This is a genomic window from Streptomyces sp. NPDC088147, from assembly GCF_044741565.1.
In the GTDB taxonomy this organism is placed as follows: Bacteria; Actinomycetota; Actinomycetes; order Streptomycetales; family Streptomycetaceae; genus Streptomyces.
The window spans coordinates 1-57036 of the sequence record NZ_JBIUSY010000003.1; the positions used below are offsets into that span (position 1 = coordinate 1).

The 57036-nt window shown below is 71.4% G+C and carries 51 protein-coding genes (1 of these 51 only partly in view); 19 read left to right on the forward strand and 32 right to left on the reverse strand.

Annotation, left to right across the window (positions count from 1 at the left end):
* Positions 1-547: 547 nt before the first annotated feature.
* Positions 548-1546, forward strand: a complete 999-nt coding sequence (trpS, locus tag ACIOGX_RS10840; protein WP_356515612.1) for a tryptophan--tRNA ligase — start codon at positions 548-550, stop codon at positions 1544-1546.
* A 73-nt stretch (positions 1547-1619) separates the two neighbouring features.
* On the opposite strand, the gene proC is transcribed toward trpS, so the two are convergent.
* From proC to ACIOGX_RS10870, 6 genes are all read right to left on the reverse strand, one after another.
* Positions 1620-2429, reverse strand: coding sequence for a pyrroline-5-carboxylate reductase (gene proC, locus ACIOGX_RS10845; RefSeq protein WP_356515566.1), 810 nt, complete (start codon positions 2427-2429; stop codon positions 1620-1622).
* 156 nt (positions 2430-2585) lie between these two features.
* Entirely contained in the window at positions 2586-3425 is an 840-nt protein-coding gene (locus ACIOGX_RS10850) for an ABC transporter permease (protein ID WP_401912079.1), read from the reverse strand.
* The gene (locus ACIOGX_RS10855; protein WP_356515564.1) at positions 3422-4189 is read right to left on the reverse strand and encodes an ABC transporter ATP-binding protein; all 768 of its coding nucleotides are present in this window, start codon (positions 4187-4189) and stop codon (positions 3422-3424) included. Before ACIOGX_RS10855 ends, ACIOGX_RS10850 begins: the two co-directional genes overlap by 4 nt.
* 32 nt (positions 4190-4221) lie before the next feature.
* The gene (locus tag ACIOGX_RS10860; protein ID WP_401912082.1) at positions 4222-4968 is read right to left on the reverse strand and encodes a class I SAM-dependent methyltransferase; all 747 of its coding nucleotides are present in this window, start codon (positions 4966-4968) and stop codon (positions 4222-4224) included.
* Positions 4969-5013: 45 nt separating this feature from the next.
* Positions 5014-5532, reverse strand: a complete 519-nt coding sequence (locus ACIOGX_RS10865) for a hypothetical protein (RefSeq protein WP_401913341.1) — start codon at positions 5530-5532, stop codon at positions 5014-5016.
* Positions 5533-5683: 151 nt separating this feature from the next.
* Positions 5684-6064: a hypothetical protein gene (locus ACIOGX_RS10870; RefSeq protein WP_356515560.1), complete on the reverse strand. Its 381-nt coding sequence runs from the start codon at positions 6062-6064 to the stop codon at positions 5684-5686.
* Positions 6065-6189: 125 nt separating this feature from the next.
* Here ACIOGX_RS10870 and ACIOGX_RS10875 point away from each other — a divergent pair, with 125 nt between their 5' ends.
* Entirely contained in the window at positions 6190-8544 is a 2355-nt protein-coding gene (locus ACIOGX_RS10875; protein WP_401912086.1) for a serine/threonine-protein kinase, read from the forward strand.
* A 199-nt stretch (positions 8545-8743) separates the two neighbouring features.
* Here the strand turns inward: ACIOGX_RS10875 and ilvD are convergent, their stop codons facing one another.
* The 4 genes from ilvD to ACIOGX_RS10895 all read right to left on the reverse strand — a co-directional run bounded on the left by ilvD (position 8744) and on the right by ACIOGX_RS10895 (position 13249).
* Positions 8744-10594, reverse strand: coding sequence for a dihydroxy-acid dehydratase (gene ilvD / locus ACIOGX_RS10880; RefSeq protein ID WP_356515556.1), 1851 nt, complete (start codon positions 10592-10594; stop codon positions 8744-8746).
* A 114-nt stretch (positions 10595-10708) separates the two neighbouring features.
* Entirely contained in the window at positions 10709-11320 is a 612-nt protein-coding gene (locus ACIOGX_RS10885; RefSeq protein WP_356515554.1) for a TetR family transcriptional regulator, read from the reverse strand.
* Positions 11317-12294 carry a sugar phosphate isomerase/epimerase family protein gene (locus ACIOGX_RS10890; RefSeq protein WP_401912089.1) on the reverse strand — a complete coding sequence of 326 codons (978 nt, stop codon included), beginning with the start codon at positions 12292-12294 and terminating at the stop codon, positions 11317-11319. Before ACIOGX_RS10890 ends, ACIOGX_RS10885 begins: the two co-directional genes overlap by 4 nt.
* A gap of 22 nt (positions 12295-12316) precedes the next feature.
* Positions 12317-13249 (reverse strand): Ppx/GppA family phosphatase, encoded by a 933-nt coding sequence (locus tag ACIOGX_RS10895; RefSeq protein ID WP_401912091.1) that lies wholly within the window; start codon positions 13247-13249, stop codon positions 12317-12319.
* A gap of 40 nt (positions 13250-13289) precedes the next feature.
* On the opposite strand from ACIOGX_RS10895, the gene ACIOGX_RS10900 reads away from it, so the two are divergent.
* Positions 13290-14183 (forward strand): hypothetical protein, encoded by an 894-nt coding sequence (locus ACIOGX_RS10900; protein WP_383967952.1) that lies wholly within the window; start codon positions 13290-13292, stop codon positions 14181-14183.
* Here the strand turns inward: ACIOGX_RS10900 and ACIOGX_RS10905 are convergent.
* On the reverse strand, positions 14180-16153 hold the full coding sequence (locus ACIOGX_RS10905; protein ID WP_401913344.1) for an RNA polymerase sigma factor: 1974 nt from the start codon (positions 16151-16153) through the stop codon (positions 14180-14182). The two genes, ACIOGX_RS10900 and ACIOGX_RS10905, sit on opposite strands and share 4 nt — an antisense overlap.
* 233 nt (positions 16154-16386) lie before the next feature.
* On the opposite strand from ACIOGX_RS10905, the gene radA reads away from it, so the two are divergent.
* Positions 16387-17796: a DNA repair protein RadA gene (gene radA, locus ACIOGX_RS10910; RefSeq protein WP_129770942.1), complete on the forward strand. Its 1410-nt coding sequence runs from the start codon at positions 16387-16389 to the stop codon at positions 17794-17796.
* Positions 17797-17840: 44 nt separating this feature from the next.
* Positions 17841-18965, forward strand: coding sequence for a DNA integrity scanning diadenylate cyclase DisA (disA, locus tag ACIOGX_RS10915; RefSeq protein WP_129770943.1), 1125 nt, complete (start codon positions 17841-17843; stop codon positions 18963-18965).
* 205 nt (positions 18966-19170) lie between these two features.
* Here disA and ACIOGX_RS10920 read toward each other — a convergent pair whose 3' ends face one another.
* Entirely contained in the window at positions 19171-20064 is an 894-nt protein-coding gene (locus ACIOGX_RS10920) for a hypothetical protein (RefSeq protein WP_401912095.1), read from the reverse strand.
* Between the two features lie 181 nt (positions 20065-20245).
* Between ACIOGX_RS10920 and ACIOGX_RS10925 the strand changes: the two genes are divergently transcribed.
* From ACIOGX_RS10925 to cseC, 6 genes are all read left to right on the forward strand, one after another.
* Positions 20246-20893, forward strand: a complete 648-nt coding sequence (locus tag ACIOGX_RS10925; RefSeq protein ID WP_401763608.1) for a phosphatase PAP2 family protein — start codon at positions 20246-20248, stop codon at positions 20891-20893.
* 195 nt (positions 20894-21088) lie between these two features.
* Positions 21089-22024, forward strand: coding sequence for an A/G-specific adenine glycosylase (locus ACIOGX_RS10930; protein WP_356515541.1), 936 nt, complete (start codon positions 21089-21091; stop codon positions 22022-22024).
* A gap of 175 nt (positions 22025-22199) precedes the next feature.
* Positions 22200-22856 carry a SigE family RNA polymerase sigma factor gene (locus ACIOGX_RS10935; protein ID WP_356515539.1) on the forward strand — a complete coding sequence of 219 codons (657 nt, stop codon included), beginning with the start codon at positions 22200-22202 and terminating at the stop codon, positions 22854-22856.
* 35 nt (positions 22857-22891) lie between these two features.
* A complete protein-coding gene (locus ACIOGX_RS10940; protein WP_356515537.1) occupies positions 22892-23512 on the forward strand; it encodes a hypothetical protein in 621 nt (206 codons plus the stop codon).
* 17 nt (positions 23513-23529) lie between these two features.
* Positions 23530-24234 (forward strand): two-component system response regulator CseB, encoded by a 705-nt coding sequence (gene cseB, locus ACIOGX_RS10945; RefSeq protein WP_356515535.1) that lies wholly within the window; start codon positions 23530-23532, stop codon positions 24232-24234.
* Complete coding sequence (cseC, locus tag ACIOGX_RS10950) at positions 24231-25541, forward strand: two-component system sensor histidine kinase CseC (RefSeq protein ID WP_356515533.1); 1311 nt, start codon at positions 24231-24233, stop codon at positions 25539-25541. The genes cseB and cseC overlap by 4 nt, the downstream gene beginning before the upstream one ends.
* 204 nt (positions 25542-25745) lie before the next feature.
* Here cseC and ACIOGX_RS10955 read toward each other — a convergent pair whose 3' ends face one another.
* Entirely contained in the window at positions 25746-27272 is a 1527-nt protein-coding gene (locus ACIOGX_RS10955; RefSeq protein WP_387012995.1) for an MDR family MFS transporter, read from the reverse strand.
* Between the two features lie 295 nt (positions 27273-27567).
* On the opposite strand from ACIOGX_RS10955, the gene ACIOGX_RS10960 reads away from it, so the two are divergent.
* A complete protein-coding gene (locus ACIOGX_RS10960) occupies positions 27568-28146 on the forward strand; it encodes a helix-turn-helix domain-containing protein (RefSeq protein WP_356515529.1) in 579 nt (192 codons plus the stop codon).
* 3 nt (positions 28147-28149) lie between these two features.
* Here ACIOGX_RS10960 and ACIOGX_RS10965 read toward each other — a convergent pair whose 3' ends face one another.
* Together ACIOGX_RS10965 and ACIOGX_RS10970 are read right to left on the reverse strand one after the other, a co-directional pair.
* The gene (locus ACIOGX_RS10965; RefSeq protein WP_401912103.1) at positions 28150-28839 is read right to left on the reverse strand and encodes a M23 family metallopeptidase; all 690 of its coding nucleotides are present in this window, start codon (positions 28837-28839) and stop codon (positions 28150-28152) included.
* Between the two features lie 1083 nt (positions 28840-29922).
* Positions 29923-32445 (reverse strand): ATP-dependent Clp protease ATP-binding subunit, encoded by a 2523-nt coding sequence (locus ACIOGX_RS10970; protein WP_030354442.1) that lies wholly within the window; start codon positions 32443-32445, stop codon positions 29923-29925.
* A 434-nt stretch (positions 32446-32879) separates the two neighbouring features.
* Between ACIOGX_RS10970 and ACIOGX_RS10975 the strand changes: the two genes are divergently transcribed.
* Positions 32880-33554 (forward strand): SCO3374 family protein, encoded by a 675-nt coding sequence (locus tag ACIOGX_RS10975; protein ID WP_401912107.1) that lies wholly within the window; start codon positions 32880-32882, stop codon positions 33552-33554.
* On the opposite strand, the gene ACIOGX_RS10980 is transcribed toward ACIOGX_RS10975, so the two are convergent.
* The 10 genes from ACIOGX_RS10980 to ACIOGX_RS11025 form a co-directional block, all read right to left on the reverse strand.
* Positions 33533-33868 carry an Lsr2 family protein gene (locus ACIOGX_RS10980; protein WP_129770953.1) on the reverse strand — a complete coding sequence of 112 codons (336 nt, stop codon included), beginning with the start codon at positions 33866-33868 and terminating at the stop codon, positions 33533-33535. The two genes, ACIOGX_RS10975 and ACIOGX_RS10980, sit on opposite strands and share 22 nt — an antisense overlap.
* Before the next feature lie 144 nt (positions 33869-34012).
* A complete protein-coding gene (locus ACIOGX_RS10985) occupies positions 34013-34552 on the reverse strand; it encodes an amino-acid N-acetyltransferase (protein WP_356515523.1) in 540 nt (179 codons plus the stop codon).
* Between the two features lie 9 nt (positions 34553-34561).
* Positions 34562-35167: a BlaI/MecI/CopY family transcriptional regulator gene (locus ACIOGX_RS10990; protein ID WP_401913348.1), complete on the reverse strand. Its 606-nt coding sequence runs from the start codon at positions 35165-35167 to the stop codon at positions 34562-34564.
* A 147-nt stretch (positions 35168-35314) separates the two neighbouring features.
* The gene (locus tag ACIOGX_RS10995; RefSeq protein ID WP_129770955.1) at positions 35315-35503 is read right to left on the reverse strand and encodes a hypothetical protein; all 189 of its coding nucleotides are present in this window, start codon (positions 35501-35503) and stop codon (positions 35315-35317) included.
* Positions 35504-35517: 14 nt separating this feature from the next.
* The gene (locus ACIOGX_RS11000) at positions 35518-36126 is read right to left on the reverse strand and encodes a hypothetical protein (protein WP_401913351.1); all 609 of its coding nucleotides are present in this window, start codon (positions 36124-36126) and stop codon (positions 35518-35520) included.
* A 186-nt stretch (positions 36127-36312) separates the two neighbouring features.
* Positions 36313-37110: a type III pantothenate kinase gene (locus ACIOGX_RS11005; protein WP_129770956.1), complete on the reverse strand. Its 798-nt coding sequence runs from the start codon at positions 37108-37110 to the stop codon at positions 36313-36315.
* Positions 37110-38156, reverse strand: a complete 1047-nt coding sequence (gene nadC / locus ACIOGX_RS11010) for a carboxylating nicotinate-nucleotide diphosphorylase (protein WP_401912111.1) — start codon at positions 38154-38156, stop codon at positions 37110-37112. The genes ACIOGX_RS11005 and nadC overlap by 1 nt, the downstream gene beginning before the upstream one ends.
* Positions 38157-38158: 2 nt before the next feature.
* Positions 38159-39985 carry an L-aspartate oxidase gene (locus ACIOGX_RS11015; RefSeq protein ID WP_401912114.1) on the reverse strand — a complete coding sequence of 609 codons (1827 nt, stop codon included), beginning with the start codon at positions 39983-39985 and terminating at the stop codon, positions 38159-38161.
* Positions 39982-41001 carry a pantoate--beta-alanine ligase gene (gene panC, locus ACIOGX_RS11020; RefSeq protein WP_401912117.1) on the reverse strand — a complete coding sequence of 340 codons (1020 nt, stop codon included), beginning with the start codon at positions 40999-41001 and terminating at the stop codon, positions 39982-39984. Before panC ends, ACIOGX_RS11015 begins: the two co-directional genes overlap by 4 nt.
* A gap of 112 nt (positions 41002-41113) precedes the next feature.
* Positions 41114-42067, reverse strand: coding sequence for a Rossmann-like and DUF2520 domain-containing protein (locus ACIOGX_RS11025; protein WP_401912120.1), 954 nt, complete (start codon positions 42065-42067; stop codon positions 41114-41116).
* Between the two features lie 133 nt (positions 42068-42200).
* Here ACIOGX_RS11025 and ACIOGX_RS11030 point away from each other — a divergent pair, with 133 nt between their 5' ends.
* Both ACIOGX_RS11030 and ACIOGX_RS11035 read left to right on the forward strand, forming a co-directional pair.
* Positions 42201-43484 carry a threonine aldolase family protein gene (locus ACIOGX_RS11030; RefSeq protein WP_401912123.1) on the forward strand — a complete coding sequence of 428 codons (1284 nt, stop codon included), beginning with the start codon at positions 42201-42203 and terminating at the stop codon, positions 43482-43484.
* Positions 43485-43861: 377 nt separating this feature from the next.
* Entirely contained in the window at positions 43862-44950 is a 1089-nt protein-coding gene (locus ACIOGX_RS11035) for a DUF5937 family protein (protein ID WP_401912126.1), read from the forward strand.
* Between the two features lie 177 nt (positions 44951-45127).
* Here the strand turns inward: ACIOGX_RS11035 and ACIOGX_RS11040 are convergent, their stop codons facing one another.
* Positions 45128-45802 (reverse strand): response regulator transcription factor, encoded by a 675-nt coding sequence (locus ACIOGX_RS11040; RefSeq protein WP_129770964.1) that lies wholly within the window; start codon positions 45800-45802, stop codon positions 45128-45130.
* Positions 45803-45958: 156 nt separating this feature from the next.
* Positions 45959-47146 (reverse strand): sensor histidine kinase, encoded by a 1188-nt coding sequence (locus tag ACIOGX_RS11045; RefSeq protein WP_401912128.1) that lies wholly within the window; start codon positions 47144-47146, stop codon positions 45959-45961.
* A 134-nt stretch (positions 47147-47280) separates the two neighbouring features.
* Here ACIOGX_RS11045 and ACIOGX_RS11050 point away from each other — a divergent pair, with 134 nt between their 5' ends.
* Together ACIOGX_RS11050 and ACIOGX_RS11055 are read left to right on the forward strand one after the other, a co-directional pair.
* On the forward strand, positions 47281-48264 hold the full coding sequence (locus ACIOGX_RS11050; protein WP_401913354.1) for an SAM-dependent methyltransferase: 984 nt from the start codon (positions 47281-47283) through the stop codon (positions 48262-48264).
* Between the two features lie 141 nt (positions 48265-48405).
* Complete coding sequence (locus tag ACIOGX_RS11055; RefSeq protein ID WP_401912131.1) at positions 48406-49557, forward strand: NADH-quinone oxidoreductase subunit D; 1152 nt, start codon at positions 48406-48408, stop codon at positions 49555-49557.
* Between the two features lie 176 nt (positions 49558-49733).
* On the opposite strand, the gene ACIOGX_RS11060 is transcribed toward ACIOGX_RS11055, so the two are convergent.
* The 4 genes from ACIOGX_RS11060 to ACIOGX_RS11075 all read right to left on the reverse strand — a co-directional run bounded on the left by ACIOGX_RS11060 (position 49734) and on the right by ACIOGX_RS11075 (position 53444).
* The gene (locus tag ACIOGX_RS11060; protein ID WP_401912133.1) at positions 49734-50789 is read right to left on the reverse strand and encodes a hypothetical protein; all 1056 of its coding nucleotides are present in this window, start codon (positions 50787-50789) and stop codon (positions 49734-49736) included.
* 153 nt (positions 50790-50942) lie between these two features.
* Positions 50943-51929 (reverse strand): ABC transporter substrate-binding protein, encoded by a 987-nt coding sequence (locus tag ACIOGX_RS11065; RefSeq protein WP_356515500.1) that lies wholly within the window; start codon positions 51927-51929, stop codon positions 50943-50945.
* 85 nt (positions 51930-52014) lie between these two features.
* Positions 52015-52707 carry an ABC transporter permease gene (locus ACIOGX_RS11070; protein WP_356515498.1) on the reverse strand — a complete coding sequence of 231 codons (693 nt, stop codon included), beginning with the start codon at positions 52705-52707 and terminating at the stop codon, positions 52015-52017.
* 2 nt (positions 52708-52709) lie between these two features.
* Entirely contained in the window at positions 52710-53444 is a 735-nt protein-coding gene (locus ACIOGX_RS11075) for an ABC transporter permease (protein WP_356515496.1), read from the reverse strand.
* Between the two features lie 141 nt (positions 53445-53585).
* Here ACIOGX_RS11075 and ACIOGX_RS11080 point away from each other — a divergent pair, with 141 nt between their 5' ends.
* Positions 53586-54758, forward strand: coding sequence for a betaine/proline/choline family ABC transporter ATP-binding protein (locus ACIOGX_RS11080; RefSeq protein ID WP_356515494.1), 1173 nt, complete (start codon positions 53586-53588; stop codon positions 54756-54758).
* A 151-nt stretch (positions 54759-54909) separates the two neighbouring features.
* Here the strand turns inward: ACIOGX_RS11080 and ACIOGX_RS11085 are convergent, their stop codons facing one another.
* The gene (locus ACIOGX_RS11085) at positions 54910-56022 is read right to left on the reverse strand and encodes an alpha/beta hydrolase-fold protein (protein ID WP_356515492.1); all 1113 of its coding nucleotides are present in this window, start codon (positions 56020-56022) and stop codon (positions 54910-54912) included.
* A 146-nt stretch (positions 56023-56168) separates the two neighbouring features.
* Between ACIOGX_RS11085 and ACIOGX_RS11090 the strand changes: the two genes are divergently transcribed.
* A protein-coding gene (locus ACIOGX_RS11090; protein ID WP_401912138.1) for a phosphatidylglycerol lysyltransferase domain-containing protein crosses the window boundary here: on the forward strand, positions 56169-57036 show its 5' portion. It continues 1028 nt past the right edge of the window; the window shows 868 of its 1896 coding nt (coding positions 1-868); its start codon is at positions 56169-56171; the stop codon falls past the right edge of the window.

Here is a 57036-nt window from a genome sequence, read left to right on the forward strand (position 1 = left end):
CGTCGGAGCGGGGCCGCCTTCCAGTTTTCCGCTTTCGCGTTTCCCTTTCCGGCGATTCCGACTCTATCAGATCCTTTCGGGCCTGATTCCCAGTCAGAGTGGGCTTGTCATCCCGGCTGTTGGGCCGTTCCGACGAGTGAGACTTTAGCGGAATCTGCTGCTCCGACGCTAATCGGGGCCGCGTCCCTTCGAACGCGGATTCCTCATTCGCAAAAGCTCACGCAAAACAATGCGACACCAGTGGTTCGCTTGCTTGTAGTGGGTCCTGCTGAATGACTGTCCGGGGACCGGCCTGGACCGGTGCTCACGTCGGACAGCTCGGAGAACATTACGGATCTGTGTTTGGCATGTCAACTTGAGGGGTCGGCCGCTACTCTGGGGGCCATGACAACGCACACGTGCAACCTTCTGTGGTGGGCCGCCTGACGGCGGCCGCCCACACACGTGTGCACTCAACGGCCGCCGCCCCGGCGGCCGTTCGCGTTTCTCCTCTCGGAGCAGCCGGCCGCTGGAGGCGGCGGCTCCGATCCGGAGGGTGAAGAGAGAGATGACGCGGATCTTCAGCGGGATCAAGCCGACGGGGCATCTGACACTCGGCAACTACCTCGGGGCCGTGCGCAGGTGGGTCGAGGTCGATCAGCACCGGGCCGACGCGCTGTTCAGCGTGGTGGATCTGCACGCGCTGACCGTCGAACACGATCCCGCCCGCGTGCGCAGACTCAGCCGGCAGGCCGCCACGCTCCTGCTGGCGGCCGGGCTGGATCCCGCCCTGTGCACCGTGTTCGTACAGAGCCATGTGGACGAGCACGCGCGGCTGTCGTATCTGCTGGAGTGCACGGCCACCGACGGTGAGCTGCGGCGCATGATCCAGTACAAGGAGAAGAGCGCTCGGGCACTGGCGTCCGGGGAGAGTGTGCGGTTCTCGTTGCTGTCGTATCCCGTGCTGATGGCCGCGGACATCCTGGCCTACCGCACGGACGAAGTGCCGGTCGGTGATGACCAGACGCAGCATGTGGAGCTGACCCGGGATCTCGCGGTGCGGTTCAACCAGCGGTACGGGCATACGTTCACCGTGCCGCGGGCCACCCGGCCGCCGGTGGCCGCGCGGGTCATGGATCTCCAGGATCCGACGTCGAAGATGGGCAAGTCGCACGAGTCCGGCGCGGGGATCGTCTATCTCCTGGACGATGCCGATGTGGCGCGGAAGAAGATCATGCGTGCCGTCACCGACAGCGGGACGGAGGTCGAATACGACCCGGAGGCCAAACCGGGGGTGGCCAATCTGCTGGAGATCCTCGCGGGCTGCGGCTCCGGCAGCCCGGACGAGCTGGCCGGCGCGTATGACTCGTACGGCGCGCTCAAGAAGGACACGGCGGAAGCGGTGGTCGAGTTGCTGCGGCCGCTGCGGGAGCGGCACGCGGCGCTGGCCGCGGATCCCGGTTATGTCGACGGGGTGCTGAAGGAGGGAGCGGAGCGGGCCAGGGAAATGGCCCGTCCGGTGGTCGACGCGGCCTATCGGGCCATCGGTCTGCTGCCCGCCGGCTGAGCCGAGTTCGTCGGCCGAGCCGAGAGCTTCCGCCGGGCCGTGGTCCGGCGGAACAGCCGCGTCCGCCCGCGTGTCAGCCGTTACCGGTGGCCAGGGCGCGGCTGCGGTCGCGGGCGGCCTCGATCGCGGCGATCAGGGCTGCCCGTACACCGTGGTTCTCCAGCTCCCGGATGGCGCTGATGGTGGTGCCGGCCGGGGAGGTCACGGCCTCCCGGAGCTTCACGGGGTGTTCGCCGCTGTCGCGGAGCATGACGGCGGCGCCGATGGCGGCCTGCACGATCAGTTCGTGGGCCTGGGCGCGGGGCACGCCGAGGAGGATGCCGGCGTCGGTCATCGCCTCGACCAGGAAGTAGAAGTACGCCGGGCCCGAGCCGGAGAGGGCGGTGGCCGCGTCCTGCTGGGACTCGGGGACGCGGAGGGTCTTGCCGACGCCGCCGAAGATCTCTTCGGCGTGGGCGAGATGGACGGCGAGGGCATGGCTGCCGCCTGAGATGACGGACATGCCCTCGTCCACCAGCACGGGGGTGTTGGGCATGACACGTACGACAGGGGTGCCGGAGGTCAGGCGTTCTTCGATGAAGGCGGTGGTGATTCCGGCGGCGGCGCTGATGATCAGGCGGTCGGCGGTGACATGGGGGGCGAGTTCGTCGAGCAGCTTGCCCATGTCCTGCGGCTTGACGGCGAGGATGAGGATGTCGGCGCGCTTGGCGGCGTCCGCGTTGGTGACGGTCTCGACGCCGTACCGGTCACGCAGTTCCGCCGCCCGGTCGGCACGGCGGGTGGTGGCCAGCAGGTCGGCGGCCCGCCAGCCGGCCCGGATCATGCCGCTGAGCAGGGCCTCGCCGATCTTTCCGGTACCGAGGACTGCGACTGTCTGGGGCATTGCGGGGTCACCTCGCCGGTGGGGATGTGTGCTGTTCTTCCTTGCTTGCTGTCCTTCCCGACCATCCTCGCACCGGGGCCGGGCCGCGCGCGGGATGTGTCCGAGGAGCGGTACGTCCGGGGGAAGCGGTACGTCCCGGGGGGGGGAGCGGTACGTCTACGCCGTCCGGCGGCGGAGGGTCGCCGCGCCCAGGGCGAGTACGAGGGCCGCGCACCCGGCGACGATCACGGCGTCCCGGACGAAGTCGCCGGTGATGTCCGTATGGCGCAGGACCTCGTTCATGCCGTCGACGGCGTAGGACATCGGCAGGACGTTGGAGATCGCCTCCAGGACGGGCTGCATGGTCGGGCGCGGGGCGAAGAGGCCGCAGAGGAGGAGCTGCGGAAAGATCACCGCGGGCATGAACTGCACCGCCTGGAACTCGGACGCGGCGAACGCGGAGACGAAGAGGCCGAGTGCCGTGCCGAGCAGGGCGTCGAGGAGTGCGACCAGCAGGAGCAGCCAGGCGGATCCCACCACGTCCAGACCGAGGGCCCAGACCGCGAGGCCGGTGGCGAGGACGGACTGGACGACGGCGAGCAGGCCGAAGGCCAGGGCGTACCCGGCGATCAGGTCGGCCTTGCCGAGGGGCATGGCGAGCAGGCGTTCCAGGGTGCCCGAGGTGCGTTCGCGCAGGGTGGCGATCGAGGTCACCAGGAACATGGTGATCAGCGGGAAGATGCCGAGCAGCGAGGCGCCGATGGCGTCGAAGGTTGAGGGCGGGCATGGGGTCTCCCCACCGCAGGCAGGGGAAGCGTCGAACACGTAGCGCAGCAGGAAGAGCATCACGCACGGGACGAGGATCATCAGCGCGATCGAGCGCGGGTCGTGGCGCAGCTGGCGCAGCACGCGGGCGGCGGTGGCCAGGGTGCGGGCGGCGGACATCGGGGCCGGGGCGGTGCGGGACGGCGCCGTGGTGCCGGGGACCGTCGTCGTACCGGGGGTCGCGGTGTTCATCGGGCGCTCTCCTGGAGTGTGTCGGCCTCGTCGACCAGGTGGAGGAAGGCCGCTTCGACGGTCTCCGTGCGGGTTCGGGCGCGCAGGGCGTCGGGGGTGTCGTCGGCGAGGATCTCGCCGTCGCGCATGAGGAGGAGGCGGTGGCAGCGTTCGGCCTCGTCCATGACGTGGGAGGAGACGAGGATCGTCGCGGCGCGTTCCGCGGCGATGCGGTGGAAGAGTTCCCACAGGTCGCGGCGGAGTACGGGGTCGAGGCCGACGGTCGGTTCGTCGAGGACGAGCAGTTCGGGGGTGCCGAGCAGGGCGACGGCGAGGGAGACCCGGCTGCGCTGGCCGCCGGAGAGCCGGCCGGCGAGTGAGTCGGCGTGGGAGGCGAGGTCGACGTCGCCGATGGCGCGGGTGACCGTTTCGCGGCGGGCGGCGCGGCGGGCCCGTCCCGGGTCGAGCACGGCGGCGAAGTAGTCGAGATTCTGACGGACCGTCAAATCGTCGTAGACGGACGGGGCCTGCGTGACATAGCCGATCCTCGCGCGCAGCGCGCCGTCGCCCGCGGGCAGGCCGAGGACGTCCAGGGTGCCGGTGACCTTGGCCTGGGTGCCGACGACGGCGCGCATCAGGGTCGACTTGCCGCAGCCGGACGGGCCGAGCAGGCCGGTGATCCGGCCGGGCGACACGGCGAAGTCGAGGCCGCGCAGGACGGTGCGGTCGCCCCGTCGGACGGTGAGACCGCGGGCGCGGATGGCGCCCTCAGTAAAATTCATCATGCGATGAATAATGGGCGCGGCCCCTGCGCCCGTCAAGCGCGGACGGTGACCGTCAGCTCGACGGCATATGCCTCCTCGACGGTCCCGTCCGGGAAGAGCGCGAGCAGCTCCGCCCGCTCGTCCGCGAAGAAGGCGGCCGCGGCCTGTTCACCGCGCGTACGGAAGACGGAGTGGCTGCCGAGATTGGCGAGGTGGGTGTCGAGGGAGACGCGGCGGGTCCACGGGATACGCCGCTCCGTCCGGTCCATCGCGGCCGGCAGATTCTCCGCCCGCCCGGAGGCGCTGTGGGCGCCGTGGTGTACGTCGCCGGCCCAGCGGCGGACCCGTTCGTCCTGGGCGGCGATCCAGGGCACCTCGCCGTCCGAGATGTTCCACCAGAGGGCGAGCGCGCCACCGGGCCGCAGGACCCGCAGGGCTTCGGGCACGGAGCGGGCCGGGTCGGTCCAGTGCCAGGACTGCGCGTACGTGATGAGGTCGGCGCTGCCGTCCGCCAGGGGCAGGGCGTCACCGAGACCCCGGACGAGCGGAACGCCGGGGGCGGCGCGGTGCAGCCTGGCCGCCATCAGCGGTCCGGGCTCGACGGCGGTGACGTGGGCGCCGCGTGCGCGCAGCAGGCGGGTGGCGATACCGGTGCCGGCGCCCACGTCGACGACGCGGGAGCCCTTGAGCGGGCGGCCGGTGAGTTCCTCGACGGCGTCGAAGAGGGCGGGCGGATAGCCGGGGCGGGCCTCGTCGTACTGGTCGGCCACGGCGTCGAAGGAGAGAGCGCGTTCGGTCATGCGCCCATCCTGGCGCGGCGGCGGGGCGCGACCGGGGGCCGTGGCCTACACGCGCTTGGGCTTCCTGCCCTTGCCACCGGAGCGGGCGGCGGGGTTTCCGGCGCGGGCGGCGCGCCGGCGCTCGTACTGGACGAGGGCCGTCTCGTACTCCCCGCGGCGCAGCCCCTCGCCCGGGGCCTCGACGAGAGAGCGCAGGAAGTACGCGAGGAGCGCGCCGATGAAACCGATCGTCTTGACGCTGCGCAGGGACTCCTCGCGGGCCGGATCGGCCGGGCGGCGCTGGAAACCGTCCCAGGTCCTGCGGAACGCGATGGCGCCGCACACCGAGAAGACCGCGATGACGAGCACCCCGACGAACGCGCCCACGTCCGCGATCTCCAGCCCCTGGTACGCGAAGCGCAGTACGAAGCAGGCGACGACGGTGGTGACGAGCGAGCCCGCGGCGACCACGACGCGGCGCAGTGCGTAGCCGCGGTCGTGGCCGACCCAGGTCGTACCGAAGAAACGGATGGCCTCGGGCTCGGGGCCACCGTTCCCGCGGGGCTCGTGCGGCGCGGACCGCACGTGCGGCTCGGGCTGTCCGGGCTGTCCGGGCTGTTCAGGCTGTCCGGGCTGTACGGGGTGTTCAGGCTGTACGGGGGGTACCGGGTGCTCGCTCACGCGGCGATTATCTCCGGCGCGCGTCGCGGCACCCGGTCAGCGCGGTCGGCCCCGATCAGGCGCAGCGCTCCGCGACATAGCCGCTGCTGCCCGTGTAGACATACGCGTCCGAGACGAACTGTCCGTTGGCGATGTTGTCCCAGAGGTTCGTCGTCCCATAGGGGCCGGTGACCCACTCCCCCGGCTTCTGGCAGTTGATCGGGACGCTCGCGCCGTACGGGAGCACCTTGACGAGCTGGTAGTTCGTGCCGGGGCCGCTGCGCACGTTCACGCGGTAGTCCGGGTGGACCGTGTACCGCTTGGCCCCCAGTGTCTCCACGGGCCCGGCCGCGGCGACCCCCGCCCCGGCGAGCGTCTCGGACGGCGCCTCCCCGGCACCCTCCAGGACATCCCCCACGGCATTCCCCACACCGCTCTCAACCTCTTCGACTGACATTCGGTCCTCCCCCAGTGAAGGTGCGTACTCTGCGCCGCGCAGGCTAGCAACCCATGGCTGGATAGCACGCATCATCGACTAGGCTCCGTGCGTCGCGCTTGCGCACGAATACACGGGGGTGGGCGATGCCACCACTGCGCAATACCGGGTCGGCCCCGGAAGCGGAGCGTCCGGATTACGCCGGTCGCTACCTGCTCGAATCAGCCCTGGGAGCAGGCGGAATGGGCGTGGTCCATCTGGCCACCTCCGCTTCCGGGCTGCGTCTCGCCGTCAAAGTCATCCATACCAACCATGCGTCGGATCCCGAGTTCAGAGCGCGGTTCCGGCAGGAGGTCGCCGCCGCCCGCCGGGTGAGCGGCGCCTTCACCGCACCCGTCGTGGACGCTGATCCGGAGGCCGAACGGCCGTGGATGGCCACCCTGTTCATCGACGGCCCGACCCTCTCCGAGCGGGTGAAGCGGAACGGCCCGCTGGACACCGAGGAATTGACCAGGCTCGGCGCGGGGCTGGCCGAGGGGCTGCGGGACATCCACCGGGCCGGTGTGGTGCACCGCGATCTCAAGCCGAGCAATGTCCTGTTGGCACCGGACGGCCCCAAGGTCATCGACTTCGGTATCTCGCGTCCGGCGGACAGCGATCTGCGGACCGAGACGGGCAAGCTCATCGGCACGCCACCGTTCATGGCACCGGAGCAGTTCCAGCGCCCGCGTGAAGTCGGCCCCGCCGCCGATGTGTTCGCCATGGGCGCGGTACTGGTCCACGCGGCGACCGGGCGCGGGCCGTTCGACTCCGACAGCCCGTACATCGTCGCGTACCAAGTCGTGCACAACGAGCCGGACTTGGCGGGGGTCCCGGAGAAGCTGCTGCCGCTGATCACCGGGTGTCTGGCGAAGGAGCCCGCGGACCGGCCGACTCCGGACGAGATGATGGCCGCGCTGCGCCCCTCGCCGGTACCCGGTACGGATACGCGGCACCGCGCGCGGCTGTCGTCACCGGGGGCGAGTCCGCTCGTACCGGCGCAGCGCCTTCCCGACCCCGCCGAGAACGCGGATCCGGACCCCGCGACCCATGCCCGCCCCGCCCGGTCCCGGACGCGGCAGCTCCGGATCAGGCCCTCGGAGAGCGCGGCACGCACGGAGGGCGCGGAAGGCGCGGAGGGCGCTGAGGGCGCAGAAGGCGCGGAGGGCACAAAGAACGCGGAGGGTGCGAACAGGCCCGAGAGGGCGGGGAGCACCAACCGCGCGCGGGCCGTCCGGTGGGCGGCGATCGGTGTCGTGCTGACAGCCGTCGTGGCCGCCGGTTTCGTCGGTGTCCGGGCCGCGCTCGACAACGGCGCCGCCGACCCCGCGCGGCCGGCGGCGGCGAGGCCCGGCGGGACGTTCCACCCCTGGCACATCAAGCTGCCCGGCTCCGGCGGCGGCGAGACCCGCATACCCGTCTGCTCCGCCGCCGGCGCGGCCGTCTACTGCACGGCTCCCGGTATCAAGGCGGCCCGGCTCGATCCCTCGGACGGCCACCTCGACTGGTCCGTCAAGGGCGACAAGGCGGGCGCGGAGACCGACGTCGGCGCGGCGCCGGTGCTCTCGGGCGGACTGCTGCATGTGACCAGCCCCGGCAGGGCCCGGCTGGAGGCGCTCGATCCGGACTCCGGCGCCACGCACTGGTCCGTCCCGATCTCCTCGTACGCCTCTGTCCGCCACGTCGGTGACACCGTGCTGCTCGTGGCCTACGACGGACGGGTACGGTCCCTGGACAGCGCGACCGGGGACGAGCGCTGGAGCCGGCAGCGCGGCGGGACCGGCACCGTCTGGGCGGCGGCGAGCGGTTCCCGCGCCGACGGCGGTCCGTTGTTCGCCGCCACGCCGTCGTCCGACGGCCGGGCCACCGAGGTGAGTTCCGTCGATCCGGCCGACGGCGCCGTGCGCTGGACGAAGCGGCTGACGGGCAGCCTGACCCCGGCGGGCGCGTCGGGCGACGCGCTGTTCCTGCTCTCCGAGGACGCCGACGGCTATACGAACGAGGTCGTACGGGTCGACGCGTCGACCCGTACCGTACGGCGCGTCCCGCTGCCCACGCCGGTCGACCAGGCGCAGGCCACCGTCGCGGGTGACACGGTCTATGTCATGGGGTACACCGGTTCGCTGCTCGCCGTCGGCACCGCCGGATCCGGCGCGGCCGGGACGGCGGGCGGCAGCGGGAGCGCCGGTGTGCGCTGGCGGCTGGAGACGTCGGTCACCCGGGCGTCGCGGCCCACCGTCACCGGCGACCGCGTCTATCTGAGCGCGGGCGACGGCCGGCTGCTCGCCGTGGACGCCGGACGTGGCGTCCTGCTCGGGCAGACGAAGCCGCGGATGGACGACGGCCCCCGCACGCTCGTGCCCACCCTGCCCGCGCCCGTGACCGAGCCCGGCGCGGTCTTCGCCACCGCGCCCGACGGGTCCGTCTTCGCGGTCGACAGCCGGCGGCCGGACCGCTGGTAGGACCTGGCCTGCTCGACGGACACGTCACGGGACACATCACGGGACACACCAAGAGACACGTCAGAGACAGATCAGCGGACACGGAAAAGCCGTGCGCCCCGGTCCCTCCAGCGGGATCCGGGGCGCACGGCCGACTGCGTACGTACCGTGCGTACCGTGCGTACGGGCGTGCCGAGAGCGGCCAGGTCAGCCCGGTCAGTCAGCCCAGGCGCGTGACGTCCCGCACCGCGCCCTTGTCCGCGCTCGTCGCCATCGCCGCGTACGCGCGCAGCGCCACCGAGACCTTGCGCTCACGGGAAGCGGGGGCGTACACACCGTTCAACGCCTCGCGCCGGGTGGCCAGTTCGTCGTCGGCGACGAGGAGTTCGATCGAGCGGTTCGGGATGTCGATCCGGATCCGGTCGCCGTCGTGGACCAGCGCGATCGTGCCGCCCGAGGCCGCCTCGGGGGAGGCGTGGCCGATCGAGAGACCCGACGTACCGCCGGAGAAGCGGCCGTCCGTGATCAGCGCGCAGGACTTGCCGAGGCCCCGGCCCTTCAGATACGAGGTCGGGTAGAGCATCTCCTGCATACCGGGGCCACCGCGCGGGCCCTCGTAGCGGATGACGATGACGTCGCCCTCGGCGATCTCCTTGCGGAGGATCTTCTCCACGGCGTCCTCCTGCGACTCGCAGACGACGGCGGGGCCCTCGAACGTCCAGATCGACTCGTCGACGCCGGCCGTCTTCACCACACAGCCGTCGACGGCGAGGTTGCCCTTCAGCACCGCCAGGCCGCCGTCCTTCGAGTACGCGTGCGCCACGTCCCGGACGCAGCCGCCCGCGGCGTCGGTGTCGAGGGTGTCCCAGCGCTCGGACTGGGAGAACGCCTCGGCGGAGCGGACGCAGCCGGGGGCCGCGTGCCACAGCTCGACCGCCTCGTCGGACGGCGAGCCGCCGCGGACGTCCCAGGTCTCCAGCCAGTCCTTGATGCTCGGCGAGTGGACGGTGTGCACGTCCTCGTTGAGCAGACCGCCGCGGTACAGCTCGCCGAGGATGGCGGGGATGCCGCCGGCCCGGTGGATGTCCTCCATGTAGTACGTGCCGCCGGGGGCCACATTGGGCGCGACCTTGGCCAGGCAGGGCACCCGGCGCGAGACCGCGTCGATGTCGCCGAGGTCGTAGTCCAGCTCGGCCTCCTGGGCGGCGGCGAGCAGATGGAGGATGGTGTTCGTGGAGCCGCCCATGGCGATGTCGAGGGCCATGGCGTTGTCGAAGGCCGCGCGGGTGGCGATGGAGCGCGGCAGGACCGTCTCGTCGTCCTGCTCGTAGTGGCGCCTGGTGATCTCGACGACCGTGCGGCCGGCGTTCTCGTACAGCGCCCTGCGGGCCGTGTGCGTGGCCAGCACCGAGCCGTTGCCGGGCAGCGAGAGGCCGATGGCCTCGGTCAGGCAGTTCATCGAGTTGGCGGTGAACATGCCGGAACAGGAACCGCAGGTCGGACAGGCGTTCTCCTCGATACGGAGGATGTCCTCGTCCGAGACGCTCTCGTTGACCGCGTCCGAGATCGCGTTGATCAGGTCCAGCTTGCGGACCGTGCCGTCCACCAGGGTCGCCTTGCCGGCCTCCATGGGGCCGCCGGAGACGAAGACCGTGGGGATGTTGAGGCGCATCGCGGCCATCAGCATGCCGGGGGTGATCTTGTCGCAGTTGGAGATGCAGATCAGCGCGTCCGCGCAGTGCGCCTCGACCATGTACTCGACGGAGTCGGCGATCAGATCGCGGGACGGCAGGGAGTAGAGCATTCCGCCGTGGCCCATCGCGATGCCGTCGTCGACGGCGATGGTGTTGAACTCGCGGGGCACCGCGCCCGCGGCCTTGATCGCCTCGGAGACGATCCGGCCGACCGGCGCGAGGTGGGTGTGGCCGGGCACGAACTCGGTGAAGGAGTTGGCCACCGCGACGATCGGCTTGCCGATGTCCTCGCTCGCTACGCCCGATGCCCGCATAAGGGCACGTGCGCCCGCCATATTGCGGCCGTGGGTGACAGTGCGGGACCTCAGCTCGGGCATCGTCGCTCGCTCCTTCAGCAGATCCTTCGGCAGAAATGACTTCTTCGAGCGTACGCCCCGGATCCAAGATCTGGACAGCATGTCCGACATACGGAACAGCCGTTCAGCTATCGGTCAGGCCTCGGTCAGATAGCGCTGAATCGTGGGCGCCACCATCCTGATGATCTCCTCGGTGTCCACCGACGCCAGCGGTTCCGCCCGGATCACATAGCGGAGGAAGGCGATCCCGATCATGTGCGACGCGGCCAGCTCCGCGCGGAACGTCGGATCCGGTACGTCGAGCTCCTCGGCGACCCGCTCCAGCAGCCGCCGCAGGACGAACGTACGCAGTACCTTCGCCGCCGCCTCGTGCGTCAGCGCGGAGCGGATGACCGCCAGCAGCGGGGCCCGGGTCACCGGGTTCTCCCAGACGCCGATGAAGAAGCGGGCGAGCCGCTCCCCGATGCCGTCCGGTCCGCCGGCCAGCAGCGCGGGCAGCATCAGGGCCGGTTCGAAGGAGACCTCGATGGCCGCCGCGAAGACCTCGTCCTTCGTACCGAAGTAGTGGTGGACGAGCGCCGGATCGACCCCCGCCGCCTTGGCGATGCCCCGGATGGACGTCTTGTCGTAGCCGCGCTCGGCGAACTCCGTACGGGCCGCGTCGAGGATCTTCTGCTGGGCGCTGGGGCCGGTACCGGCCTCCTGCCGGGCGGGGCGGCCGCGGCGGCGCGGAGCCGTGCCGTTCATGACGGGCGCATCCCCCGGGAGCCGGTACGGGACGACCGCGCCGAGGACGGCCCCGACCGCTTCGCCGAGGACGGCGCGGCCGAGGGCGACGCGGACGGCGCGGGCGAGGAAGAAGGCGTCGGCGAAGAAGGCGCGGGCGAAGAAGGCGCGGGCGAAGAAGGCGACGTGGACGGCGAGGCCAGATGCAGCCGGGCGAACGCCAGCGCCTCCGCCAGATCGGCCTCACGCTCCGCGGCCGACATCGCGCGCCGCGTGTTCACCTCGATCACGACATGCCCGTCGAATCCGCTGCCCGCCAGCCCCGTGAGCAGCTCGGCGCACGGCTGCGTGCCCCGGCCGGGCACGAGATGCTCGTCCTTGGCCGACCCGTTGCCGTCCGCGAGATGGACATGCCCCAGCCGGTCGCCCATCCGGCCGATCATGGCCATGGCGTCGGTGCGGGCGGTCGCGGTGTGCGAGAGATCGACGGTGAAGTGCCGGTAGTCGTACTTGGTCACGTCCCAGTCGGGCGCGTAGGCGAGCATCTCCCGGTCGCGGTAGCGCCACGGGTACATGTTCTCGACGGCGAACCGTACGTCCGTCTCGTCCGCCATCCGCCATATTCCGGTGACGAAATCACGCGCGTACTGCCGCTGCCAGCGGAACGGCGGATGCACGACCACGGTGGAGGCGCCGAGCTTCTCGGCCGCCGCCCGCGCCCGCTGGAGCTTCACCCAGGGATCGGTGGACCACACCCGCTGCGTGATGAGCAGACAGGGCGCGTGGACGGCGAGTACGGGCACCCCGTGATAGTCGGAGAGGCGGCGCAGCGCCTCGATGTCCTGGCTGACGGGGTCGGTCCAGACCATGACCTCGACGCCGTCGTACCCCAGGCGTGCGGCGATCTCGAAAGCCGTCGCCGTGGACTCCGGATAGACCGAAGCCGTCGAGAGCGCGACCTTCGCATCCGGGATGCGCACCACAGGTTCTGCCACGGAGACAGCGTACGGGCACCCTCTATGTGGTCGGGAGTTGGTCGAGCCGCCGCAGGATGACGCCCTCGCGCAGCGCCCAGGGGCAGATCTCCACCGACTCGACCCCGAACAGGTCCATCGCCCCCTCCGCGACCAGCGCTCCCGCCAGCAGCTGCGACGACCGGCCGTCGGAGACACCGGGGAGCGCGGCGCGCTGGAGCGCGCTCATCGCGGCCAGCTTCGGCACCCACTCCTCCAGTGACGTACGACTCAGTTCACGCTGCACGTACAGCCCCTCGGCGGAGCGCGCGGCCCCGGCGAGCCGGGCCAGCTGCCGGAAGGTCTTGGAGGTCGCCACCACGTGGTCGGGGCTGCCGAACCGCGAGAACTCCCCGACCGAACGGGCGATCCGCGCCCGTACGTGGCGGCGCAGCGCCTTCACGTCGATGGGGTCGGGCGGATCGCCCGGCAGCCAGCCCGCGGTCAGCCGGCCCGCGCCCAGGGGCAGGGACACGGCGGCGTCCGGCTCCTCGTCGATTCCGTACGCGATCTCCAGGGAGCCGCCGCCGATGTCCAGGACGAGCAGTTTCCCGGCCGACCAGCCGAACCAGCGGCGGGCGGCGAGGAAGGTGAGCCGGGCCTCCTCCTCGCCCGTGAGGACCTCCAGATCGACGCCGGTCTCGCTCTTGACACGCCCGAGGACCTGTTCGGCGTTGGTGGCCTCGCGCACGGCGGAGGTGGCGAACGGCAGGACGTCCTCGCAGCCCTTGTCCTCGGCGGCCTGGAGCGCGTCGGTGATCGTCGAGGCGAGCCGGTCGACACCGTCGGGGCCGATCGCGCCGTCCTCGTCGAGGAGTTCGGCGAGCCGCAGCTCCGCCTTGTACGAATGCGCGGGCAGCGGACGGGCGCCGCGGTGGGCGTCCACCGCGAGCAGGTGAACCGTGTTCGAACCGACGTCGAGGACTCCGAGTCTCATGAACGGAACGCTACTGCGACCGCGCGCATACGCTGGACCCGTGCCAAAGACGAAAAAGGCGAAGCCGGGCAAAGCCAAGGGCCCGAAGAAGCAGCACCAGCAGGAGGAGGCCACGAGCGCCTCTTCGCGCACGCCCCGGACCGCGCGGAACACCCCTGCCGGCCAGGAGCCGGACGAGAAGGGGCTGGACTTCGCCCGTGCCTGGGCGGAATTCCCCGATCCCGCCGACGACGAGCAGGTTTTCCGCTGCGATCTGACCTGGCTCACCTCGCGGTGGAGCTGCGTCTTCGGCAGCGGCTGCCAGGGCATCCAGGCGGGCCGCGCCGACGACGGCTGCTGCACGCTGGGCGCGCACTTCTCCGACGAGGACGACGAGAAGCGCGTCGCCGGTCATGTGGCACGGCTCACACCGGACCTCTGGCAGTTCCACAAGGAGGGCACGACCACCGGCTGGACGCAGACGGACGACGACGGCGAGCGTCAGACGCGCCGCTGGGACGGCTCCTGCATCTTCCAGAACCGTCCCGGCTTCGCGGGCGGCGCCGGGTGCTCGCTGCACATCCTGGCCCTGCGCGAGGGCCGCGAGCCGCTGGAGACGAAGCCGGACGTCTGCTGGCAGCTGCCGGTCCGGCGGACGTACGACTGGATCGAGCGGCCCGACGACACGCGCGTGCTCCAGGTGTCCATCGGTGAGTACGACCGGCGCGGCTGGGGGCCGGGCGGCCACGATCTGCACTGGTGGTGCACCTCGGCGACCTCGGCGCACGGCGCGGGCGAACCGGTGTACAAGACGTACCGGCCCGAGCTGACCGAGCTGATGGGCAAGGAGGGGTACGACCGGCTGGCCGAGCTGTGCGAGCAGCGCCTGGCCGGCGAGCTTCCGCTGGTGGCACCGCATCCGGCGGACCCGGCGCGGCGTCCGGGGAACGCCTAGGGCGTGCCGGCCGGGTCCGAGGGCGGGTCGGCCGGCTGGGGACCGCCGGGGGCGGGGCCCCCGGTACCGGGCTCGGGATCTGGATCTGGATCGGGATCGGGATCGGGATCGGCCGGACCGGTCGGATCCGAGGACCCCTGACCTGGTCCGGACCCCGGCCCCTGACCCGGTCCGGGGTCGGAAGGCCGCGACGGACCGGGCTCGGAAGGGTCCGGTCGCGTCGGCCCGCCGGAGCCCTGGCCGGGGGCGGGATCCGCGGGGTGTCCCGGATGTCCGGGGAGCGTGGGGTGTGCGGGGTATCCCGGCCGGCTTGCGTGACCCGAGAGCGGCGGTCTGGAGCCGTAGCCGTAGATCTTCACCACGGATCCCGCCGGATAGATCGCCACCCGCGCGCTCCACGGTCCCGACGGTTCGCGCCGGTGGTCCACGAAGACCTGGACGGTGAACGACTCGCCGGGCGCGAGGGTGCCGTAGTGGCGGCTCAGCCGGAGCCACGGGGCCTTGGTCGCCGCCGTCCAGGCGACCGGCGCGCCGCCGGAGGCCCTGAGCGTGATCATCGTCGTGTCGCCGTGGGGCTGTGCCTCGACCGAGATCCTGCCGAGGGCGGGCTGCCCCGGAAGGGCCGTCGGTACGGGCAGGCCGTCGCTGATGACCTCGACCGAGACGCCGGGCGCGGTGCCCTCCCCGCCGGAGCCGTGACCGGGGCCACGGCCGGTGCCCGAGTCGTCCTGGGCGCTGCCCGCGATCTCGTAGTACTTGCGCGGCTTCCCGTCCTCCGTGGCCGGGCCCTCGTTCGCCCCGGCGCTGACCGAGGAGCCGTCGCGGCCGTCCCCCGTCTCCGGTGCGCCGCGGTACGCCGCCCAGAGCGCGAGCACGGGGGCGGCGACGACGGTCGCCACGACGGTGGTGGTCACGGCCCGCGCCCGCAGCCTGTCCCGGCGGGCGGCGCGGTCCTTGGGGTCCATGGGGAAGCCGTTGCGGCCGAAGCGCGGCGCCGCGGCCCGCGCCCGGGGTGTCCGGTCCATCGCCGCGTACGTGGCCTGCCTCGGCGCCTCGATGAGCGGGAGCACGGCGCGCGGGGCGGACCGCACGGCTCCGTCCGAGACCGCCGAGTCCGCGACCGCTGAGCCCGAGGCCGCCGAGTCCGAGATCGTCGAGTCCGCGATCGTCGAGTCCGTGTGCTGCCGAACCGGGAGCTTCGGGTCCGTGAGCGAGGAGGGGCGCGACCCCGGCCACGGTCCTGCCGCCTCGGCGCGCTCGGCGACGCGGCGGCAGCGCGGGCAGTCGTCGACGTGCCGGACCAGCTCGCGCCGGAGCGCGGCGGAGAGCAGCACCTGATGGTCGCCGGTGAGCCGGGCGACCGACGGGCAGCCGCCGGTGTCGACGACGGCGAGCGCGGCGCGGGTGCGTTCCACCTCGCAGGCGGCGGAGGCGAGCAGCTCACGGGCCGCCGTCGGTTCCATGGAGAGCACGGCGGCGACCTCCACCGGGCCCAGCTGGTGGCGTACGGCCAGTTCCAGGATCTCGCGCTGCTCGGGCGTCGTACCGGCGGCTTCCGGCCAGGCCAGCAGGGCGAGTTCACGCCGTCGGCGCTCGGCGGTCTCCGGCGGGAGCGCCTCCGCCGGGGCGGGCTCGGGCTCGCGCTGGGCCGAATGCGCCCCCAGCCGGCTGCGGCGCTGCTCGGTGAGTCTGCGCAGACAGGACCAGCGCGCGAGCGCGTACAGCCAGGCCTTGCGCTCCCCGGCGCCCGAGGGGCAACGGCCGTACTGGCGCTCGGAGATGGACAGCACCTCGCCGAGGACCTCGGTCGCGACGTCGTGGTCGCACAGCACGGAGAGGCAGTAGGTGAACAGGCCGTCGAGGTACGGCTCGTAACGTGCGGCCTGGCGGTGCGGCACCGGATGGGGCGCACGTCGAGGCGCGCGGTGTGCGCCGGTGGTGTGCGTGGAGGTGTCGGGGCTGCTGCTCATCACCCGGCGACGTTAGACAGAGGGACCCACAGCCTTCACACCTCTTGAGCACATTTAATCCTTACGGGTGAAGGTATCCCTCAAAAGGGGACAGGAATCGCACGCTCCGATGAACTCCCCCTGACTCGCCCCACCCCCTCGCCCACACCTCGCCCCCCCCGCTCCTCCCTGCCGCTCCCGGGCCGCTGCCTCCCGTGGTCGGCGCTGTCGGTGGGCCCCTATACGGTGACGCCATGGCTGCCCGTACGAAATCCGCCAAGGACAGGCCGTCCTACCGCTGTACCGAGTGCGGCTGGACGACCGCCAAGTGGCTCGGCCGCTGCCCCGAATGCCAGGCGTGGGGCACGGTCGAGGAGTACGGCGCGCCCGCGGTACGGACCACGGCGGCGGGCCGGGTCTCCACCGCCGCGCTGCCGATCGGCCAGGTCGACGCCCGTACGGCCACCGCGCGCTCCACCGGCGTGGACGAGCTGGACCGGGTGCTCGGCGGCGGGCTGGTGCCGGGCGCCGTCGTGCTGGTCGCGGGCGAGCCGGGCGTGGGCAAGTCGACGCTGCTGCTCGATGTCGCCGCGAAGTCGGCCAGCGACGAGCACCGCACGCTCTATGTGACGGGCGAGGAGTCCACCAGCCAGGTGCGGCTGCGCGCCGACCGGATCAAGGCCATCGACGACCATCTCTATCTGGCCGCGGAGACGGATCTCTCCGCGGTGCTCGGTCACCTCGACGCGGTCAAGCCGTCGCTGCTGATCCTGGACTCCGTCCAGACCGTCGCCTCGCCGGAGATCGAGGGCGCGCCGGGCGGTATGGCCCAGGTCCGTGAGGTCGCGGGCGCGCTCATCCGGGCGTCCAAGGAGCGCGCCATGTCGACGCTCCTGGTGGGGCATGTCACCAAGGACGGCGCGATCGCGGGGCCGCGGCTGCTCGAACATCTTGTGGATGTCGTGCTGTCGTTCGAGGGCGACCGGCACGCCAGGCTGAGGCTCGTCCGGGGGATCAAGAACCGCTACGGGACGACCGACGAGGTCGGCTGTTTCGAGCTGCACGACGAGGGGATCACCGGTCTCGCCGACCCGTCCGGACTGTTCCTCACCCGGCGCGACGAACCCGTCCCCGGCACCTGCCTGACCGTCACGCTGGAGGGGCGCCGGCCGCTCGTCGCCGAGGTGCAGGCGCTGACGGTCGACTCGCAGATCCCCTCGCCGCGGCGCACCACCTCCGGTCTGGAGACCTCCCGGGTGTCGATGATGCTCGCCGTGCTGGAGCAGCGCGGCCGGATCAGCGCGCTCGGCAAGCGCGACATCTACAGCGCGACGGTCGGCGGGGTGAAGCTCACCGAGCCCGCCGCCGATCTCGCGATCGCCCTCGCGCTGGCGTCCGCGGCCAGCGATACGCCCCTGCCGAAGAACCTGGTCGCGATCGGGGAGGTCGGGCTCGCGGGCGAGGTCAGACGGGTTACGGGCGTCCAGCGGCGGCTGGCCGAGGCCCACCGTCTCGGCTTCACGCAAGCGCTTGTTCCCACCGATCCGGGGAAGATCCCGGCCGGTATGAAGGTCACGGAAGTCGCCGACATGGGTGATGCTCTCAGGGTGCTGCCGCGCCGCGGTCGTGCGGACGCCCCACGGGAAGACAACGCTCGCCGGTAGACTTTGCCCTGGTCTCGCCCATCCGTACGAGCCGGAGGAGTGCAGTGGCAGCCAACGACCGGGCATCAGCGCCCGGAAAGTCCGGCGCGGGCTCCGGCAACGAAGCGCTGATGCGCGCCTCCCTGAGCGCTGTCGCGCCGGGCATGGCGCTGCGCGACGGCCTGGAGCGGATCCTGCGCGGCAACACCGGAGGTCTGATCGTCCTGGGCATGGACAAGACCGTCGAGTCGATGTGCACGGGCGGTTTCGTGCTGGACGTGGAGTTCACCGCGACCCGCCTGCGCGAGCTGTGCAAACTCGACGGCGCGCTCATCCTGGACAAGGACATCACCAAGATCCTGCGGGCCGGCGTCCAGCTGGTCCCCGAGTCGTCCATCCCCACGGAGGAGACGGGTACGCGGCACCGCACGGCCGACCGCGTGTCCAAGCAGTGCGGCTTCCCCGTCGTCTCCGTCTCGCAGTCGATGCGGCTGATCGCGCTGTACGTGAACGGGGAGCGCCGGGTCCTTGAGGAGTCGGCGGCGATCCTGTCGCGGGCGAACCAGGCGCTGGCGACCCTGGAGCGGTACAAGCTCCGTCTCGACGAGGTCGCGGGCACGCTCTCCGCGCTGGAGATCGAGGATCTGGTGACGGTCCGGGACGTGACGGCCGTCGCCCAGCGTCTTGAGATGGTGCGCAGGATCGCCACGGAGATCGCCGAGTACGTGGTCGAGCTGGGCACCGACGGCCGGCTTCTCTCGCTCCAGCTGGACGAGTTGATCGCGGGCGTGGAGCCGGAACGGGACCTGGTCGCACGGGACTACGTCCCCGAGCCGACCGCGAAGCGCTCCCGTACGGTCGGCGAGGCGCTCGGCGAGCTGGACTCGCTGAGCCATCCCGAGCTGCTCGAACTGCCCATCGTGGCAAGGGCGCTGGGCTACAGCGGCGCGCCCGAGACGCTCGACTCCGCGGTCTCGCCGCGCGGTTACCGGCTGCTGGCCAAGGTGCCGCGGCTGCCGGGCGCCATCATCGAACGGCTCGTCGAGCACTTCGGCGGGCTCCAGAAGCTGCTGGCGGCGAGCGTCGACGATCTTCAGACGGTGGACGGCGTCGGCGAGGCGCGGGCCCGCAGCGTGCGCGAGGGGCTCTCGCGGCTGGCGGAGTCCTCGATCCTGGAGCGGTACGTATAGCGGCGCCTCCGCACGGCATCTCCGCACAGCGCCTTCAACGGCGTACGTACGTGAGCGAGAGCGGCACGTGAGCGAGAGCGGCACGTGAACGAGAGCGGCACGTGAACGACAGCGGCACGTGAACGACAGCGGCACGTGAACGACAGCGGCGCCCCGGCCCCTTCCCGGGCCGGGGCGCCGCCTCATGCGCCGCCGCGGACGGCTGTCAGTCCTTCTCCAGACGGATGGACGCCTGGCCCTGCTTCACCGAGGCGCGCGAGGTCTTGGCCTCCACCAGGTACGTCCCGGGGCCCACAGCCCCCGCGGGCGGCGTGGCGCACCGCGGCGCGCTCCGCCCGCGGTCCCACTCGACGGTGCGCGTGATCGTCCCGCCCGCCGGGACCTCGTAGAGGACCCCGCCGGTCTCCGGGCAGTGCTCGGACGACCAGACGTTCTCGTCGTCGGCGTCGGCGATCGTGAGCACCATCGCCTTCGGCCCGAAGTCGGCCTTGCAGGCGGTGTTCGAGGTGTTCGTGGCGGTCAGCCGGAACGCGGGCTTCTCGCCGGGCGCGTACGCGACCTTCGTCGTGGTGAGGCGCAGGGTGAGGGCGCTCGGGGGGCAGTTGGGCAGTCCGGAGCCGGCCGGTACCTGCCGGCCGGAGCTGGTGCTTCCGCCACCGCTGCCCGCCGAACCGCCGCCGCCGGCGCCGCCGGTGTTCGCCGCGCCGTCCGTGCCGCCGGAACCGGCGCCGCCACCGCCGCCGGTGTCACCGTTCTTGCCGCCGTCGGAACCGCCGTCCGTACCGCCCTGGCCGCCGCCGGTCCCACCAGTGCCGCCAGTCCCACCGGTCCCGCCGGTCCCGTTGGTCGAGCCCGACTCGTCGCGTCCGCCCGGCTGTTCACTGATGGCCGGTCCGGAACCGGAGGGGCCCGGGGTGATGGACGTCGCGGGATTGGCGCCGTCCGCTGTGTCCCCGCTGTTCTTGCCGTCACCCCCACGGGAGGTGACGACCCATACGACGAGCAACGCGAGCAGCGCGATCAGCGTCGCCGCTACTGCCCTCCGTCGCCAGTAGATGGTGGAGGGAAGCGGCCCGACCGGATTGCGCAAAGATCCCACGGCGCAAACTGTACGAGAGATCGGCGCCAACTCCCGCCCCCCATGCCGCCCGTCTCGCAAGTTTTACGGATCATCATCACGGATCGGCCCGTCCGCGACCGGGACTTTCCTTCCTTTCGTCAGGGGTACACCCCGGCCTTCGGGTGAGGGGAACTCCCGATGATCTCTGTACGTTCTTCCCATGAACAGCAGCGCAACGAGCGATCTCTATCGCGACATCACCGACTTCGCCCGTACGACCCCCTCCTGGTTCCAACACCTGGCAGAGCTATGGACCGAGGCCGGACTGCTGTTGTTCGGCGTGCTCTTCATAACGGTCTGGTGGTACGCGCGGCCGACCGGTTCGCGCGCCGTGGCCGTGGCGGTCCTCGCGCCGCTCGCGACCGCCGTCGCGTACGTGTGCAGTGAACTGACCAAGTCGGCGCTGACCGAGGAGAGGCCGTGCCGGGCGGTCGCCGGAGCCGGGGCCTCACTCATCCCCTGTCCGCCGGTGGGCGACTGGTCCTTCCCCAGCAACCACGCCACGATCGCCGGAGCGGCGGCGATCGCGCTCACGATCGCCCGTCCCCTACTCGCTTACCTCACCGTCCCGATGGCGCTGCTGATGGCGTTCTCCCGGGTCTTCGTCGGAGTCCACTATCCGCACGACGTGGCGGTGGGGCTGGTGTTCGGCGGCGTGGTGGCGACGGTCGTGGTCCTGGCGGCGGCACGGCCCGTGGGCACGCTGGTCCGGACGATGCGGACGAGCGGGTCGGGTCTGGCCCTCCTGCTCGCCGGGCCGGGGCGGGCACGCGCCGTCGATCACACGGGCGCGACGGAGCGGGCGTGACCGAGCGGGCGTGACCGAGCGGGCGTGACCGAGCGGGCGTGACCGAGCGCGCGGACGGGCGCGTGGGACCGAGCGCGTGGGACGGGCGGGCGGGGTGAACAGGGGGCGTGCGCGGGACCGGGCGCGTGACACCTCGGCCCCGCCCGCGCCTGCCGCACCCTCCACGGCCCGGGACATGCCAGGATCGGTGGTGCCATGACTGCTACCTCCGCGCACTCCGCGTCCTCCCCGACCGCCGTCGATCCGGCCGCCCTCCACACCCCCGTCATCGCGTGGTTCGACTCGAACGCGCGCGACCTGCCCTGGCGCCGCCCCGAAGCGGGCGCCTGGGGGGTGATGGTCAGCGAGTTCATGCTCCAGCAGACCCCGGTGAACCGGGTGCTCCCGGTGTACGAGCAGTGGCTCAGCCGCTGGCCGCGCCCCGCCGATCTGGCCGCCGAGGCCCCCGGCGAGGCGGTCCGCGCCTGGGGCCGGCTGGGCTATCCGCGCCGCGCGCTGCGTCTGCACGGCGCCGCGCAGGCGATAACGGAGCGGCACGGAGGTGACGTACCGCGCGAGCACGCGCAGTTGCTCTCGCTGCCCGGGATCGGTGAGTACACGGCCGCGGCCGTGGCCTCGTTCGCGTACGGACAGCGGCACGCGGTGCTCGACACGAACGTGCGCCGCGTCTTCGCGCGCGCCGTGGCCGGTGTCCAGTACCCGCCGAACGCGACCACCGCCGCCGAACGCAAGCTGGCCCGCGCGCTGCTGCCCGAGGACGCCCCGACCGCGGCCCGCTGGGCGGCGTCCTCCATGGAGCTGGGCGCGCTGATCTGCACGGCGAAGAACGAGGGCTGCGTACGGTGCCCGATCGCCGACCGGTGCGCCTGGCGGCTGGCCGGGAAACCGCGGTACGAGGGCCCCGCGCGGCGCGGCCAGACGTACGCGGGCACGGACCGTCAGGTGCGCGGCAAGCTCCTGGCCGTGCTGCGCGAGGCGGTCGCGCCGGTGCCGCAGGGGGTCCTGGACGCGGTCTGGGACGAACCGGTGCAGCGGGCCAGGGCGCTGGACGGGCTGGTCGCCGACGGGCTGGTCGAGCCGATGGAGAACGGGGTCTACCGGCTGCCGCAGACCCGGGCCGAGCCGCGCTGATCCCGCACCCGCCCCGCACCGCGTCACGGCGGCCCCGCCCCGGCGGCCGTTACACAACCGATGGACAGCCGTGCGCCCTCCGACGGCTGTCCCGCACAGCCCCGTGACAACCGCTCCGTAATTTCGGTGCCGTAAGCGAACGGCATGGATGGTCACGGGGTGGGAGGCGGTTGTCATGGCGCAGAGTGAGGTGCTCGGCTTCGAGGAGTACGTGCGTACCCGGCAGGAGGCCCTGTTGCGGAGCGCCCGGCGGCTCGTGCCCGATCCCGTCGACGCGCAGGACCTGCTCCAGACCGCGCTGGCCCGTACGTTCGGGCGCTGGGACGGCATCGCCGACAAGTCCCTCGCCGACGCCTATCTGCGCCGCGTCATGATCAACACGCGTACGGAGTGGTGGCGCGCCCGCAAGCTCGAAGAGGTCCCCACCGAGCAGCTGCCCGACGCGAGCATCGACGACGGCACCGACCAGCGCGCCGACCGGGCGCTGCTGATGGACATCCTGGGGGTGCTCGCGCCCAAGCAGCGCAGCGTGGTGGTGCTGCGGCACTGGGAGCAGATGAGCACGGAGGAGACGGCTGCCGCGCTCGGCATGTCGGCGGGTACCGTAAAGAGCACGCTGCACCGCGCGCTGGCCCGGCTCCGTCAGGAGCTGGAGAGCCGGGAACTGGCCGGCCAGGGCCTGGACGTCCATGTGCCGGAGCAGTCGGATCTCCGTCGCGGCAGGAGCGGCGGAAGCAGCGGGAGCGACAGGGGTGACGGCCGGGGCGCTCGCGGCATACGCGGCGGTCACGGCGGTCATGAGGAGCGGGGGCGGGAGAGGTGCGCGGCCTGAGAGACCCGGGGCGGCCGAGAGGCGGACCCTTCGCGGTGGGTACGGCACTGTCCGCGCTCGCCGCCGCCGGCCTGTTCGTGTCCGGCTGTTCGACCGGCGGTACGGGGACCAGGGACGAGGGCGCGGCCGTGACCTCCCCCGTGGAGCGCGGCGCGCCGACCCCCAGGGTGTCCGCGGCGACCCCCGCCAAGACCGTCAACGCGGTGGCGCTGCTCCGGAAGGACCCGGCGGTCAGCCCGCGGGTCAAGGCCGACCTCAAGCCGTGCGGCGAGGACGCGTACCCGGTGGACACCTCGTACGGGAACCTGACCGGCGGTACCGCGCCCGATCTGGTGGTCAACGTGCTGACGTGCGGCGACTCGGTGGGCGTCGGGACGTATGTGTACCGCCAGCGGAACGAGGAGTACCAGAACGTCTTCGCGGCGGAGGAGCCCGCCGTCTACGCCACGATCGACCGCGGTGAGCTGGTCGTCACCCAGCAGGTGTACGCGAAGGGCGATCCGCTGTCCTTCCCGTCGGGCGAAGACGTCGTGACGTACAGCTGGGCCGACAGCAAGTTCAGCGAGCGCTACCGCGTGCGCAACGACTACAGCAGAGCGGTGGGCAACGGCGAGGGGTCCTCATCCGTCGTGCCCGCCCCGACGAGCGAGAACTGAGAGCTGGGAACCACGGGATGGCCGAGACCCATGTCCTGTTCGTCGAGGACGACGATGTCATCCGCGAAGCCACCCAGCTGGCGCTGGAGCGCGACGGCTTCGTGGTCACCGCCAGGCCGGACGGACTCGCCGGGCTCGACGCGTTCCGCGCGAACCGTCCCGACATCGCGCTGCTCGATGTGATGGTGCCGGGTCTGGACGGCGTCAGCCTGTGCCGGCGTATCCGCGACGAGTCGACCGTGCCCGTGATCATGCTGTCCGCGCGCGCCGACTCGATCGATGTCGTGCTCGGGCTGGAGGCGGGCGCCGACGACTATGTGACCAAGCCCTTCGACGGCGCGGTGCTGGTCGCCAGGATCCGCGCCGTACTGCGCCGCTTCGGGCACGCGGGCGGGCCCGCCGGGGAGACCGGCGGACCGGGCGGGCCCGATGAGAACGGGGTGCTGACCTTCGGCGATGTGGAGATCGACACGGAGGGCATGGAGGTACGCAGGGCGGGCACGCCGGTGGCGCTGACGCCGACGGAGATGCGGCTGCTGCTGGAGTTCTCGTCCGCTCCCGGGACCGTGCTCTCCCGCGACAGACTTCTGGAGCGGGTCTGGGACTCCGGCTGGGGCGGCGACACCCGGGTCGTGGATGTCCATGTCCAGCGGCTGCGCACCAAGATCGGCCAGGACCGGATCGACACGGTCCGCGGCTTCGGATACAAGCTCAAGGCATGAAGCGGCTCACCCTGCGCACCGGAGTCCGGTGGAAGATCAGCATCGCGATCGCGGCGGTCGGCGCGCTGGTCGCGGTGGCGCTGAGCCTGGTGGTGCACAACTCGGCGCGGGTCTCGATGCTCGACAACTCGCGCGAGGTGCAGATGGAGCGGCTGCTGTTCGCGGAGCGGATGTACGAGTCGACGAAGGAGCCCCGGCTCGGCACGAAGCTCAACGACCCCACACTCCCGCGCGACCTGCGCGCGAAGATGAACGAGGGCCGGCGCGCGACCCATGTGCAGGAGACCTCGAACGGTGTGCCCGATGTGTGGGCGGCCGTCCCGCTGAGCAACGGCACGGTGCTCTCGCTGCACAGCAAGTTCGCCGACTCCACGACGATCATGAAGGATCTGGACCGGTCCCTGATCATCGGTTCGGTCTCGGTGGTCTTCGGGGGGTGCGCCCTGGGTGTGCTGATCGGCGGGCAGCTCTCGCGGCGGCTGCGCAGGGCCGCCGCGGCGGCGGGGCGGGTCGCGCAGGGCAATACGGAGGTGCGTGTCGGGGACGCCGTCGGCGGCGTCGTACGGGACGAGACGGATGAGCTGGCCCGCGCGGTGGACGCGCTGACCGACGCGCTGAACGAGCGCATCGAGGCCGAGCGCCGGGTCACCGCGGACATCGCCCATGAGCTGCGTACGCCGGTGACCGGGCTGCTGACCGCCGCCGAGCTGCTGCCGCCGGGCCGCCCCACGGAGCTGGTACGGGACCGGGCCCAGGCCATGCGCACGCTGGTCGAGGACGTGCTGGAGGTCGCGCGGCTCGACAGCGCCTCGGAGCGCGCCGAACTCCAGGAGATCGCTCTCGGCGAGTTCGTCGCGCGGCGGGTGGGGGTGCTGAACCCCGCGATCACGATCAAGGTCGTGCACGAGTCCTGGGTCAGCACGGATCCCCGCCGGCTGGAACGCATCCTGGGCAATCTGCTGGCCAACGCCGCCAAGCACGGCGGGACGCCCGTCGAGGTGACGGTCGAGGGCCGGGTGGTACGCGTACGGGACCACGGCCCCGGCTTCCCCGACGCCCTGCTGCGGGAGGGCCCGAGCCGCTTCCGTACGGGCGCGACCGACCGCGCGGGCCACGGCCACGGGCTGGGCCTGACCATCGCGGCGGGCCAGGCCCGGGTCCTCGGAGCGCGGCTGACCTTCCGGAACGCGACACCGGAGGGGATCGAGGGCCGGGACGGCTCGGGCGGCGCGATCGCGGTCCTCTGGCTCCCGGAGCACGCCCCGACGACGACCGGCAGCTTCCCGATACTGAGGCTGCCGGACTGACCGCGCCTGTGGCTTCCGGGCCGACCGCGCCCGGCCGAGCGGGCACCCGCCGCCCCGAGCCGGACGTACGCGCCGACACGCACCACGGACAACGGCCCCCGGCGCCGGAGCGCCAGGGGCCGTGCGTGATGCGTCACGCGTCACACGTCATGCGTCACATGTCATGTGTCATGTGTCGTACGTCATGCGTCGCACGCCGGAGACTCAGGCCGACTGCGCGACCTTGCCGTCCGCCGCCGGGGCCGGGGCCGGGTCCGGCGCCTGGCCGGCGGCGTCGGCCGGCTTCGGCTCGGCGCCCCGCAGCGGGACCTCCTTGACGAAGAACGCCGCCACGAAGCCGATCACCGCGATCGCCGCGCCCAGCGTGAACGCCGCGTGCGTACCGGTCGACACCGCGTGCTGGTACGCCTCGCGCACCAGGTCCGGCAGCTTCGCCAGGCTCGCCGCGTCCAGCTGGGCGGACTGCTGGGTGGCGCCCGTCGCGCCCGCCCCGGCGCGGGCGGCCATCTCGTCCTGCACCCGGCTGGTGAACAGGGCGCCCATGATGGCGGCGCCGAAGGAGCCGCCGAGCGTACGGAAGAGGGTGGTCGTGGACGAGCCGACGCCCATGTCCTTCATCTCGACGCTGTTCTGCGCCACGAGCATGGTGATCTGCATCAGGAAGCCCATGCCCGCGCCGAGGACGGCCATATAGACGCCGGAGGTCAGCCGCGAGGTGCCGGTGTCCATCTGCGCCAGCAGGAACAGGCCGACGACCATCAGCGCGCCGCCCAGGATCGGGAAGATCTTGTACTTGCCGCTGCTCGTGGTGATCCGGCCCGCGACCAGCGAGACGGCCATCATCGACAGGAGCATCGGCAGCAGCAGCAGACCGGAATTGGTGGCCGAGGCGCCCTGTACGGCCTGCTGGTAAAGCGGCAGGAAGAGGACCGCGCCGAACATCACGAAGCCGGTCAGGAACCCGATCACGGACATCAGCGAGAAGTTGCGGTTGCGGAAGATGTGCAGCGGCATGATCGGCTCGGGGACCCTGGTCTGCACGAAGACGAAGGCGACGAGGGAGACCACGCCGATCGCGATCAGCTCCATGATCATCGCGGAGCTCCAGGCGTACTCCGTACCGCCCCAGGTGGTGACCAGCACGATCGCCGTGATGCCGACGGTCAGCAGCGCGGCACCGAGATAGTCGACCTTGGCCTTGGTCCGGTCCTTGGCGGGCAGGTGCAGGACGGCCGTGATCATCACGAGCGCCAGCGCGCCGAGCGGAAGGTTGATGTAGAAGCTCCAGCGCCAGCCAAGGTGATCGGTGATGGTGCCGCCGACGAGCGGGCCGCCGATCATGGCGAGCGCCATGACACCGGCCATCATGCCCTGGTACTTGCCGCGCTCCCGCGGCGGTATCAGGTCGCCGATGATCGCCATGACGCCGACCATCAGACCGCCCGCGCCCAGGCCCTGGACGGCCCGGAAGCCGATCAGCTGGCCCATGTCCTGGGCCATGCCGCTGAGCGCCGATCCGATCAGGAAGACCACGATCGAGGTGAGGAAGACGCCCTTGCGGCCGTATATGTCGCCGAGCTTGCCCCAGATCGGCGTGGAGGCGGCGGTCGCCAGGGTGTACGCGGTGACCACCCAGGACAGATGCGCGAGGCCGCCCAGCTCACCGACGATGGTCGGCATCGCGGTACCGACGATCATGTTGTCCAGCATCGCCAGGAGCATCGCGATCATGAGCGCGAGCAGCACCACGCGCACACTGCGCGGCTGCGGCGCGGATTTCTCCGCGCCTCCCGCGCCTCGGGCGCTTCCCGCGCCTCCTGGACTCGCTGGGCTCGCTGGGCTCCCCGAGTCTTCTGGCCCTCCTGGACTCTCCAGCCGCTTCGTCTGCTTACCGGTCGGACTCATCGTCCCCACTCCCCTGTACTTCCCCTGGTACTTACTTGCCGCCCGGCAAGTCGACTACAGTGGGACAACGTAGACCTCTACTTGTCGGGCGTCAAGTAAGTTATTTCTCGGGAGAGCACCCATGGGCAGCACACAGCACCCTCGGCGGGGGAACACCCGCCAGCGCATCCAGGACGTCGCGCTGGAGCTCTTCGCCGAGCAGGGGTACGAGAAGACGTCGCTACGGGAGATCGCCGAGCGGCTGGATGTCACGAAGGCGGCGCTGTACTACCACTTCAAGACCAAGGAAGACATCCTGATCAGCCTCTTCGAGGATCTGACGCGCCCGCTCGACGACCTGATCACCTGGGGCGCCACACAGCCGCACACCCTGGAGACCAAGCAGGAGATCCTGCGCCGCTACAGCGCGGCGCTGCACGGCGCGGCCCCGCTCTTCCGCTTCATGCAGGAGAACCAGGCGACCGTCCGTGAGCTGAGCATCGGCGAGTCGTTCAAGGGGCGGATGATCGACATGCTCGATCTGATCCAGGATCCGGACGCCTCCATGAAGAACCGGGTCCGCTGCGTCAGCGCGCTCTTCACGATGCACGCGGGCATGATCGCCCTCAGAGACATCGATGGAGACCCCGAGGAGAAGCGAGAAGCCATCCTGGAGGTCTCCACCGAGCTGATGAGCCAGGCTCATCGGGTCACACCGTGACGGTCACACCTTGACGCCCACCGAGCGCAGGAACGGGACCGGGTTGACGCCCGAGCCGTAGTTCGGGGTCGTACGGATCTCGAAGTGCAGGTGCGGGCCGCTGGAGTTACCGGTGTTGCCGGAGAGCCCGATCACCTTGTCGGTCGTGACCTGCTGGCCCACGTACACCTTGACCTGGGACAGGTGCGCGTACTGCGAGTACGTGCCGTTCTTGTGCTTGATCACTATCGCGTTGCCGTACGCGGGGCCGTCACCGGCGCCGTTCGGGCCGGCCTTGACGACGGTGCCGCCGTGGACGGCGTGGACCGGCGTACCGGTCGGAACCGCGAAGTCCTGGCCGGAGTGCTTGCTCGCCCACATGCCACCGCCGAGGCCGAAGCCGGCGCTGAGCTTGTAGTGCTTGACCGGGTCGGTCCAGGAGACGGCCTTCTTGGCCTTGGCCTTGGCCTTCGCGGCCTTCGCCTTGGCGTCGTCCGCCTTGGAGGCGGGCTTGGCGTGGGCGGCGGCCTGGTGCGTGACGGCCGAGACGGCCGAGTCGGTGGCCGCGGCGCCGGTGGTCGCGTCACCACCGGTCGCGGCGAAGGCGGCCCCGGTTCCGGCCGCCAACGACACTCCGAGTCCGGCAGCCAGGACACCGGCACGGGTACGAAGGGCGGACGGTCGGGACAGACGGGACAGCTTGCGCTGCGACATACGGGTAAACCTCCGGGCATCAAGGGACCCGGCACACGAGCGCCGGGCTGGCCTCACCTTGGTAACCCGGACCCCACCTCATCCCAAAACACCCCATCTACGGCATCACGTCGTAGCGATCCCCTCAGCCGTCCGCCTCTTGACGCCCTCGGCCGGCGCACCACAGGCGGGCTTTATTGGACGATTTCAACCCGTTTAACCGCACGTGGAGCACCCAAGGGACCGGCGACCGGTCGCGGTACGCGGCGCAGTCGACGCCACCCGGCCGAAAGCCCCGCCCGCGACAGGGCCGAACGTCCCCGCCGACGCCCGGCGCCGCCACTACGACGGCTAGTAGGGCCGGAAACGCCTGTGCTGCTTGTCACGGCCACCGGGTAGGAATGCCTTCCGATTCGGGACCAAAGTCCCGGTTACCCCGACCGATCTCCGGCATGGCGCGTACGGCCGCGTACGGCCGGATTCCGGCCGCGTACGGCGGGAATCCCGCCCCGGGACACGGCTTATCCGAGCCCGGAGGCGGGCCGGTGTGACGGCCTCGTCCCCGCCCCGGTGAAATCGGCCGCCCGGAGTCCATTTCCCCTCGCGCGTCCGTACGCGCCGCACGAAAGCGCTTGTCGATCGCCGTTCGCGACGAGCTGGAGCCGATTCCCCGCGGAGGAGTACGCGCGGGAGGTTCTGGCCCGAATTGCATGGGCCGACACGATGCTTCCTCGGGACTGGTGTCGACCAATTGCGGCACCTTCGCGGACTGCCCGCCACCGAAACCGCGCCGTGCTCGCCGGCAGTTGCGACGGAGCGCAACTCGGCTCTTTTCTCAGGGGCGTTGCCTTCGGAAGCCGCTCGTCCTCTCCGACAAAAAACGTGGCCGAGCTGTTGTCTCCGTGAACTGTCACGGCTGAACATACGGAGGCCGTCCGGCTGTTCAGCCTGAAAGACCTCTCGGCATTGCGGCTCGCCTACGGAGATTCGCCGCTTCCGGCCGTGCGCGGCCAAGACAGGGCCCGCGCGAAAAGGGGCTGCCCCGGACCGTGAAAACACGGTCCGGGGCAGCCCCTTCAGTCACTCACCCCAAGGGCGTGAGCCTCACACGTCCTTCGTCAGGTTCGGGCCGCCACCGGCCGCCTGCTCGATCGGAGGGACGTCCGGCAGAGGCGACTTCTCCTCGCCGCGGAAGGTGAACTTCTTCGCCTCACCCTCGCCCTCGGTGTCCACGACCACGATGTGACCGGGGCGCAGCTCGCCGAAGAGGATCTTCTCGGAGAGGACGTCCTCGATCTCGCGCTGGATCGTCCGGCGCAGCGGCCGGGCGCCCAGGACCGGGTCGTAACCCTTCTTGGCCAGCAGCGACTTGGCGTTCGGGCTGAGCTCAAGGCCCATGTCCCGGTCCTTCAGCCGCTCGTCCACCTTGTCCACCATGAGGTCGACGATCTGGATGATGTCTTCCTCGGTGAGCTGGTGGAAGACCACCGTGTCGTCGACGCGGTTGAGGAACTCCGGCCGGAAGTGCTGCTTCAGCTCTTCGTTGACCTTGTTCTTCATCCGCTCGTAGTTGGTCTTGGTGTCGCCCTGGGCGGCGAAGCCCAGGTTGAACCCCTTGGAGATGTCCCTGGTCCCGAGGTTGGTCGTCATGATGATGACCGTGTTCTTGAAGTCCACGACCCGGCCCTGGGAGTCGGTCAGCCGACCGTCCTCCAGGATCTGGAGCAGGGAGTTGAAGATGTCGGGGTGGGCCTTCTCGACCTCGTCGAAGAGGACGACGGAGAACGGCTTCCTGCGCACCTTCTCGGTGAGCTGGCCGCCCTCCTCGTACCCCACGTATCCGGGGGGCGAGCCGAAGAGGCGCGAGACCGTGTGCTTCTCGCTGAACTCCGACATGTCGAGCGCGATCAGCGCGTCCTCGTCGCCGAAGAGGAACTCGGCGAGCGTCTTGGACAGCTCCGTCTTACCGACACCGGACGGGCCGGCGAAGATGAACGAGCCACCGGGACGCTTGGGGTCCTTCAGACCCGCTCGCGTACGGCGGATCGCCTGCGAGAGCGCCTTGATGGCGTCCTTCTGGCCGATGACGCGCTTGTGGAGCTCGTCCTCCATGCGGAGCAGCCGCGAGGACTCCTCCTCGGTGAGCTTGAAGACCGGGATGCCCGTGGCCGTCGCCAGGACCTCGGCGATCAGCTCCTCGTCCACCTCGGCGACGACGTCCATGTCGCCGGCCTTCCACTCCTTCTCCCGCTTGGTCTTCGCGGCCAGCAGCTGCTTCTCCTTGTCACGGAGAGACGCCGCCTTCTCGAAGTCCTGGGAGTCGATGGCCGACTCCTTGTCACGGCGGACGCCCGCGATCTTCTCGTCGAACTCGCGGAGGTCCGGCGGAGCGGTCATCCGGCGGATACGCATCCGGGAGCCGGCCTCGTCGATCAGGTCGATCGCCTTGTCCGGCAGGAAGCGGTCCGAGATGTACCGGTCGGCGAGCGTCGCGGCGGCGACCAGGGCGGAGTCCGTGATGGACACGCGGTGGTGCGCCTCGTAACGGTCGCGCAGACCCTTGAGGATCTCGATCGTGTGCGGCAGCGACGGCTCCGCGACCTGGATGGGCTGGAAGCGGCGCTCCAGGGCCGCGTCCTTCTCCAGGTGCTTGCGGTACTCGTCGAGCGTCGTCGCACCGATGGTCTGCAGCTCACCACGGGCCAGCATCGGCTTCAGGATGCTCGCCGCGTCGATCGCGCCCTCGGCGGCACCCGCACCCACCAGGGTGTGGAGCTCGTCGATGAACAGGATGATGTCCCCGCGGGTGCGGATCTCCTTCAGGACCTTCTTCAGCCGCTCCTCGAAGTCACCGCGGTAGCGGGAACCGGCGACGAGCGCGCCGAGGTCGAGGGTGTAGAGGTGCTTGTCCTTGAGGGTCTCGGGCACCTCGCCCTTGACGATGGCCTGGGCCAGCCCCTCGACGACCGCCGTCTTTCCGACGCCGGGCTCGCCGATGAGCACGGGGTTGTTCTTCGTACGGCGGGACAGCACCTGCATGACCCGCTCGATCTCCTTCTCGCGCCCGATGACCGGGTCGAGCTTGGATTCGCGGGCCGCCTGGGTGAGGTTCCGGCCGAACTGGTCGAGGACCAGGGACGTGGAGGGCGTGCCCTCGGCAGGACCGCCCGCTGTGGCGGCCTCCTTGCCCTGGTATCCGGAGAGCAGCTGGATGACCTGCTGCCGCACCCGGTTGAGATCGGCGCCCAGCTTCACGAGGACCTGGGCGGCGACGCCCTCGCCCTCGCGGATCAGGCCGAGCAGGATGTGCTCCGTGCCGATGTAGTTGTGGCCCAGCTGAAGAGCCTCGCGGAGCGACAGCTCCAGGACCTTCTTGGCACGGGGGGTGAAGGGGATGTGGCCGGACGGGGCCTGCTGCCCCTGCCCGATGATCTCCTCCACCTGCTGGCGGACCGCCTCGAGCGAAATCCCGAGGCTCTCCAGGGCCTTAGCGGCGACACCCTCACCCTCATGGATAAGGCCCAGGAGGATGTGCTCGGTGCCGATGTAGTTGTGGTTGAGCATCCGGGCTTCTTCCTGAGCCAGGACGACAACCCGCCGCGCGCGGTCGGTGAACCTCTCGAACATCGTTAATCGCTCCTCAGAGCGGTCAGGCAGTAAAGGGGTCGGTCCCCTCCCTGTCCTTCCGCAGCTTAGTCCCGCAAGCGGGGACCGCTCATTCCAACTGCCGACTACCTGTCCCAGGCTCCCAGCCCCGAACGCCGGACAACAGCTCCAACCCGATGGTGCGAGACGATGTTCCCGCAGGCCAGGCATATACCCCCACCATCAGTACGCCGATGGCGAACGTGAGACGCCCGGATACCGCGTGTCGCCCCTTCCCACTAGGAATGTCTTACCCGCAAGCAGTGACACTCCATGCGGCGCACCCCGGTTCCCTCCGCTACGGGCGAACACCCTTGCGCTCCCGAACGCGCTCACGCGCCCCCATATCGGGAACGCTCCGCGATCGGACGCCGACCCAGCGTAACTCCGGGCGGGGTTGGGGAGTTGCCCCGGGTATGTCCTTCACCGTTCCGCTCCCCCGCGCCACGCTCGAAGGGGGCCGCGCGCAGTCGCACGCCCAGGCGCACGACGCGGGGGCGCCCGAGGGGCCTTCCGTGGCGTCGTCCGCGGGATCGTTCGCGTGGTGGTACGAGAAGGGGCTGGGCTGGGCGACCGTCGCGGGGCCGCCGGTCCAGCTGCTCACCGGGCTCCGCTTCGACGTACTGGAGCTGCCCGCGGACGCGGGGGACGCCGTGCTGCGGCGGACGGCCGCGACGGGGCCGGTGGCGCTCCACGGGGAGCGGATGGCGTTTCTGGTGGCCGCGGGGAGCGCCGACGAGGTGCCGGGGCTGCTCGACTGGCTGGAGTGGGGCGGGATCGCCCTGGGCCTGACCGCGCTCGGCGCGGACGGACGGATGCCGGCTCCCGGACCGCCCCGGTGGCCGTGCGCCACGGGAGCCGCCGCGCAGGGGGCCGCCGTCTGGTTGCGGCCCCCCGAGCCCGGACGCGAGGTGGAGCCGACGCTGCCGTCGCTCGCACCGTTCGGGTACGAAGGCGGTGACGGGGGCAGCGGTGGGGGTGCCCCCGATCTCGTACGACTCGTGGACGCGGCGGCGACTGCGTGCCACCGGGCCCGTTTGCTGCGCGGAAATACTCTTCGTACGAGAACTCAGCCGTTGGCCTTCTCGTAGGCTTCACGGATCTCGGCGGGAACACGGCCGCGGTCGTTGACGCTGTAGCCGTTCTCCTTCGCCCACTTGCGGATTTCCGCGGTGTCCTTGTTACCGCCGACGGCGACACGGCCCTTGCCACGGCTGCCCGCGGCGCGACCGCCGGTGCGCCGGCCACCCTTGGTGTAGGGATCGAGCAGACCCCGCAGCTTGTCCGCATTGGCGGTCGTGAGGTCAATCTCGTAGGTCTTGCCGTCCAGAGCGAACGTCACCGTCTCGTCCGCCTCGCCGCCGTCGAGGTCATCGACAAGAAGGACCTGAACCTTCTGTGCCACCGGATTTCCTTTCATCGAAAATGCAGTACGCGGAAAGGAAACCGCTTTTCTCAGGAAAACACAAACCCCCGGCAGAGGTTCAGTGCAGCGAGAACACGGGAAACGTGCGCGATTCGGACATAGGGTCTGGTGTCTTCCCGGCGATCACAGGTGCAGAAGCATCCGGCTGTTGCCCAAGGTGTTCGGCTTCACCCGTTCGAGACCGAGGAACTCGGCAACACCCTCGTCATAGGAACGCAGCAGCTCTCTGTACACATCTCCGCCGACCGGCGTCTCGCCGATCTCCACGAACCCGCGCTTCGCGAAGAACTCGACTTCGAAGGTGAGACAGAATACGCGCCGCACTCCGAGCCAGCGGGCGGTCTCCAGCAGCTTGTCCAGGAGTTGATGCCCGGCCCCGGTGCCCCTGGCGACGGGATCCACGGCGAGTGTGCGCACTTCGGCGAGGTCTTCCCACATGACATGCAAGGCACCGCACCCGATGACACTCGCGTCCTCGTCGCGTTCCGCGACCCAGAACTCCTGGATGTCCTCGTAAAGCGTCACCGGCGCTTTGTCGAGCAGGATGCCTTCGCTCACGTAAGGGTCCACGAGACGGCGGACCGCCGGTACATCCCTGGTCCTGGCCCGTCTGACGGTGAGGGCATTTGCTGCGGCATTGGGAAGCGGAACGGCTGACGGCATGACTGGACGCTATCGCTCCGACTCGCGCCCGGCGTCGGCGCCCTCGGCAGGCCCTTCGGACGCTTCCGGGCCTTCCCGCCCTTCCGGTTCTTCGCGGTCTTGTTGCCGGTCTTGTACACCGGCCCCTTCGTTACTGACCGCTTCCGTTTCTGTACTGATCGCTTCCGAATCGGCTTCTTCGGCGGCGACTTCTTCCGCGGGGCCCTCTTCCGTACGGTCGCCTTCCGCGTGGTCGCCTTCCGGCCGGTCACCTTCCGGCCGGTCACCTTCCGGCCGGTCACCTTCCGGCCGGTCCCGGTTCACCAGATGGACCGCGTCCTCCAGTGACTGACGCTGCTCGGGCGACATCATGCCGAAGAAGGCGACAAGCGCGGCGGCGGGGTTGTCGCTCTTCGACCAGGCCTCGTTCATTAGGGCCGCGGCGTAGGCGGCGCGGGTGGAGACCGCTGTATATCGATAGGCGCGGCCGTCGACTTCCCTGCGCACCCAGCCCTTCTGATGGAGATTGTCCATTACGGTCATGACGGTGGTGTAGGCGATGGACCGCTCCTGCTGAAGGTCTTCGAGGACTTCCCGGACGGTGACCGGACGGTTCCATTGCCAGACGCGTGTCATGACGGCGTCTTCCAGGTCTCCCAATTGTCGGGGCACAGCGTCACCATAGTGCGAGATGTCCGAATGGCCGGTTATTGACGTAACAAAAAGGACGTACGACTGGAATCAGTCGTACGTCCTGGTCATATGGTGAGCGCCGCGCGCGCCTCAGGCTTTGTGCGGACCCGGGGTACCGCCCTGCTGCTGGGCGGCTTCCGCGCGGGCCATCGCCGCGTCGACGGCGGCGTCCTCCTTGGACTTGTTGGGACCACCCTGGCTCTTGACGATCGTCACGACCAGGCCGGTGAAGAAGGCGGCCATCACCACGGGGGGCAGGAGCGCGGATACGTAGTCCATGCCGTCCAGAGTAGCTATCCGGCGGCGCGCTCCTCCGGCGGGGGCGAGGGTCGGCGTCGCGGCGGGAAGACCTCGGAGGGCTTGGGCATCGGCCGGTCCTTCTCGGGGCGCTCCGGACGGCCGGGCCCGCGGGGCTTCTGGGGTTTGTGGGGCTCGCGGGGCTCCCGGGGCTCCCGGGCCGGTTCGTCGGCGGCGCGTCCGCCGGGGAGCGCGAGGAGGCGGGTGCGGGGCGCGGGGGTCCTGACGGCGGGGACACCGGCCAGTCCTGGGCGCGCCGACCGGTCCACGAGCCGCCGGCAGCGGTCGAGCAGGGCCGCCGCGACCGGATTGCCGCGCAGGGCGCGCAGCGCCGCGAGATCGTCGGACCGGGGGCGGTAGCCGGCCGCCAGGGCGTCCTGGAGCAGCTCCAGATAGCCCGTGAGAGACCCGGGAAGCGCCTCACGGTACCTGGCGAGGTCGGCCTGGAGAAAGGCCCGCAGGCGCCCGGCCTCGCGCACCGCCTCGTCCACGGACTCGGCGAGGGCCAGGCAGGCCCGGACGTCCTCGTTCGGGAGCGGGGCGGGATGGAGGGCAACGGCGAGGGCACGTCGGAGCACACTCAGCTCGTCCGCACCGAAGGCCATGCCGCCGCGGGATCCGTATGGCGTGGGCATGCGGCGACACTACGCGCCAAAGGGACAAAATCCGCTTAATGCCCCTCTTCTGGCGCGGCCCGCCCGCCGAACGAGGGACGGGCGAACGAGGGACGGCGAACGGGGTACGGCGGTGCTCCCCCGCCCGCGCCGCCCCACCCCGCCGGTGCCGGGCGCTCACATACGCGAGACGTTGCGCTCGTACACCAGGCGCAGCCCGATCAGGGTGAGCCAGGGCTCGTGCTCGTCGATCACGGACGCCTCGCCCAGCACCATGGGGGCGAGGCCGCCGGTCGCGATCACCGTGACCTCCTCGGGGTCCTCGGCCAGCTCGCGCGCCATCCGCGCGACCACCCCGTCGACCTGGCCCGCGAAGCCGTACAGGATGCCCGCCTGCATCGCCTCGACCGTGTTCTTGCCGATCACGCTGCGCGGCCGGGCCAGCTCGATCTTGCGGAGCTGGGCGCCCTTGACGCCGAGCGCCTCCACCGAGATCTCGATGCCGGGGGCGATGACACCGCCCGCGTACTCGCCGCGCGCGCTGACCGCGTCGAAGGTCGTCGCCGTACCGAAGTCGACGACGATCGCCGGGCCGCCGTACAGCTCGACCGCCGCGACCGCGTTGATGATGCGGTCCGCGCCGACCTCCTTGGGGTTGTCCATCAGGATCGGCACGCCCGTCTTGATGCCGGGCTCCACGAGGACGGCGGGGACGTCACCGTAGTAGCGGCGGGTCACCTCGCGCAGTTCGTGCAGGACGGACGGGACCGTCGAGCAGATCGCGATCCCCTCGATGCCGTCGCCCAGTTCGTCGCCGAGCAGCGGGTGCATCCCCATCAGTCCCTGGAGGAGCACGGCGAGTTCGTCGGCGGTGCGGCGGGCGTCGGTGGAGATGCGCCAGTGCTCGACGATCTCCTCTCCGTCGAACAGACCGAGGACGGTATGGGTGTTGCCGACGTCGATGGTGAGCAGCATCAGGCGCCGGCCTCTCGCAGGTCCAGGCCGATGTCGAGGATCGGGGAGGAGTGGGTGAGCGCGCCGACCGCGAGGAAGTCGACGCCCGTCTCCGCGTAGGCACGCGCGTTGCCGAGGACGAGCCGGCCCGAGGACTCCAGCACCGCGCGGCCCGCGACGATGCCCACGGCCTCCGCCGTCTCGGCCGGGGTGAAGTTGTCCAGCAGGATCAGATCGGCGCCCGCGTCCAGGACTTCGCGGACCTGGTGGAGGGTGTCGACCTCGACCTCGATCGGTACGTCGGAAAACGTGTCCCGTACGGCCTTGAACGCCTCGGCGACCCCGCCCGCCGCGACGACGTGGTTGTCCTTGACCAGGGCCGCGTCGGAGAGCGACATCCGGTGGTTGACCCCGCCGCCGCAGCGCACCGCGTACTTCTCCAGGGCGCGCAGCCCGGGGGTGGTCTTGCGGGTGTCGCGGACCTTGGCGCCGGTGCCTTCGAGTACGTCGGCCCACGCGCGCGTGGCGGTCGCGATACCGGAGAGCCGGCACAGCAGGTTGAGCGCGCTGCGCTCGGCGGTGAGCAGATCGCGGGTGCGGGTGGTGACGCTGAGCAGCTTCTGGCCGGCCTCGACGCGGTCGCCGTCGGCGGCATGGCGCTCGACGGCGAACTCCTCCGTACAGACGAGGGAGAGCACGGCCTCGGCGATGTGCAGCCCCGCGACCGTACCGCTCTCGCGGGCGGTGAAGTCGCCGGTGGCGACGGCGTCCTCGGGGACGGTCGCGACGGTCGTCACGTCCACGCCGTGATCGAGGTCCTCCGCGACGGCGACATGCGCGATGTCCTCGACCTGGACGGGGTCGAGGCCCGCCTCGGCGAGCAGCTCGGCGAGGGCGGGGTCGAGGCCGCACTCCAGGTCGTCGGGGCCGTAGCCGTCCTCGCCCGCGGAGCAGCCGCAGCCGTCGCCGCAGCCGCCCTGGGGGGCCGGTGTCGCGGCCGGGGCGCCGATCTGGATGAGCGGTACGTCCACGGGCTCGGGGCGCGGACTGTCTTCGGGCGTGCTCACGGTTACGGCTCCCTGGGGGCGTCGGCGGGGGGTGGGGTCGCGGGGCTGGATACGGCGGGGGACGCGGCGGCGGGGGACGCGGGGCCCGGGTCCACGGGGCCCGGGTCCACGGGGCCCGGGTCCACGGGCGGGAACGCGGCCGTGGCGGTGCGGCGCAGTACCGGCCGCCGGTCGGGCGTCAGGCTGATGACGAGATGGCGGGCCCAGTCGGTGTCGTCGCGCTCCGGACGGTCCTCGCGCCAGTGGCAGCCGCGGGTCTCCTCGCGCTCCAGGGCGGCGGCGACCAGGACCCGGGCGACGCAGAGCAGATTCGACGTCTCCCAGGATTCGACGCCGGGGACGGCGGCCTTTCCGTGGCCGGGGTCGTCCTGGGGCCGGTCCTGAGCCTGCTCGTACACGGTCTCCAGGGCCGCCGCGGCCGTGGACAGGCTCGCGGCGGATCTGAGCACGCCCGCGCCCTTGGACATGATCCGCTGGATTCCGGCGCGGGCTTCGGGGGCGATGAGCGGCAGCGGGACGGTGGCGTCCGGGGCGGCCGGGAGGGCGGCGGGACCGGATGCCTCCGCGGCGGCGTCCGGGCGGTTCGCCGCGATGTCCGCCGCTATCCGTTCGGCGAAGACCAGGCCCTCCAGGAGGGAGTTGGAGGCCAGCCGGTTCGCGCCGTGGACGCCCGTGCAGGCCACCTCGCCGCACGCGTACAGCCCCGGTACGGTCGTCCGCCCGCGCAGGTCCGTACGGACTCCGCCCGACGCGTAGTGGGCGGCCGGGGCCACCGGGACCGGTTCCGTGACGGGGTCGATGCCGTGCGCCCGGCAGGCCGCCAGGATGGTGGGGAAGCGGGTCTCCCACATCGCGGCGCCGAAGTGCCTGGCGTCCAGGTACATGTGCTCGGCGCCCCGCTCGTGCATCCGGCGCGTGATCGCCTTGGCGACGATGTCGCGCGGGGCCAGCTCCGCCAGTTCGTGCTGTCCGAGCATGAACCGGACGCCGTCCGCGTCGACGAGATGGGCTCCCTCGCCCCGTACCGCCTCGGAGACCAGCGGCTGCTGGCCCTCGGCGCCGGTGCCGAGGAAGAGCACCGTCGGGTGGAACTGGACGAACTCCAGGTCGGAGACCTCCGCGCCCGCGCGCAGCGCCAGCGCCACCCCGTCGCCCGTGGAGACGGCGGGGTTGGTCGTCGCCGAGAAGACCTGGCCCATGCCGCCGGTGGCCAGGATCACCGCGGGGGCGCGGACCGCGCCGACGCCGTCGTGCTGGCCCTCGCCCATCACATGGAGGGTGACGCCCGACGTACGGCCGTGCTCGTCCGTCAGCAGGTCCAGGACCAGGGCGTTCTCGACCGTGCGGAGCGCGGCGTCGCGGACCGCCTCGACCAGGGCGCGGGAGATCTCGGCGCCGGTCGCGTCGCCGCCCGCGTGGGCGATACGGCGCCGGTGGTGGCCGCCCTCGCGGGTGAGCTGGAGCTCGCCGGTGGCGGAGGTGTCGAAGTGCGCGCCGGTGCCGATCAGCCGCCGTACGGCCGCGGGGCCCTCGGTGACGAGCGTGCGGACCGCTTCCTCGTCGCACAGGCCCGCGCCCGCGACGAGGGTGTCCGCCAGGTGCTGTCCGGGGGTGTCGCCCTCGCCGAGCGCGGCGGCGATGCCGCCCTGCGCCCAGCGCGTGGAGCCGTCGTCGAGCCGGGCCTTGGTGACGACGACCGTACGGAGCCCGGCGGCGGTGCAGCGCAGGGCCGCGGTGAGACCGGCGACGCCGGAGCCGACCACGACGACATCGGCGTCGATGGCCCACCCGGGCGCGGGGGCGGTCAGCCGTATACCGGTTCCGGTCACTGGGAGGCTCCGAAGGTCAGCGGGATGTTGTCGATCAGCCGCGTGGTCCCGACGCGCGCGGCGACGGCGAGGACCGCCTCGCCGGTGTGGTCGTCGGGGACGTCGGTGAAGTCGGCGGGGTCGACCAGCGCCAGATAGTCGAGGGTCAGCGGCGGTACGGTCCTGGTCGCCTGGTCGAGGACGGCGCGGGCCGCGGCCCGTACGCCGTCCGCCCCGTTCCAGTCCTCGCCCGCGCTGCCCGCCGCGGCCACCGCGTGGGCGTCGGCCGCGAGCCGGGCCTCACCGAGGGCGGAGAGCGCGGCGGCCCGCGCGCCGGGCGTGGGCGCGTACTCGGCGCGGGCGCGCAGGGCCTGCTGGGCGCCGAGCCGGTCGCGGGCGGCGAACAGGGCCCCGGACAGCGCGAGGGCGGTGCGGCGCTCGGGGACGGACAGATAGCGGTTCCGGCTGGAGAGCGCGAGACCGTCGTCGTCACGGACCGTCGGTACGCCGACGATCTCGGCCGGGAAGTTCAGATCGCGGGCCATCCGGCGGACCAGGGCGAGCTGCTGGGCGTCCTTCTGGCCGAAGAAGGCGGCGTCGGCGCGGGTGAGGTGGAGCAGTTTGGCGACGACGGTCAGCATCCCGTCGAAGTGTCCGGGGCGCGAGACGCCTTCGAGACGCGCGCCCATGGGGCCCGCCGTGACCGTGACCTGGGGGGCGCCGCCGGGGTAGACCTCGTCGGCGGCCGGCGCGAAGACGGCGTCGGCGCCCGCCTCCGCCGCGGTCTTCAGGTCGGCTTCGAGCGTGCGGGGGTAGCGCTCCAGGTCCTCGCCCGCGCCGAACTGGAGCGGGTTGACGAAGACGGTGACCACGACGAACCCGTCGGGCCCCGCGTGGGCGCGGGCGGCCCGTACGAGGCTCGCGTGCCCGTCGTGGAGCGCGCCCATGGTCATCACCACCGCGATACGGCCGGGGGCCGGGCGCCTCTCCAGGAGGCGGTCGAGGTCCGCGCGCGTGGGGGCGAGTTCGAGGCTCATCGGATGGTCTCCACGTCTCTCTCCACGTCTCCAGGATGCGCGTGCGCGGTCGTCTTCGGGACATGTGTCAGGACGGGGACGCGGGTCAGGACGTCAGGGCGCGTACGCGTGGTCATCGGGTGCCCCCGGCGCCGTCCCCACGGGCCTCCCCGAGGGCGTCGCCGTCGGCGAGGACATCGAGGAGGTCCTCCGCCAGCTCGGGCTTGAGCAGACCGTGCGCCAGCGCCCGGTCGGCGGTCGTACGGGCCATCGCGAGATACCCGGCCACGGCGCCGGGCGCGTGCGCGCGCAGCTCGGCGACATGCGCGGCGACCGTACCCGCGTCCCCGCGCGCCACCGGCCCGGTGAGAGCGGCGTCCCCGGAACGCAGCGCGTTGTCCAGGGCGGCGCCGAGCAGCGGGCCGAGCATCCGGTCGGGCGCCTCGACCCCGGCGGTGCGCAGCAGCTCCATCGACTGGGCGACCAGCGTGACCAGGTGGTTCGCGCCCAGGGCCAGGGCCGCGTGGTAAAGCGGACGGGACTCCTCCGCGATCCACTCGGGCTCGCCGCCCATCTCGATGACCAGCGCCTCGGCGGCCAGGCGCAGTTCCTCGGGAGCGGTGACGCCGAAGGAGCAGCCGGCCAGCCGCTGGACGTCCACGGACGTGCCGGTGAACGTCATCGCGGGATGGAGGGCGAGCGGCAGGGCGCCGGCGCGCAGAGCCGGGTCGAGCACCTTCGCGCCGTACCGCCCCGAGGTGTGCACGAGCAGCTGCCCCGGCCGTACGGCGCCGGTCTCGGCGAGGCCCTCGACCAGTCCGGGCAGCGCGTCGTCGGGAACGGTCAGCAGCACCAGATCGGCGCGCGCGAGGACTTCGGCGGGGGTGACGATCGGGATGTCGGGCAGCAGCGCCGCCGCCCTCCGTACCGAGGCGTCCGATACGCCGGAGACGGCGACCGGACGGTGCCCGGCGAGCCGCAGGGACGCGGCCAGCGCGGGGCCGACACGGCCCGCTCCGACGACGCCGACCGTGAGCCGCGCGGGGCGGTCCCGGGGATCGAAGGGTTCCTGTGCTGTGGGGTTCACGCGGTGGGGCCTTCCGTTCCAGTCCGCGGTGGGTACCGGACGATTTCCCGCCATGCTACGCCAGCGTCGCGCCCCGCCACTTGGCTGTCCACAGGCTGTGGGCAGGGCGCCGCGCGTGGGCAATGATCGGTCCATGGGAGAGACAAGTGAGCAGGCCGGTGGAGCCGATCGGGCCGACCGGCTCCATGAGGCCGGGCCGGACGGCGAGAAGCTCCGTCCGGCCGGACCGGACGACGGGAACCCTCATGCGACGGGACCGGACGGCGGGACGACCGCGCAGGCCGCGCGGCGGCGCAGGCTGGCCGCGTGGCGGGCGTCGGAACGCGTGCTGGTCCGTGCGCCGATGGACCGGCCGATGGGCGGACAGCTGACCGCCCTGGCCGCGGACGCGGGGTCCGTGTACGACATGGACGACCATCCGGACGTGTACGGCGACGGGATCGTCACGGAGCTGGAGCGGCGGGTGGCCGCGCTGCTCGGCTTCCCCGCCGCGGCCTTCTTCCCGACGGGCACGATGGCGCAGCAGGTGGCGCTGCGCTGCTGGGCGGGGCGTACGGGCAACAGCACGGTGGCGCTGCATCCGCTCGCCCACCCCGAGGTGCACGAGGCCGGTGCGCTGCCGGTGGTCAGCGGGCTGCGGACGGTCCACCCGACGAAGGAGCCGCGGCTGCCCACCGCCGAGGAGGTCCAGGACCTGGCCGAGCCCTTCGGCACGCTGATGCTGGAACTGCCGCTGCGCGACGCGGGGTTCGTCCTGCCGTCCTGGGACGAGCTGGTGGCGACGGTGGACGCGGCGCGGGAGCGGGACGCCGTGGTGCATGTCGACGGCGCGCGGCTGTGGGAGTGCGCCTCGCACTTCGGGCGCCCGCTCGCGGAGATCGCGGGGCTCGCGGACAGCGTCTACGTGTCCTTCTACAAGTCGCTCAACGGGCTGTCGGGCGCGGTGCTCGCCGGTCCCCCGGAGCTGGTGGAGGAGGCGCGGGTCTGGCGGCACCGCTATGGGGGCCAGGTCTTCCAGCAGTATCCGGCGGCGCTGGCGGCCCTGCTGGGGCTGGAGCGCGAACTGCCCAGGCTGCCCGCGTACGTGGAGCACGCGCGCGTGGTGGCCGCGGCGCTGGCGGAGGGCTTCGCGGCGTCGTCCGTCCCGTGGTTCCGCGTACACCCGGAGCCGCCGCACACCCATCAGTTCCAGGTGTGGCTGCCGTACGCACCGGACGTGCTGAACGAGGCGGCGGTGCGGCAGGCGGAGGAGACGAAGACGGCGCTGTTCCGGGTCTGGTCGGCCCCGGCCGCCGCCCTTCCCGGTGTCTCCTTCACGGAGGTCACGGTGGCGGAGCCGGGGCTGGAGTGGACGGCGGAGGAGGTACGGGCGGCGGTCGAGGAGTTCGTGACGCGGGTGCTGGAGGCGCAGTCCTAGGCCCTGTCTTCACAGTAGCGCCGTCCGCCCGGAGGGCGGGCCCGCCGTACCCGCCGGGCCCATCGCGTCAGCGCCGTACGGAGGCGGGCCCGTCCCGGCGGGCGGGGCCCGGACGCGGACCCGGACCCGAACCCGGGCTCGGGCTTCGCGCGGAGGCGCCGGTACTCCCGGATCGTGCGCAGGGTCTCGCGGTCGTAGCGGCCCGGCGGAGGCGGGGCCGGCTCGCCCCGCCGGGCCGCGCGGTAACTGTCGAACAGGTGCTGCTGGAGGGCGTCCATACGCTCACCCTGCGTCCGGCTCCGCCCCCCGGCCGCACCGTTTGACGCGGGCCGTCAATCGACGGACCGGTTGTCAGTGGCAGCGTGCACCATGGCTCCATGAGCGTGTTCATCGACATCACCAGCCTGCCCCCGGAGCGGATCACCTTCGGCCCGTCCCCGCTGGCGGAGCTGGGTGCCGCCCTGCACGCGCTCTCCGAGCCCGCCCACCACGCCCGGCTGCACGGCTGGATCACCACCACCTCCGCCGCGCTCAAGCCCGAGCTGGCCGACCGGCTGCACGAAGCGGACTTCCTGTGGCGGTCGATCCGCGCCGACATCCTGCTGCCCGCCACGCCCCGGGAAACGCTCGCCGAGGAGCTGGACGACCTCGATCTGATGGACGACGAGAAGTACGTGGCGGCGGCGCTGGAGATCTCCTGCTCCAGCCAGTACGGCGAGGGGCTGCCCTCGCCGCTCGTCGACGCGGGCGTGCGGCAGCGCGTCCTGGAGCTGGCGGTGGTCCGCGGTCCGCGCCAAGCCTCGTTCATACGGCAGATGCTGGCCGATCCGCCCGGGGTCAGGGCCTGGATACGGCGGCTTCTGGAGGACTGCGACGAGGCGTTCTTCGCGGACACCTGGCGGCGCGTCCGGTTCCAGCTCGCCGCCGACGCGCGGCACAAGACCGAGATGCTGCGCCACAAGGGCCTCGCGGAGGCCGTCGCCGCCGTCTCCCCCGCCATCACGCTGGAGGAGGACGGGCCGCGTACGAGGATCGTGGTGGACAAGCTGTCCGACGCTCGTACGACCGCGACGGGACGGGGGCTGACGTTCCTGCCGACCGCCTTCGGCCGGCCCCATCTGCTGGCGCTGGCCGCGCCCGGCTGGCAGCCCGTCGTGCAGTACCCGGTCTCCACGCGGGAGCTGACGGACGCCACCCCCGTCGACACGGTCCAGCTGCGCCTGGAGGCGGTCGCGCACCCCATGCGGATGCGGCTGTGCCGGAGCCTGGCCCGCGGCTCGTACTCGACGGGCGAGCTGGCCGATACGTACGGGATCACCGCGCCCGAGGTCTCCCGGCATCTGGCGGTGCTGCGGAAGGCGGGGCTGCTGACGACCCAGCGGCGCGGACGCTATGTGCTGCACCAGCTGGATGTCGCCGTGGTGGCCCGGCTCGGCAGCGACTTCCTTGAGGGGGTGCTGCGCTGACGGCACGCCACCTCCGGAAGCCCGTGAACGGACAGGAGCGTCCGGCGGCCCTCAGCCGAAGCGGATGCGGCTCGGCCCGGCCGCCCCGGCGACCGCCCAGGCGAGCGTATCGGCGGACCGCCCCCGGCGACCGTATCGGCGACCTGAGGGACGGTCGGCCGGTCTCTTTCGTCGGGATCAGGCCGGCCCGCCGCCCCCGGCCCGCACGAGTCCCGTCTCGTAGGCGAGGACGACCACCTGCACGCGGTCGCGCAGTCCGAGCTTGGTGAGGATCCGGCCGACATGCGTCTTCACGGTGGCCTCGGAGAGCACCAGCCGGCCGGCGATCTCCCCGTTCGACAGCCCCTGCGCGACCAGCATCATGACCTCGCGCTCCCGGTCGGTCAGCCGGTCCAGCTCCTTGTGCCGCGGCTTGCCCGCGCTGGGCAGCATCGGCGAGAAGCGGTCCAGCAGCCGCCGTGTGGTGGACGGGGCGACGACGGCGTCACCGCTGTGCACCGAGCGGATCGCGCTGAGCAGCTCGCTCGGCGGCACGTCCTTCAGCATGAATCCGCTCGCCCCGGCCTTGAGCCCGGAGAACGCGTACTCGTCCAGGTCGAAGGTGGTCAGGATGAGCACCTTCGGAGCGTCGGGCTCCGCGCAGATCCGGCGGGTCGCCTCGACGCCGTCCAGCCGGGGCATACGGACGTCCATCAGGACGACGTCGACGGCGGTGGAGCGGAGGTTCTCGATCGCCTCCGCGCCGTCCCCGGCCTCCGCGACGACCTCCATGTCGGGCTGCGCGGCCAGCACCATACGGAATCCGGTGCGCAGCAGCACCTGGTCGTCGACGAGCATGACGCGGATCGACATCTGCGGGGTCCTTGTCCGATAGTCCGATAGCGATAGGGGGGTGGCAGCCGCCAGAACGAGCGGTGGCACCCGGTAGGCAGAGGGGGCAGACGGAGCAGAGGGAGCGGTAGCGGCCGGCAGGCGGTGACGGCGGAGGCCCGTACACCCCCGCGCGCCTCAGTTCGCCGGTTTCAGCGGCAGCAGCGCGCTGATCCGGAAGCCGCCGCCGGGTCGCGGCCCGGCATCCAGTGTGCCGCCGACCATACCGACCCTTTCCCGCATGCCGATGAGCCCGTGCCCGCGCCCGTCGGCCCCGCCGTCCTCGTACAGCTCGTGGGCCGCGCCCCGCCCGTCGTCCTCGACGAGCAGTCCGAGCCCGTCGTCGAAGTAGACCAGACGCACGCTGGCGCCCACATCGGGTCCGCCGTGCTTGCGGCTGTTGGTGAGGGCCTCCTGCACGATGCGGTACGCGGTCAGCTCCACCCCGCTGGGCAGCGGACGCGGGGTCCCCTCGATCCGGAAGTCCACGGCCAGACCGGCGTCCCGTACCTTCTCGACCAGATCCTCTATCTGCCCGACATCGGGCTGCGGTACGTACTCGCCGCTCTCCTTGCCGTCCCCGGTGCGCAGCACGCCCAGCAGTCTGCGCATCTCGGCGAGCGCCTGCCTGCCGGTGCTCGAAATGGTCTCCAGGGCCTGCTTGGCCTGGTCGGGCGCGGCGTCCAGCACATAGGCGGCGCCGTCCGCCTGGACCACCATCACCGAGACGTTGTGCGCGACCACGTCGTGCAGCTCACGGGCGATCCTGGCCCGCTCGGCGGCGACCGCCACCTTGGCCTGCGCCTCGCGCTCCTTCTCCAGCCGGGTGGCGCGCTCCTCCAGCTGGTCGAAGTAGGCGCGGCGGGTACGGATGGAGTCGCCCAGCACCCAGGCGAGGGCGAACGGCACGCCCATGACGACGGCGTAGCCGACCCGGCCCGCGATGCCGATGCCCCCCTCGGGCCAGCGCACCTGTGACAAGGGCGCGGCGAGCAGCCCGCCGATCAGCGCGAGCCGCGAGGCCCAGCGCGGCCCGCCCTCCGCGGCGACGGTGTAGATGATCACCATCATCGCGAAGTCCGCCGGGTTGGGCTCCACGTCCAGGGCGAGCTGGGCGAGGCCCAGGCCCAGCATGAGCAGCAGCATCTTCTCGGGCGCGCGGCGGCGCAGCGCGACGGAGACGCTCAGGAGCAGGACCAGGGGGATGGCCACCACGCCCTGGTTCTCCTGGACCACCCACAACAGGGAAAGCCCGAAGAGCAGGACGGCCCAGAAGCCGTCGACGCCCGTCGGGTGTCCTCGGAGAAAGTCGTAGAAGCGCTGCACGTAACCCAGCGTAGTGAGGCGGAAAAGGCGGAGGGTCAACCGGAGGGCCGATCCGGTCGGCGGAATCGTACTCCCCAAGGTGGAGACTTGACGCCGTGACGGATGAGACGTGTAAGCCGCGCGGGGTGCCGGGTATGCCGCGGGGGGCGAAGGACGGGCGGTGCGACGCCGGACCTCTCCGGTGGCGTACGGCCGCGGAGCGCGCGCTGTACGGCCCGGACGGCTTCTATCTGCGCCCCGAGGGACCGGCCGCGCATTTCCGTACGTCGGTCCACGCCTCGCCGCTCTTCGCCGCCGCCGTCGCCCGGCTGCTGGCCCTGACCGCCGAGCGGCTGGACACGGACGAGGTGGCGCTGGTCGATGTCGGCGCGGGCCGCGGCGAGCTGCTTTCCGGAATCCTGGCCGCGGTCCCCGACGGGCTCGCGGTGCGGCCGTACGCCGTCGAACGCGCGCCGCGCCCCGCGGGCCTGGATCCCCGTATCGAGTGGCGTACGGAGCCGCCGGCCGGGGTCAGCGGGCTGCTCTTCGCGAACGAATGGCTCGACAACGTCCCCGTCGACGTCGCGGAGACCGGCCCCGACGGGGTCGTCCGGTACGTCCTCGTCCGGCCGGACGGCTCCGAGGAGCCGGGCGAACCGGTCGGTGGACCCGACGCCGAGTGGCTCGCCCGCTGGTGGCCGCCGGCCGGCCCCGGCACCCGCGCGGAGATCGGCCGGCCGCGCGACGAGGCGTGGGCGGCGGCCGTCGCCACCCTGGAGCGGGGGCTGGCGGTCGCGGTCGACTACGCGCACGTACGGGACGCCCGGCCGCCCTTCGGCACCCTGACCGGCTTCCGGGCGGGCCGGGAGGTGCCCCCCGTACCGGACGGCGGCTGCGATCTCACCGCCCATGTGGCACTGGACGCCTGCGCGCTGCCCGGTGCGGAGCTGCTGGACCAGCGCGAGGCCTTGCACCGGCTGGGGGTGAGCGGCGAACGGCCGCCGCTGTCCCTCGCCACCACGGATCCGGCGGCGTACGTACGGGCGCTCGCGGCGGCCGGGGAGGCGGCGGAGCTGACGGCCCGGGGCGGCCTGGGGGACTTCCGCTGGCTCATGCAGCCCGTCGGCCTCCCGGCCTGAGGAGACCTTCCCGGCCTGAGGAGACCTTCCCGGCTTGAGGAGAGCTTCCCGGCCTGGGGGACCTTCCCGGCCTGGGGGCTTCCCGGCCTGAGGAGGCACGGGGCCGGGGAGCACGACAGGCGCTCTGAGAGACTGTCGCCCATGACGGAGACCACCCGGACGACGGTCGGTATCGGCGGCGCGGCGGAGAGCACGGACATGGTGCTCAATATCGGCCCGCAGCACCCCTCCACCCACGGGGTGCTCCGGCTCCGCCTCGTGCTCGACGGCGAGGTGATCCAGCAGGCGGAACCGGTCATCGGCTATATGCACCGGGGCGCGGAGAAGCTCTTCGAGGCGCGCGACTACCGGCAGGTCCTGGTCCTCGCCAACCGCCACGACTGGCTCTCGGCGTTCTCCAACGAGCTGGGCGTGGTGATGGCCGTCGAGCGGATGCTCGGCATGGAGGTGCCCGAGCGCGCCGTATGGACCAGAACGCTGCTCGCCGAGCTGAACCGGGTGCTCAACCATCTGATGTTCCTCGGCTCGTACCCCCTCGAACTGGGTGGTATCACCCCGGTGTTCCACGCTTTCCGGGAGCGCGAGGAGCTTCAGGGCCTGATGGAGGAGATCTCCGGCGGCCGGATGCACTACATGTTCAACCGGGTCGGCGGCCTCAAGGAGGACCTCCCCGCGGGCTGGCAGGGGCGCGCCAGGGCCGCGATCGCCTCGGTGCGCTCGCGGATGGACGTGTACGACCGGCTGGTCCTCGGCAACGAGATCTTCCGGGGCCGTACCCGCGGGGTCGGGGTGCTGTCGCGGGAAGCGGTTCACGCGTACGGGGTGTCCGGGCCGATCGCCCGCGCCTCGGGCGTCGACTTCGATCTGCGCCGCGACGAGCCGTATCTCGCGTACGGCGAACTGCGCGACACGCTCACGGTCGTGACCCGCGAGGAGGGCGACTGCCTGGCGCGGTTCGAATGCCTGCTGGAGCAGACGCACAACGCGCTGGCCCTGGCGGACGCCTGTCTGGACCGGATCGCCGAGCTGCCTCCCGGGCCGATCAACCAGCGGCTGCCGAAGGTGCTGAAGGCGCCCGAGGGGCATACGTACGCGTGGACCGAGAACCCTCTCGGGATCAACGGCTACTACCTGGTGTCGAAGGGCGAGAAGACGCCGTACCGGCTGAAGCTGCGCTCGGCCTCGTTCAACAACATCCAGGCGCTGACGGAGCTGCTGCCCGGGACGCAGGTCGCCGACATGGTGGCGATCCTGGGCTCGCTGTTCTTCGTCGTCGGCGACATCGACAAGTAGCCGGTGGTGTCGGCCCGTTCCGTGCGGCCCGTTCCGTGCGGCCCGTTCGTGCGGCCGTTCCGTGCGGCCCGTTCCCCTCGCGGCCCGTTCCGCGGGCGGCCGTTCGCGCTCGGCGACAGGGACTGACGGGTCCGGACCGGCTCCGGGCGATCCCCGCGTCCGGCGACCGCCCGTGATCAGCCGCTGATCGCGTTGCGCAGCTCGCCCAGTTCGAGCGGCTCGGTCTCGTCGTGCGCGGTCAGATCGATGACCTGCCCGATTCCGCGCTCCTCGGCCCTGCGCCGCTCGGCGAGAGCCTCCTCGCCCACCACGTCGGCGAGGTCCTCGCGTGCGACGCGGGCCAGTTCGGCGGCCGGCGGAAGCTCATCCGTGTTGTCCGTGTTGTCCGTGTCGTCCGCGGCGGCCTTCCTGAGCCCGTCGCGGGCGTTCTGCGCGGCGGCCTGCGCGCCGAAGAAGTCGAAACCGCCCTCGGGACGGCGGGCGCTCCGGTCCACCGGGGCGTACGGGACGATCGCGGACGCCGTGGGCACGCGCGTGGCGGGAAGGGCGGACGACGGGCGGCTGTGCTGCTCGGCCCCGGCGCCCGCCGCGTGCTTCCCCCGCGACTCCCCCGCCTCCGTGGCCCGTTCCGCGAGATCGCGGGCGCGGGCCGCCTCGACCGTCCGCTTCGCCTGCTGGACCGCGGCGTTGCGCGGCAGTTCGTCCAGGGCCCGCGCGGCGCTGACATACGCGGCCTTGCCGGGCGTGCTGCCCGCGGGCAGCGCCTTGGGCTCGGCCGCCGCCTCCAGGGCGAGCCGGCGCCGGCCCTCCAGCGCGGTGGCGCGCTCGGTCTCCGCGGTGGCGTAGCGGCGCAACAGGGCGGCGTGCTCACCGCGCAGCCCCGCCAGCTCGATCCGCTTGGCGCGCAGCTTGGCTTCGAGCTTGAGGCGCAGCTCGCGCGACTCCTCGACGTCCGCTTCCAGTTCGGCTATGCGCTCCTCGGCCTTCCAGCCGTCACTCTCCCGCGCGCGCGTCAGCTCGGCGACCCGGCGCCCGGCCTCGCGGTCCCAGCCACGCATGAAGCCCGCGCCGGTGACCGCCGCGGCGGCCGCCACCGCGACCAGACCGCGGAGCACCACGGGCTCCGCGAGGAACCAGGCGCCCGCGGCACAGAGGACCGCGGCTCCGGCGACCGCCGTCGGCGGCAGAAGCTTGTGGAGGGGTGGGGAATGGCGGTGGCGTCCACGTGGCATGGCCTGAAATTTACCGTGCGTGGAGACCGAATGGGGGGCCGGTCGGACAATCTTTCTCGGCCCGTTGCCGGCCCTCCTCCCCTTCCACTCCTGTTTCCTCTACAGAACTCCGTTTTGCCTGGCGCCGGTTACCGAACCGATGCCGTCCGGCCGCTACTTCTTGACCAGACCTTTGGACTCCAAGTACTCCTTGGCGACATCCTCCGGCTTCGCCCTCTCGGCATCGACCTTGAGGTTCAGCCCCGCGAGATCGTCCGTCGTCAGCGCGTCGGTCAGCTTGCCCAGGACTTCGGCTATCTCCGCCGAACCGGCGTCCTTCGCATTGACCACGGGCAGTACGTTGTCGGCGTTCTGGAGCTTCTTGTCGTCTTCGAGCACGACCAGTCCGAAGCTGTCGAGCGTGCCGTCGGTGGTGCTGCTCAGGACGACCTGGTCCACACCGTCCTTGACGGCCTGCTTGGACTGCGGGGTGCCGACTCCCTTGGGGTCGATGCCCGCCACGTCGATGCCGTACGTCTTCTTCAGGCCCGGGGCGCAGAAGGGCCGCACCTCGCACTCGTCGCCCGCCGCGATCTTCACCTTGAGCTTCGACTTTCCAAGATCGGAAAGCGTCTTCAGCTTGTTCTTCTCGGCGAATTCCTTGGTGACCGCGAAGGCATTCTGATCAACCGCCTGACCGGCGGGCAGCACCTTCAGTCCGCGCGGCTCGGCGAGCTTCTTCAGCTCGGCGACCGTCGCGGCGGAGTCACTGGACGCGAGCGGCTTCTCCTCCGCCGCCTTGGCGCCGTTCACCTTGGCGTTGAGGAATTCCGTGATCGTCGCGGCGTATTCGGGCACCACGTCGATCTCGCCCTTCTCCAGGGACGGTTCGTACAGCTCACGGTTCTTCACCGTGGTGACGGACGTGGAGTAGCCGGCGTCGCCCAGGATCTGGGCGTACAGCTCCGCCAGCACCTTGGACTCCGTGAAGGCCGCCGCGCCGATGACGAGCGAGCCCTTCTTCCCCGAGCCGGAGCCGGAGGCGGAGTCGGCGGAGCCGCCCTTGTCCTTCTCCAGGCTGTCGCCGCCGCACGCGGCGAGCGAGGTGGTCAGGGCCACCACTCCCAGTACGGCACCCGCGAGGCGCGAGGTCTTGCTCATGAGGTTCACCATCTCCAAGAAGCCAAAAGGTCGGTCGTCACACGGGGTCGGTCGTCACACGGGGTCGGACACACGGGGTCGGTCGTCACACGGTCGTGCCGGAGGGGCGGACCGGCGGCGAGGGCGCCGGGTCGATGACCCGGTCCAGCGCCACCAGCACGCCTTCGACGAGCAGCGCGAGCAGCGCGACGAGGAGCGCACCCGCGACCACCTGCGGGGTGTTGTACGTGTTGAAGCCTGCGGTGATGATCCGGCCGAGGCCGCCCTGTCCCACCATCGCCGCGATGGTGGCGGTGGCCACCACCTGTACGGAGGCCGAGCGCAGCCCGGTCATGATCAGCGGGTACGCGAGGGGCAGCTCCACCCGTACGAAGAGCTGGCGCCCGGACATACCCATCCCCCGGGCGGCCTCGACGACCGCGCTGTCCACCTCCCGCATCCCGACGTAGGCGTTGGTCAGCAGGGGCGGCACGGCGAAGAGCACCAGCGCGATGATCGTGGGCACCGAGCCCGAGTTGCGCAGGGGCGAGACCATGAACAGGGCGAGCACGGCGAACACCGGCACCGCCCGGCCCACATTGGAGATATTGATCGCGAGGGCGCCGCCCTTGCCGATATGCCCCAGACAGAGCGCTATGGGCAGGGCGATGACACACGCCAGCGCGAGCGCGACCCCGCTGACGAAGACATGCTCCTCCAGCCGCCGCCACACCCCGCTGTCGCCGGACCAGTTGGCACCGGTCGTCAGCCAGCCGAACGCCTCTCCAAGAACTCCCATGGTCAGCCCACCGCCTTCACGGCATCGGCCGGCGCGGTCCGCGCGGCTCCACGGCCCGACGTACGCGCCGGACGTATGCGCGTCCAGGGCGTCAGCAGCCGCTGCACTCCGAGCAGCAGCAGATCGGCGACGACCGCGAGCAGCACGCACAGCACCGAGGCCGTCAGCACCTGCGCCTTGAAGAAGCTGGGCAGCGCGTCCTCGATGAGATTGCCGAGCCCGCCCCGGCCCACGATCGACCCGACCGTGGTCAGCGCGACCGTCGACACCGTCGCGATGCGCAGGCCCGCCATCAGCGCGGGCAGCGCCAGCGGCAGCTCGACCTCCCAGAGCAGCCGCCCCGGTCCGTACCCCATCCCGCGGGCCGCCTCCCGTGCCTCTTCCGGCACCGATTCGAGCCCCGCGATGATGTTCCGCACGAGAATGGTCAGTGAATAGAGCACCAGGCCGGTGATCACCAGCCCGGCGGAGAGCCCGAAGACCGGCAGCAGCAGCGAGAACATCGCCAGCGACGGAATCGTGTAGAGCAGGGTCGTCAGCCCCAGCACCGGTCCGGCGAATGACGGCCTGCTCCGCGCCAGCAGGGCCAGCGGAAATGCCACCAGCAGCCCTATGACGACCGAAACCGCGGTGATCCACACATGCTGGACCGTGGCGTCGATCAACTCCTGGCTACGGGAGCGGAGATATTCCCCGCAGATCCAGTCGTTGGCCGCCAGGCACCCTTGCGTACTCATCCATCCCCGCCTCCCCCGTCTTCCCGAACGTATGTCTGGCTCTATGTCCTGGCGACCCTAACCCCGACCACTGACATTCGCGGAAGCCCGCCACATTCCAGCAACATGGCCTTCACACAACACGCCGCACAATGGGGAACCATGATCCGATTCGAGCACGTCACCAAGCGGTACCCGGACGGCACGACCGCCGTCGACGACCTCTCCTTCGAGGTCCCCCAGGGCGAACTGGTCACGCTCGTCGGACCTTCCGGCTGCGGCAAGACCACGACCATGAAAATGGTCAACCGCCTGATCGAGCCGACCGAGGGACGCATATTCCTCGACGGGGACGACATATCCGCGATCGACCCGGTCCAGCTCAGGCGCCGTATCGGCTATGTCATCCAGCAGGTCGGCCTCTTCCCGCACAAGACGGTCCTGGAGAACACCGCGACCGTCCCGCATCTGCTGGGCTGGCAGCGCGGCAAGGGCCGTGAGCGCGCCGCCGAACTCCTCGACCTGGTCGGCCTCGACCCGTCCGTCTACGGTGACCGCTACCCCGAGCAGCTCTCCGGCGGCCAGCGCCAGCGCGTCGGCGTGGCCCGCGCCCTGGCGGCCGACCCGCCCGTCCTGCTGATGGACGAGCCCTTCGGCGCGGTCGACCCCGTCGTACGCGACCACTTGCAGAGCGAGTTCCTCAAGCTCCAGGCGGCGGTCCGCAAGACTGTGCTGTTCGTCACGCACGACATCGAGGAAGCGGTCCGGCTCGGCGACCGTATCGCCGTCTACGGACAGGGCAGGATCGAACAGTTCGACGCCCCCGCCGCCGTGCTCGGCACCCCCGCCACCCCGTACGTCGCCGATTTCGTCGGCGCGGACCGCGGCCTGAAGCGGCTCTCCGTCACCTCCATCGAGGAGGGCGACCTCGAACAGCCGCCCCTCGTCCATCTCGACGACCCGCTGGGGCGCGCCGCGGCGAAGCTCGCCAAGGAGGGCGCGCGCTGGGCCGTCGTCCTGGACTCCGCCGACAATCTGCACGGCTGGATCTCCACCGAGCAGACCGGCGCCTCCGGGACCGTACGGGAGCACGCCCGCCGGATGGAGGCGTGGCTGCCGGTCGGCGCCTCCCTGAAGCAGGCGTTCGCCACAATGCTCCAGCACGACGCGGGGTGGATCGCGGTGATCGACAAGGAGGAGACCGGGCGGTTCCTCGGGGTCCTCACACCGGCCAGGCTGCACGAGGCACTGCGCCGGTCGATCGACGCGGACGCGCAGGCCATCCCCCGTACGGAGGTGGAGCTGGAGACGGTCAGCAAGGTCGCCTCCGCCTGAGGGCAGCGGCCTCGGCCTGAGGACAGCAGCAGCCGTCCGAGGACCGCCTCCGCCGGAGTACCACCGCTGTCCGGGGACCGCCGCTGTCCGGGGACCGCCTCCGCCGGAGTACCGCGGCCCGTGTCACGCGACCACGGCCAGGACCTGGGCGTCAGTTCGAGTAGAGCCGCCCGCTCATCCACTCCAGGGCCGGCGGGATCTCCCGGCGCCAGGTGTTGAAGTTGTGCCCGCCGCTGTCGAGGATGATCGACGACACGTGCGAGGGCGCCTTGACCTTGCTGATGAACGTCCGCGTGGCCCGGAGATTCCCCTCACCCTTCTTGGACGAGGTGACCAGGAAGGACACCCTGCCCTGCGGCCGGTTGTCCAGGCTCCACAGCAGATCCGAGTCGTTCCGCAGCTGCTTGTCGCCCCGGAAGAGATCACCGGTCGTCGGGTCGACGGGCGCCTTGTAGTACGCCGAGAGCCCGACGCCCACGGAGTAACGCTCCGGATGGTGCATGGCGATCTTCAGCGCGCAGTAGCCGCCGGTGGAGTTGCCCATGATCCCCCAGCTCTTCGGCTCACGCCCGACCCGGTACGTCCGGGACACCGCCAGCGGCAGGTCCTTGGCGAAGAACGTCTCGGTCTGCGGCCCTCGGGGAATGTCCACGCACTCGGTGTCCCGCGGCGGCGCCACGGTGGGCCGCAGCATCACCAGCACCATCGGCTGCATCTTGCCGTCCTTGGCCAGCTGCCACGCGGTCTTCGGATAGTTCAGCCCCTTGATCAGGTTCTCCGCCATCCCCGGATAGCCGGTGAGCACCACGGCGACCGGAAAGGTCCGGTGCACGAACCCCGGCCGGAAGTACTCGGGCGGGAGATAGACGTACGCGGTGCTGTCGATCCCGGATTTCGGGCCGCTGACGACGATCCTCTGGACCTGGCCCGCCACCGAGGGCACCGAACCGCCCGGCGTGGGCGTCCGCTGTGTGTCCATCACCGTCACGTGATTGCCACTGGCCGAGTGGTCGACGACCGCCCCCAGGTCCTGCTTCCGCCCGAACAGGTCGGACCACGAACCGTAGAAGAGGAAGGAGTTGTTGGCGACGAGACCGACCGCCATGAACACCGCCACCTGCGTGGAGAACAGCAGTCCGACCCGGCCGAGCACGACACGCGGCGTACTCCGCGACAGCCGCGGCCAGAGCCAGATGGTCACGACGAACAGCGCAACAGCCAGCAGGACGGCCAAGGCCAGGACTTTACGGCTGGTAAGACCCATGTCGACCGAGCTTTCTCCTGTGAGATTTTCCGAAACGCTGATGAACCCGACCTCCGAAACCCGCGTCCTAGAGATCGCGAAATGTCCGGCCCGCGAAGAAGAAGCGGACTCGGGCACCACACTCTCTCGCGGAACCTTGGGAAGCGATGTCTGTGACGGTAGATGGGGATAAATCGGGATCGGTTCCGGGCCGGTCCCAGCACAGCACGCCCATACCCCCCAAGCCACTGACACGCCGTCTGTTCCGGTGGACCCGCCATCTGTTCCGCGGCCCGCGCCCCGAAACCGTCCCCGCGCTGGTCGGCACCGCCTGCACCTTCATCGGACTGCTGGACATCGCCGCCGGGGTCTTCCCCCGCTTCCGCCACAGCCGGATGCACGCCTTCGCCGAAGTGCTGCCGGGGGCGCTCGGCCCGCTGTCCGCCGCACTCTCCATCAGCGCCGGCGTACTCCTGCTGCTGCTCGCGCACGGTCTGAAACGCCGTAAGCGGCGCGCCTGGCGAGCCGCCGTCATCCTGCTGCCCGCGGGCGCCGTGGCGCAGTTCGGCTACCGGCACTCACTCCTCGGAGCCCTGCTCTCCGTACTGCTGCTCACCCTGCTGCTGCGCCACCGCGGGGAGTTCGCCGCCCTGCCCGACCCGCGCAGCCGCTGGAAGGCGCTGGCCAACTTCTTCCTGATGGGCGCGGGCTCCATCGGCCTCGGGCTGATCATCGTCAGCGTCCATCCGCGCCGGACCGTCGGCAACCCCGGCCTGGCGGAACGGCTCGAACACGTGCTGTACGGCCTGTTCGGCCTCGACGGCCCCATCGACTACAAGGGCATCGTCAGCGGCACCGTCGGCGACTCCCTCGGCGCGCTCGGCCTGCTCACCGCCCTGACCACCTGCTATCTCGCCTTCCGCCCCGAACACCCCGCCGCCCGCCTCACCGAGGACGACGAACAGCGGCTGCGCGCCCTGCTCGCCCGGCACGGCGGCCGGGACTCCCTCGGCCACTTCGCGCTCCGCCGCGACA

Coding starts and splice junctions, on each gene's coding strand:
- ACIOGX_RS11060 (WP_401912133.1), bottom strand. CDS start 50,789: ATGCCACGTGGACGCCACCGCCATTCCCCACCCCTCCACAAGCTTCTG.
- radA (WP_129770942.1), top strand. CDS start 16,387: ATGGCTGCCCGTACGAAATCCGCCAAGGACAGGCCGTCCTACCGCTGT.
- ACIOGX_RS10990 (WP_401913348.1), bottom strand. CDS start 35,167: ATGACACGCGTCTGGCAATGGAACCGTCCGGTCACCGTCCGGGAAGTC.
- ACIOGX_RS10875 (WP_401912086.1), top strand. CDS start 6,190: ATGCCACCACTGCGCAATACCGGGTCGGCCCCGGAAGCGGAGCGTCCG.
- cseB (WP_356515535.1), top strand. CDS start 23,530: ATGGCCGAGACCCATGTCCTGTTCGTCGAGGACGACGATGTCATCCGC.
- trpS (WP_356515612.1), top strand. CDS start 548: ATGACGCGGATCTTCAGCGGGATCAAGCCGACGGGGCATCTGACACTC.
- ACIOGX_RS10975 (WP_401912107.1), top strand. CDS start 32,880: ATGTCCTTCACCGTTCCGCTCCCCCGCGCCACGCTCGAAGGGGGCCGC.
- ACIOGX_RS10935 (WP_356515539.1), top strand. CDS start 22,200: ATGGCGCAGAGTGAGGTGCTCGGCTTCGAGGAGTACGTGCGTACCCGG.
- ACIOGX_RS11050 (WP_401913354.1), top strand. CDS start 47,281: ATGCCGCGGGGGGCGAAGGACGGGCGGTGCGACGCCGGACCTCTCCGG.
- ACIOGX_RS11065 (WP_356515500.1), bottom strand. CDS start 51,929: ATGAGCAAGACCTCGCGCCTCGCGGGTGCCGTACTGGGAGTGGTGGCC.
- ACIOGX_RS10905 (WP_401913344.1), bottom strand. CDS start 16,153: ATGAGCAGCAGCCCCGACACCTCCACGCACACCACCGGCGCACACCGC.
- ACIOGX_RS10995 (WP_129770955.1), bottom strand. CDS start 35,503: ATGGACTACGTATCCGCGCTCCTGCCCCCCGTGGTGATGGCCGCCTTC.
- ACIOGX_RS11085 (WP_356515492.1), bottom strand. CDS start 56,022: ATGGGTCTTACCAGCCGTAAAGTCCTGGCCTTGGCCGTCCTGCTGGCT.
- ACIOGX_RS10895 (WP_401912091.1), bottom strand. CDS start 13,249: ATGAGACTCGGAGTCCTCGACGTCGGTTCGAACACGGTTCACCTGCTC.
- ACIOGX_RS11005 (WP_129770956.1), bottom strand. CDS start 37,110: ATGCTGCTCACCATCGACGTCGGCAACACCCATACCGTCCTCGGTCTG.
- ACIOGX_RS10930 (WP_356515541.1), top strand. CDS start 21,089: ATGACTGCTACCTCCGCGCACTCCGCGTCCTCCCCGACCGCCGTCGAT.
- ACIOGX_RS11080 (WP_356515494.1), top strand. CDS start 53,586: ATGATCCGATTCGAGCACGTCACCAAGCGGTACCCGGACGGCACGACC.
- ACIOGX_RS10925 (WP_401763608.1), top strand. CDS start 20,246: ATGAACAGCAGCGCAACGAGCGATCTCTATCGCGACATCACCGACTTC.
- ACIOGX_RS11035 (WP_401912126.1), top strand. CDS start 43,862: ATGAGCGTGTTCATCGACATCACCAGCCTGCCCCCGGAGCGGATCACC.
- cseC (WP_356515533.1), top strand. CDS start 24,231: ATGAAGCGGCTCACCCTGCGCACCGGAGTCCGGTGGAAGATCAGCATC.
- ACIOGX_RS10850 (WP_401912079.1), bottom strand. CDS start 3,425: ATGAACACCGCGACCCCCGGTACGACGACGGTCCCCGGCACCACGGCG.
- ACIOGX_RS10970 (WP_030354442.1), bottom strand. CDS start 32,445: ATGTTCGAGAGGTTCACCGACCGCGCGCGGCGGGTTGTCGTCCTGGCT.
- ACIOGX_RS11070 (WP_356515498.1), bottom strand. CDS start 52,707: ATGGGAGTTCTTGGAGAGGCGTTCGGCTGGCTGACGACCGGTGCCAAC.
- ACIOGX_RS10985 (WP_356515523.1), bottom strand. CDS start 34,552: ATGCCGTCAGCCGTTCCGCTTCCCAATGCCGCAGCAAATGCCCTCACC.
- ACIOGX_RS10855 (WP_356515564.1), bottom strand. CDS start 4,189: ATGATGAATTTTACTGAGGGCGCCATCCGCGCCCGCGGTCTCACCGTC.
- ACIOGX_RS11055 (WP_401912131.1), top strand. CDS start 48,406: ATGACGGAGACCACCCGGACGACGGTCGGTATCGGCGGCGCGGCGGAG.
- ACIOGX_RS10955 (WP_387012995.1), bottom strand. CDS start 27,272: ATGATCGCGATGCTCCTGGCGATGCTGGACAACATGATCGTCGGTACC.
- ACIOGX_RS11030 (WP_401912123.1), top strand. CDS start 42,201: ATGGGAGAGACAAGTGAGCAGGCCGGTGGAGCCGATCGGGCCGACCGG.
- ilvD (WP_356515556.1), bottom strand. CDS start 10,594: ATGCCCGAGCTGAGGTCCCGCACTGTCACCCACGGCCGCAATATGGCG.
- ACIOGX_RS11000 (WP_401913351.1), bottom strand. CDS start 36,126: ATGGCCTTCGGTGCGGACGAGCTGAGTGTGCTCCGACGTGCCCTCGCC.
- panC (WP_401912117.1), bottom strand. CDS start 41,001: ATGAGCCTCGAACTCGCCCCCACGCGCGCGGACCTCGACCGCCTCCTG.
- ACIOGX_RS10860 (WP_401912082.1), bottom strand. CDS start 4,968: ATGACCGAACGCGCTCTCTCCTTCGACGCCGTGGCCGACCAGTACGAC.
- ACIOGX_RS10960 (WP_356515529.1), top strand. CDS start 27,568: ATGGGCAGCACACAGCACCCTCGGCGGGGGAACACCCGCCAGCGCATC.
- ACIOGX_RS10965 (WP_401912103.1), bottom strand. CDS start 28,839: ATGTCGCAGCGCAAGCTGTCCCGTCTGTCCCGACCGTCCGCCCTTCGT.
- ACIOGX_RS11075 (WP_356515496.1), bottom strand. CDS start 53,444: ATGAGTACGCAAGGGTGCCTGGCGGCCAACGACTGGATCTGCGGGGAA.
- ACIOGX_RS10885 (WP_356515554.1), bottom strand. CDS start 11,320: ATGAACGGCACGGCTCCGCGCCGCCGCGGCCGCCCCGCCCGGCAGGAG.
- proC (WP_356515566.1), bottom strand. CDS start 2,429: ATGCCCCAGACAGTCGCAGTCCTCGGTACCGGAAAGATCGGCGAGGCC.
- ACIOGX_RS10870 (WP_356515560.1), bottom strand. CDS start 6,064: ATGTCAGTCGAAGAGGTTGAGAGCGGTGTGGGGAATGCCGTGGGGGAT.
- ACIOGX_RS11040 (WP_129770964.1), bottom strand. CDS start 45,802: ATGTCGATCCGCGTCATGCTCGTCGACGACCAGGTGCTGCTGCGCACC.